A 57,671-nucleotide genomic window follows, 5' to 3' on the forward strand; every position below is an offset into this window, starting at 1 on the left:
CAAATAGGGCCGTCAGAGACGATGACGTCGATAGGCTACAGGTGTAAAGGCAGCAATGTCATAGCCGAGTAGTACTAATTGCCCAAAAACTTACGGTACGTTTGTTACAGTTTCTGCCAAGACATGTTGTTTGGGTCCGAAGTCGGAAGACGGAAGACCGGAGAACTTAAGCTATTAAGTGGTCACACCACAAAGATTTAGGCGGCCTGGCGCAGGGGTCCCACCTCTTCCCATCCCGAACAGAGAAGTTAAGCCCTGCAGCGCCGATGGTACTGGGGTTACACCCGGGAGAGTAGGTCGCCGCCTCATTTATTCAGACCCGTTGGTTAATTCCGGCGGGTCTTTTTGCGTTTATACCCTCTCTCCCCATACATTTCTTTCTAAGCTGCGGATTTCGTCACTTTTTTGAAAGCTCTTATCCCGCAGCAGGCTATTTGGAAACCCATGTTCCTTTTTGTTGGTGGATAGGGATTAAGGTTTTTGCCTTGGAGCTATTTCATTTTCTTCGGATTTCTCATAATGACATCATTGCACTATTTAATTAAGGGAATTCACCTCTAATGCATCAGCAAAGTGAGTGGAGTTTGTAGTTCTTATTAAATCGAGTACAGTATCGGGGCGCAGGTTACCCTTGTGATTCCTATGAAGTTTGCCCTTGAAGGGTTTAATATTTTTTTGTGAGAAAGGGAATAAATGTGATCTGAACTTAAGTGCAATAATGTTGCGTATATTTAATCTCTTTGTTTTATTGCAACATTATTGCAAAACAATAATCTTACGTATGATTTATGAGAAATACGCCTGCCAGAAGAAAAATTCTAGCTGTTATTACCAATTCAGACCATATTCTATCGTACCCGGAGATCAAAGCTCTAATAGGAGAAATATGTAGTAGAGTTACAATTTATAGAGTTCTTGAGCGGTTGGAGCAGGAAGGAGCAATCTATAAGGTTGCCGGAGTTGACGGTACGTTTCGCTTTGGTTCACAGTCTCCGAAGGATAATAGAAATAGTTACATCCATTTTTCATGCAATGCATGTAGGAGTGTAACCAAATTGAATGAGGATTCAGTGACTATCAATGGCCCGTTGATGCACCAAATTCATTTTTCATATTTGTCGATAACCGGTCTCTGTCCGGAATGTAGAGAATCACAAAAGATATGATAGGTAGGCAAGTAGCGAACTCTTCTACTTGTGAGTGGGCAATATTCATGCTTTTTATTTTAACCGGTGGTGTTTTTTAAGTTATCGCGATTTAGAGAAAATGATGTTAAGTCAGGTTCATGAACCAAAGGTGAAAACCAAAGGCATATATCTTCAATACATTAGATGTGGGTATCTTTTGGTACTACTTTTTATAGGATGTACCCGTTTGAATTTCGCACAATCTCCCCAAAATTTTGCTCCACCAGAGCATGTATTGGAGATTTGGGTGACTAAAGTGAATGAGAAAATAACTGTTGATGGGAAGCTTGATGAAGTGAGCTGGTCGAATGCGCATGTAGTGAATGATTTCTTCAGGATGGAACCTCGGCAGGGGGGCACAGTGAAGTTTCCAACTGAAGTGAAAATCCTTTTCGATGAAACTCATCTTTATATAGGCGCATTTTGTAAGGATAGTCTCGGCAAAAAGGGTGTCAGGGTTCAGGATTTACGGAGGGATTTTATCGTCAGCGAAAACGATAGATTCTCGGTTCAGTTAGACCCCCAGAATCTCAAGAGATTTAATGTGAGTTTTCAGACAACTCCCTATGGAAACCAGCTTGATCTTCAGGTTTTTGATGATTCATTTAGGGATAGTGACTGGGATGCCCTTTGGAAAGTTAGAACAAGTTTGGTTGATTCCGGCTATATGGTTGAGATGGCCATACCCTTTAAATCTCTTCGTTATGATAATCCTGAAGGAGAGGAGGTTTCATGGGGGATTACCCTTGCCCGATTGGCTAGAAGAGAATACGAGAAGACCGTTTTTCCTGCCATTCCGCAGGCTTTTTCTCCTGATAGGATGACTTATGCCGCGCAATTGAAGGGGCTGGAACTGCCGCCTCCTTCACTCAACTTTCGTATTCAGCCATATGGCCTGATACAGGTAGAGGATATTCGGAATCAAAACGGTGAACAAACTAGTCGGACTCAGTGGAAAGCAGGAGGTGAGATAAAATGGGCTGTCTCGCCGAGTGCCGTGCTGGATTTGACTTACAACACGGATTTTGCGCAAGCGGATGTAGATCGGGCAGTGAATAACCTTACACGTTTTAATGTGTATTTTCCTGAAAGAAGGCAGTTTTTCTTGGAGAATAGCGGAGTATATGCAGGGGCGGACAATGGAGCTATACGCCCATTTTTCAGCAGAACGATAGGATTGTCCAACAGCCAGTTCAATGCCGATCCTGTGCCTATCAATGGAGGGATTAGATATACTGACAGAAATCAGAAAAGGACACTGGCGGCCATGTATGTACATCAGCAGGGAACAGATTTTCAATCGCCTGTCAGTTTTTCAGTGCTTCGATACCTTAAGAATTATGGAAAGCAGAATAACATCGGTGTGATGCTCAACCAACGCTTTGACGAACGTTCGGCAGAATTGGGAACGGACAGGCAATCAAACACCACACTTACTGTTGACGGTCTGATTCGGCCTAATGACAATTGGACAATCCAATATTTGGCAAGTTCCAGCCGCGAAAATTCGTATGATTCACTTGGGTTTGCAGGGTCATTGTTTGTAGGGTACACTCCCAACAAATGGTACTTGGGATGGCTGAGTAACATGGTTGACAGAAAATACCAGCCGGGAATGGGTTTTGTGTTTGGTCAGAATATTATTCATCACAATCCGGGAGGGTATTTCATCTGGCGTCCGACTAAGGGATGGTTTAGTAAGTGGATCCGTCGCGCTGATCCGGGGGTATTTGTAAATTGGTACCAAACGGCGAACACCCTACAGACACAGGAAATATCACTGGAGATTTTCCCCGTGTACATTTTTACACGCTCCAATGGGATGATTACCTATACGGTCATTCCCAGCTGGCAGAATTTTGAATTTTCCTTTCCAATATTAGATCAGCCGGTTCAAGCGGGCAGATATCAAAATATCCGTCACCAGTTTCAGTATAGAACAGATCAATCCCGGAAGCTTTCAGCTAATGCTATCGTAAGATTGGGGGATTATTACAATGGAGACTTAAACAGCTTTTCACTGACAGGAAGATTTGCTCCCATTCCCCATGCATCTTTGGAAGTGAATTACGAATATAATGATTTCGAGAAATTCGGGTCGGAACTGGCTGATTTCAGCACTTCGTTGTACTCAGTGGGAGTTCGACTGGCTGCTAATCCAAGACTGCAGCTATCCGGATTTTATCAATACAACAACTTCGATTCTCAAGGGAGGATTAATTTGAGAGGAAGCTGGGAATTTGCTCCACTGAGCTTTTTGTATGTAGTGTTCAACGAAAGCCGTGTTCAGGAGACTACGCTAAGAAATCAGTCTACCATATCCAAAGTTTCCTTTCTAAAGCAGTTTTAAGAAAGGGGAGGCTGTTTAGTTGCCTATACACGAGATAAGTAACCTGATTTACCTTTTCTTAGATCGATTGGACTGATTCCGTATTTACGCTTGAAAGCAGTGCTGAAATGCTGCTGGTGGCTATAGCCGATCATGTCTGATATTTCCGCAAATGATCTGTCCGTTTCCAAAATAAATTCTCTGGCAATAGCTAATCTATAATCTGAGATATAGCCAAAAACAGTATTGCCGAACAGTTGTTTAAATCCGCTCTTGAGCTTAAACTCATTGAGGCCGATTATTCTCGAAAGCTCATATATCGTGGGAGGCGTATCGAGGCGTCCCTCCATTAATAATTTTGCGTGGTGTAGTTTTTCTATTTCAGATTTTTTGATATTTCCACACGTGCAGTTGGGATTCAACGTCTGCTCCAAAGATTCAGTCTGCAGGGCCAATAGTTCCAGAATCTTGGATTCAAGCATGATGCGCTTGACGGACCCTTTATAAGGACAATTTAAAATCTGCCGAATAGTGTTCTCCATCAGTGGATTTATTTTACCGTTGTTGGGCATGAACAGCGGACGTTGCTTTTCTATCGCGTCCATGTATTGCTCTATTATCCTGCTATCGTTGTTGTCAAATTTTTTGAAGTATTCAGGCGTGAACGTAATCTCCAAAATCTCCAAATGAGAATTTTCCTCAAACTTAAAAACTCCTTTGGGCTCCACCATGTAAAAAAGGTTATGCTCACGTACTTCCATAGCATAGTTTCCTCCCAGATCGCTGATTCTCCCTTCAGACCTACCTTGTAGACTAAAGTGCATTTCAAGTATAGGTGTATCAATCCCCCCTTGGATTATAAACTTATCCTTAAATGAATATTTTCCTTCACCTATAGCCACCCCATCAAAATATGACTCTTTCAGATAAGCTTGCGCACCTTTGAATTCTGTTTGAACAATACTCTCACTCAAGCCCTCTTCACTTTTAAAGTTTGGAGGAAATTCTTTTTCATGAATGATCTCCATTAGGTCCTCGGTTGTAATAGTTGCTTTCATATGATTATAATTAATCTTTTAAAGGCCATATGGAATCTCGCAAGATCTATAATCATCCCGGTGTGTGACTTTTTAGTCGTGCTCGATTTCATGTGTTTATAATTTGTTCTTCAACAGCCACCCCGAATTAGTCGGGGCAGGCTATGGAATCCCTGCCTGCGGCAGGCAGGTCGCAGGGTTTATAATCATCCCTCTGTGTGTCGATTTCGACATGCCCGATTTCATATGAGCAAATCTAAAGCGCCATGGATAATCCCAATTTCGTAAAGAGATAATCCGGTATGCGTAAACTTCCCCGCTTTCATTTGATAATCTTTGTGTGAAGGTATCACTATTTAGATCAGGTCTAAATAGTGATACCGGTAAAGTTAAACGATTAAACCTATAAAATGCAACATTGTTGTATTTATGATGCTCAACCACGACTGTAACTTTAACCCACCGAGGCTTTATTTCTTTTCTTTGATTTTTTTATTCGGGGGTGTCTTATCCACAAGGAGTTTGGCAGCTCAAGACAATAGCCTGACTGTTCTGGTTACTGATGACAACGAAGTGGCTATCCCGGGAGCAATTGTGGAAATTGTTGAGCTGAATTTGGCTTCTATTACAAATGAATCAGGGGAAGCGTCTTTCATACTTGGCCAATTCCAACAGGTGACACTTCATGTGAGTTTGCTAGGGTATGGATCAGAACACAGGATAGTTGATTCGCAATTTCCGCAGGACAGGATAAAGATCATATTAAAGGAAAAAGCTACGGAATTGGGGGTTGTGACCATTCAGGGATCCCAGTCCGATCTAATTCGGAATACACCTTACGCTCCGGATGTACTCAGCCTAGATGCTATTCGTTCCACCCCACAACCTATGGCTCAGCTGATCAATCAGATGCCGGGAATTAGAGTAAGGCAGTCAGGAGGAATGGGAAGTCAGTCGAATATTATGCTTCACGGTTTGGACGGGAAGGGGGTTCGGGTTTTTGTGGATAATATTCCTGTTTACCTGATGGGAGACGCTTATAATATCAATAATATTTCTCCTAATATGATCGATAGGATAGAGGTGTATAAGGGGTTGATTCCTGTACAGTTTGGCTCAGATGCTTTGGGGGGTATAATTCATCTAGTTTCCCGAAAGAGCAACGCGGATTTTCTGGATGTGAATTATACCGTTGGTTCTTGGAATACACATGAAGCCGGGCTCAACTCGAAAAAGTACTTTGGAGTAGGGAGAAAATACTTTGCAGCAATGGATGTGTCCTATAGCCATTCTGACAATAATTATTGGATTAAAGACCGCGAAGTGCCAATTGATGAGCTGGGTAATACAGCATTGGCGGATGTACGTCGATTTCATGACGGATACACTTCTATGATGGCCCGTGGGCAAGTGGGAATTAATAATCTAGCATGGGCCAATGATCTCAGGTTGATCATTTCCGCATCACAGATCATGAGAGAATGGCAGCATGGCTTCTCCGCCGACATTCCCTGGGGACAGCCTGTTTCTGATCAGTGGTCTGTTAATTCCGCTCTATCGTGGATGAAGTCATCCAAGAAGCCTGATCAGTGGGATGCCACCATGATGGCAGGTTTCAATCTGACTGAATTGTCCTTTGTGGACACCGCTTCCCGGACTTATTTTTGGGATGGAAGTTTTGTGCCAAAAAGTCTCAAAGGCGAAAGCGGAATCTACGCTGATGGGAGAACTCCAATTCTTCTCAACAAGAACTTTTTTTATCGAGCTAGCTTAAATTACTCATTAGCCAAAAACTACCGGTTGAATTTAAGTACCCTTACTTCCTTCGAGAGGCTCGTCGGGGAGGACAAAGCAGGTGCTTCCACTTACAAAGAGGATCCCTTTAAAACTCCCCAAGACCTCTTCAAAAATTACATTGGGCTGGCCTTGGAAAGTGAGTTTTTCGGCGAGGTTATCACCAATATTTTCTCTGTGAAGCATTTTTACAGCCATTCCTATGCTGTCAATCTTAAAGCCGACAAAACTTTTAATGGCTACCTGAATACGTTCAGTTCAGACATTGGATTTGGGGACGTGTTGAGATGGAGGTTGTCAAAAGCAATTAATTATACTCTGGGTTTTGAATATACTGTCCGGCAGCCGGATAGTCAGGAAGTCTTCGGGGATTACATCAATATAGGCCCTAATCCTACGCTGGTTCCCGAAAAAAGCCGAAATATCAATACATCAATTCAATATAATGCAGCGGATAAAAAAATCACATCATCTATCAGTGCATTCTATAGGAATACTTCTGACCGCATCTTTCTGAGCGCAATCTCCACGGGCCTGTCTTCCTTCCTGAACTTGTTAAACACAGAAACTTATGGTGGGGAGGCGGATGTCACGTATAGCCCGATGAAAAATTTTATGATTTCCCTAAATAGTACCTTTCAGAACATCACACTTAATAAGGGGGATTCCTATGGGAAAGTGCCCGGGAGGTACATCGGGGCTAGACTTCCCAATACACCTTATTTTTTCGGAAACGGCCGACTTGATTATACACTTCAGGATCCCGAAAAATTTAAAGGGACGATTCAGTTTGGGTATTCTTTCAATTACATACATGAGTTTTTTCGTGCTTGGGCTGTTGACGGAAGAGCATCATCCAAAGAGGTCATTCCCGCTCAAGGGATCAACAATCTTATGATTTCTTACCTCAATGGCTCTGAACGGTGGAGCTTGGGGCTGGAATGCAGGAATGTATTTAATGAAGAGGCATACGATAACTTCTCAGTACAAAAAGCGGGTAGGAGTATCTATTTGAAAGCCAGAATATTATTGTCAAAATAAAAGTGATTTACAAAATGAAAAATAATCTAATTAGCAAAATCGGAGTGTTCGTGGTTTCATACCTACTGATTAGCTGTGGCAATGATGATCCCACTCCGGATATAGACAGGGATAAGGACAAACTCGCCAAATATGCACTTATCACCCGTGTAGCCAATGCAGATCAACAAACGGCAGCATTTTATCTCCAAAGTCTGAGTTCACTCGAGATTTCAGGTACGGTGGACAATCGGGATGCGGAGGAAGTGGTTCCTGCATCGGGGGTAGGGGCTTACAGTCATGATGGTTATGTATATATCAATGATTATGTGGGTTCAAGAATTCAAAAATGGAAACTCACCGCAGCGAATAAAGCAACACTGCTGGGGAGTGTCAATGTGACAGAGTTGGGTTATCAGGGAAATATTCTTTTCAAAGATACAGAAACTGCATTTGTAGGAGGTACAAGTCAGTCATCCATTGTCATTTTCAATCCGACTACGATGCAAAAGACAGGGAAAATAGACTTCAGTGCATGGTCGAGGCTAAACGAGGTGACAGGCTTTCCCGCAACAGGAACTGCCATTAATATTGAATCAGTAACAGAACTACTCATCAGTGGAAAGTACATGTATGCTGCACTTAATTATATCAATGATTTTGCAAGCTACACTCCGGCTACCTCTGCATGTGCCATCATGGTCATCGATTTGGAAAAGGTAAATGTGAATTCCAACGATAATTCGGAGGCAGTTTTATCTATTATATCTGATGAACGTGCATCATTTGCAGGGTCGTGGAATTCTGGCGGAGGCTCTTATTTTATGCAAAAGGACGAAAATGGAGACGTCTACATACTTTGCCACAATCTATGGGGCAACCAACGGGCGACTTTCGGCAAACCGGCAGCTATACTCAGAATCAAAAGTGGGATGACTGAATTTGATACTGGCTATTATTTTGATCTGGAATCAGCTTCGAAAGGTAACGGCAATCCTGTACTGAATTTTGAATATTACGGAAATGGTAAATTTTTGGCTGCCGTACAGGATCCTAACGCCATTAATCCCGAAAATCCCTGGTCTTATTACCTTGATCCTATTTTTCAATGGTGGAGTTTCGATCTCTATTCCAAATCTGCCGAACGGGTCAGTTCCCAGTTGACCAAAGGAGCTTTGTCTGCCCGATGTGTATTTGAAGGAAATAATGCCTATGTGCCTTTCGAGACCAACGAGGAGTCCTATATCATGAAAATTAATTTGGGATCCATGACATCTTCGAAAACATTCTCAACCAATGGCTCTCCGGTGTTGATGGGATTGGAGTAGTCCTGGGAATTGCCTATCCAGATATGGTATAAGCTAAAACTACGTGTTTCTAGGTTTGAAAAGGGCATTGCAGACTTTACCGTTCAGCATCCTGAAGCTCTATTTTCACGAAAAGCATTTTACACGGAAGAGGAATTAATCTGATCAATAAGGGGGAGCACTCCTTCTTCTCTAGAAAATTGCCTTTTGACTAACTTTTTAGATAAGAAGAATCCCTCTTACTTGAATCATAATTTATTTGACTACAAAGAAAATCGTAACCTATCATGGAATTAGTAATAGAAAATCTCTCGAAGACATATAGTAATGGAGTTCGTGCCCTTCACCATGTTTCATTAAGGATTGGCAAGGGGATGTTTGGTCTTTTGGGCCAAAACGGCGCAGGAAAAAGTACGTTGATGCGGACTATTGCCACGTTACAGGATGCTGATCAAGGGCAAATTGTGTTCAATGGAATTGATGCGTTCCAAAAACCCCAGGAACTTCGAAAAGTACTGGGATACCTGCCGCAGGATTTCGGTGTCTATCCCAATGTCTCTGCCGAGGAGCTTTTGCTGCATGTAGCGGATATGAAGGGAATAGTCCATGCCAATGAGCGCAAAGAGCATGTGGACGCACTTCTACAGAAAGTGAATTTATGGGATGTTAGAAAAAAACGGTTGGATGGTTACTCGGGAGGAATGAAGCAGCGGTTTGGTATTGCGCAGGCCTTATTGGGATCTCCGCAATTGATTATCGTGGACGAGCCCACAGCGGGTTTGGATCCTGCGGAGCGAAATAGATTTTATAATCTCCTTTCAGAGATAGGTGAAAATACCGTAGTCATTCTGTCTACACATATAGTGGAAGATGTGAGCACCTTGTGCAGCGAAATGGCTATCATCGGCCATGGAGAAGTTTTGCTTACGGGCAAACCTGATCTGATAGAAGAATCCCTTGATGGGCAGCTCTGGGAGATACAGGTGAGCAAAGAGGAGTTGTCACATTACTACGAAGAGTATAAGGTGATTTCCAGTAGGTTTCATCTGGGGAAAATGCTCATCACAGTGGTGGCTGACGACATTCCTGATGGCAATTTTTGGAAGAAAATCCCCACGCTGGAAGATGCCTATTTCAACCAATTGTCCAAGAATAAAAAACTTCTGTCTGCCTAAGCTATGATCACCAGTATTATTAAGTTTCAACTCAAAGAACGCCTCACCCATTGGATCTCACTGGTATTTTTTCTTATGCTGATTTTTCAGGGAGTTTGGTACACCAAAGGAACCTTTGATTACTACGTTAACGATGGGGTTCTCATGAATGCGCCTTCCATCTTTTACAAGAATTTTGCGGGTTTGGGTATGTTGATGGTTATTATGATTGTGATCCTTACCGGCAGTTTTTTTTACAAGGATATACAGTATAAGACGGCCAATTGGGTGTATACCTTACCCGTAAATGAAAAGAAATTTTTCATAGGAAGATATTTAGCAGCCTTTTGTGTGAATGTGATACTGGCTACAGGATATTTTTTCGGAATGCTTTTGGTTCCATATTCGGGAATCGGAGAGGCTCACCGCTTCGGAGCCGCGCCCATAGGGCAGATGCTTCATGGAATGACCGTTTTTCTCGTTCCCAACTTATTATTGTTTAACTCAATAATTATATGTGTTCTGGTGTATACCAAGCGCATGAATGTGGCCTACCTTGCTGCATTTCTTGTAGTGGTGTTCTTCCTGCTGATGCAGACTACTGCTGAGTCATCAGGCTATTCACCGCTACTTCTGATTGCAGATCCAAACGGCTATGTGACGATCTCCGAATATCTCGACAAACTCTCCACATTTGACAAAAACCATGCATATGTGCAGCTATCCGGTTATCTTCTGATTAACAGGTTGATGTGGCTGGGAGTTAGTGTTATACTCACCGTGTTGGCTTATAGAAAGTTCAGTTTCAAGGATTTTATCCGGGCAGGCAATAAAAAAGAAAAAAGCATCAGGGATACAGTGTCTCCAAATTTCATGAATTGGACTTCCAAGATCCCTGTTCCACGTCTTTCTTTCACTCTTTCTGATCAGCTTAAAAAAACACTTACATTATCTTCACTTGAGTTTAACAATATAGTCAGACCTTCATCATTCAGGATCATTATTGGTGTTTTGGTACTGATGATAGTTTTACAGAATCTGCTATGGAATGCGGGGTATTACATTGGGCCTGAAATGCCGCTCACTTCGGGGATGACTTTTTTTAGATTGGCCTGGGGGGTGATTATTACACTTCTTCTTATGATATGGGCAGGGGAACTTTTCTTTAAAGATAAGACCATAAATATCTGGCAAATTACCGATGCCCTTCCTGTACCCGTATGGGTAAGCCAGTTGTCGAGGCTCTTGGCCATGTGTGGGGTAGCACTGATCCTTTGCCTGGTATTCATTCTGGTGGGGGTGATTTCCCAGATTGCTTTAGGAGGCATGGAGCAAATCGATTTAGGCCTTTATATTTCAGATGTATTGGGATATAAATGGGGGTGGCTGACATTTGTGCTTCAGATATGCTTCGTGTTTTTCATTGCAGGACTTACCTGCAGTCGATATACAACCCATATTATCAGTGTAGGCATTTTTCTGATCACTATTATTTCCTTTGATATGGGGCTATTCGAGCAGGTGAGATTCGGATATCCTCTGGTGCCGGGAATGGAAGATTATTCTGAAATCAGTGGCTATGGGATTTGGGCAACCGCAGGCTTTTGGCTTTTTATAATGTGGGCTTCATTGGCAGTCGTATTTGTGATGCTGGGGATTCTCTTTTGGGATCGCGGCTATCCACGTAGCTGGTTTAGAAAGCTTCAGTTCTCAGGGAAACAGCTGAATTCATATGCTAAGCTGGCAGTAATAGTTTTTCTGGGAATATTTTTGGCACTTCAGTATTACATCAGTGCCCAGGCATATTCCAATGGAAATTTCAAATCTTCTTCGCAGGAAGATTTTGAAGCAGCTGATTATGAGAAAAAGTACAAGCATCTCGAAGAACTAGCCCAGCCTAGGTATCAGAAGGTAGATCTTGAACTGGCATTTTATCCTGAGGAAAGGAAAGCAACTTACAAAGCAATTATTACGCTTAAAAACCCTTCCTCTGAAACTATTGATGTTCTTTATCTTAATTTCAAAGATTTCGTGAAGCTCACGGACCTCAAATTTGATAACCAATCATTGAAAGAAGTCAGCAAAGACGAATTACATCATCTGATCACCTATCATTTACCTAATCCGCTTTCAGGGGGTGAGGTTGTGACACTGCAACTGGAAGCTGAAAAACAATACGTGGGTTTTAGTCCTAGCGGAGAAAATCCCCAGGCTGATCTTATGTTTAACGGCTCCTTTGGTAGTATCCGTGAGTTTTTGCCGGTCATAGGGTACGACGATAGCCGTGAACTGGACGAAAACCGAAAACGTACAGACGAAGGTCTGACTAAGCTGCTATCCAGAATGCCTGTCTTGGATGATTTATCGGCTCAAAATGAAGATGCCTATGCTAAAGATGCTTTTTGGGTAGCCGGAAAAATCACCTTGAGCACTAGTTCAGATCAGATGTGTATTGCCCCCGGCAAACTGACAGAACAATGGAAAGAACATGACCGAAATTATTATCAATTTGAAGTGAAAGATCCTGCGCCTTTCAATTGGCATATCGGGTCTGCAAAATATGTAGTGCAGTTAGAAGGACAAGCCAAGAGTGTTTCCTACCGGATACTGGGGGATGTCAGGCATTCTTTCAATACGGGGATTTATGAGGATGCTATTCGTCAGGGTATAGAATACGTGCAGGAAAACCTGGGGAAATACCCCTATGACGAACTGCGTCTGACAGAAATCAACAGATATCACGATGCACGATATGCCTATCCGAATATGATAGCCATTTCCGAAAAAGAGGGCTGGGTAGCCGACACAAAAGCACTTAAAGAAAAATCCTATTTATATCTGACTGTAGTCAGTGAACTGTCGAAACAATGGATAAATAAACACATTCATATAGCGAATGTACAGGGGGCAGATATGCTCAAGGTCGCTTTGCCTGAAGCTATTGCCTTGCACTTCGTAGAAAAGAGTCTTGGACAGGAAGCAGCAGATCTTCTGGTGGAAAAGAAGCTTGAGATTTATGGCAAAGACCATAATAATGAACCGAATCAGGAACCTCCCTTACTATATGCCGATGGGATAGATTATCTGGAAGTCAACAAGGGAGCTGTTGCCCTGTATCAAATGATGAAAGGCTTGGAACCGAATCTTTTTTATAGTGTTTTGAAAAGCTGGGATCAGAAAGAGGGGGATGGAAACCGGACATTCAAATCACTGTATGAGCAGCTTCTGTCTTCGTTACCTACAGAGAATAGGGAAAGCATTCGCGTACAGTTTGAGGAGGTAAACTAATGGGGGAGATTTGGTCAAAACGAAATAGGAGGGCGAGTGTCCGAATTCTGTATCGCTAATGCGGAGTTCAGTGAGCAACTTTTCCTATTTAGGGCTTGCTGAAAAACCGTTCGCATCAAAAACGGGTTAATCATTCAAAATGATAGCTTTCGATCTATTACTAGCATTTTTCAGCATGCCCTATTTAGCCAGGATATTTAATAATGCCTCACTGTGTAAGTACTCAAAGTGGCGTGATGTCACGGTGAAATCCTTATCAAGAACCAGAAATGTAGGCGGAATGAATTGACCCTGACGGCTTGCCAATAGTTTGGTCAGTTCATGGATCCCCTTTTTGCCTGTTTTTTTTTGATCAGGGTTCCTGAAAATAATCCCATCAAATGTCACTTCTTCTTGCGACTCTGCATCAAATTTCACTGCGAAATACTCTTGATTGATCAAATCAATAAGCTTAGTGTTGGTGAAAACCTCTTTTTCCATCTTTCGGCAGTAAGTGCACCAATCGGTATAAAAATAGATCAGGACTTTTTTTGGTTCCTGATCTATTTTAGCATCCAACTCCTCAAAGCTAAGCCATTCTATTCCGCTTGATTGGGCATATGTCTTATCTACTGGAGTAGACAGCAGAACGCAAATGAAAAAGAAAGGCAGGATAATAGCTTTCATTTTTACTTTGAGTTCCCGATCGTTATTCCTACAAAGAAAGTTCTTGGTTTTGCAGGGCCATAGACATAATCTGAGTCTCTTGTAGGGCCCACTTGAAAGTCATCCTGATAGCTGTTGAAAATATTCTGTGCACCTGCGCTGAAGGTGATATTCAGATTTTTGGCAAGATGCAGATGATACGAAACTTTCAAATTCATATCATAAAAAGCAGGCGAGTTTCTCAATTCCATGAAACCAGTCTCTGATACTACCAGCGGTACAATCATGGATCCTGTATAGGTGCCTGTTAGGTCCACTCCCAGTTTTTGAGAGGGATTCCAGACGCCGGTAAAGTAACCGTATGAATTAGGGGATCTGACAAAATACGATGATGTCACTTCATGTTCGTTTTCATCTGCCTCTTCAGGACTGAACAAGATTTGGGGATCGATATACTTAGACCGTTGTAGCGTGGCGCTGGCCACGAAGGTGAATTCTCTGGAAGGGGAGGCACTGAGTTGGAAGTTTCCTCCACTCACCCTGGCCCCACTGCCATTTTGGACTTCGCCCAAGATAGAGCCATTGGGAAGAATAGCGCCTGCGCTGACAATGGTGAAGGGGTTCTCAAGTGCAGTATAGAATCCCTCCAAAAGTAAGTTAACCTGTGTGTCTCCAAAATTTCTCGTGAAATTAAAGGATCCGGAATATGCATTTGAAAATTCAGTCTTCAAATCATCTGATAAGATGACGAATTGTGGTTCTCCTCCTACCGAAGAGACATGGAGGTCTTCATTGAAAGCTTGGGGAGCTCTGAATCCGCGGGCATATCCGCCTCTAAATTGTAGGGTGGGAGCGATGTCGTACAGCATGGTAAACCGGGGACTGAATACTCCTATAGACAGTTCTGACTTCCGATGAATTGAAGATAAGGTATAGTTGCCTTCTACAGTCACTAAGTCGTACCTTCCCCCTAGTAGCGCAGTAAATGAGTTTATAGGTTTCCACTCATATTGTCCATATAGACCAAGGCTATTGACACGCTGGTTGATGGTTCTGTTATATCCCTTGATTTCATCATCCACCTTGCTGTATTGATTTTCTATACCCACGACCACCATGTCATTGTTTTTTAGGCTTCTGGAAGCCTGCGCCCCTGCTACCAAAGCGATGTCAGTGGTGTTTCCGAAGGCATTGGCAGCGGTAGTGCTGTCCTGCTTGGTTCTTCCTCCTCCAAGCCCTCCATAGTAACTCTCACGTGTAGTGTTTTGGGAAGAGACATAAAAAGAAGTTTTGGTGAGTCTATCCACGCTAAACTGATCAAAAGTTGCTCCTATTATGTAAGTTCTGTGATCCAGTTGTTCTGTAATATCAGTAAAAGGTGGTGGCAGATCGAGTGAGTTTCCACCTCTTCTATGCTCCTGAACTGCATTGAGATCGATGGTCAACTTGGATCGGTCTGAAGGTTTTACATAAAATTTGGTTCCGATGACATAGTTTTCCAGTACAGGCAGTTCGGTAAAACCATCTCCATTGTGGTCATAGCTTTCTCTTTTTCGGGTCATGCCATAGAATGTCACACCATTGCTTAGATCTTCACTGACAAAAGATCCGTTGAAATTAACGGAATTGTCCAGTGCCTTACCACCGATTATCGCAAAATTTGACCCTATTTCCCATAAGTTCTCTACGGGGTCTTTGGTGATAATATTGATGGTTCCCGCTATGGCATTGGATCCAAAGAGCGCCGACCCACCACTTCTGACCACTTCTATCCGTTCTACCATATTCGTAGGGATTTGATCAAGTCCGTATACGCTGTTTAGTGCGCTGAACACAGCTCTGCTATTGACCAAGATCTGGGAATAGGCTCCTTCGAGGCCGTTCATTCGAACTTGGGTAAAACCGCAGTTTTGGCAATTCGTTTCCATGCGAACTCCGGGCTGGTAATTTAACCCTTCGGAAATAGAAATTGATTGGGTTGCCTTGAAGATCTTATTGCTCAGCACATTGACTACCACAGGAGCCTGACTACGATCCAGATCATATCTAGTGGCACTGACCACGGTCTCACCTAGGTCCAGATTGTCTTCTAATAAATTGACTTCCAGGTAATCATTTTGCCCGGGTTTCACTTGGAGTGTCAGTTTTTTAGTTTGATATCCTATCAGTCTGAAGTGTATGATTTGTTTTCCTACAGGTATTTTCTCCAAAGTAAACTCTCCATCAATTGTGGCAGTAGTCCCAATAGACGTACCATCTACAAAAACATTGGCAAAAGGCACAGGATTGCCCCGGGAGATAATTTTGCCTTTCAAGATGCCTGTTTGCTGAGCATGAAGGCCTGTACTGATGAATAGTAATATAATTACATATAGCTGTCGCATGTGTTGTAGTGTTTTTTTGCAAGATGAATCAGGTGTGACGATAGAACCGGACTCGAAAAAGCAGATTCTGTCACTAAAAAAAATACCGGTAAGCAGTGGATTAAAAGAGCATAGATAGAGGGGGAGCTCTTCCAAACTTTTGGCTAACAATAAACGAGGACAGGTGCCCCGTGACTTTTGTAAGTTGTTCTGCTTTGATAGTGCCTGTGAATGGGCGAATCTCTATCAGAACAAGAAATGGGACATATTCTGAGAAACTCACAAATTCCAGTGACTTGTACTCTTGCTCAGTGTGCGAGTGCCCGGGGTCATCGGGAGAATCAGAATCAGCTGAATAAGGATGTGCGTGTGTGATCAGCTCTCCGGAATCGGTCCGGTGAGCATGCAAAAAAATGATGCCGTTGGCTAGGATACCAAGCATCACGATTAGCTGGATTATTATTGAAATACGCTTAATGGAGTTCAAATTTCAGCTACTAAGGTTTTTAGGAAAGTCTCCGTTTACTAACACAAAATAAAACTAGCGCTAATTAACCATAAATGCAATATTGTTGCATTTTATATAAAGTTAGTTTGGGGATAATATCGTTTCGCTCTCCCATTTTGTGCTCTGAGATATTTAGCAGCCAAGGGAATAATCTCCTCTCCACCGAATAAATAAACCTTGAGCCTTTCAACTGATTTTTCGAACCGCTCATTTTGATTTTTAAAAATTTAGAAACAGAGATTAGTTGTATCAAAATAAATATATGCACCTTTGTTGCATGTGTAGCAGGCTGCTTAGATGATGATTTCACCTCTTTCATGGGGCTGTTCTAAGCTGTCCTGACACATAGCTATCCCCAAACAAAGATTCAGTACTATGAAAAACATTCAATTGCTTTTGGTATTTCTATTTTCTGCCATACTCTTTTCCTGCCAAGATGATGATGAGCTAATTCCAGATGAATTAGTTGTGTCTATTGAAAATTTAGAAATCGGTTCCGGGAACAATGGAAAAGGAATTATTGGGAGGGATTTTCATTTAGATATGGATATAGAAGTGTCTACGCGGATTGATGAAGTGCAAGTTCTTATCAGTCAGCGAGCTGATGCCAGCTATGCAAAAGAATGGTCTTTTCAGATTGCTTGGGATGAGTATAAAGGATTAAAAAACACCAATGTGCACAAGCATTTTACAATACCCGCTGATGCACCGGAAGGAAATTACGATTTCATTATACGGGTACATGATGAAAATGGAGATACATATGAAGAGGAACATTCGATAGAACTGGTCAGTGGGGCAAGTCTTCCGGTAAACCCTGAGGTGTACTCCCTGATGGTAAACAAGGTTGACAGCGGTTACTTTTATATCCTGAACCGAGGGTTTATGAATCAGGGCGAAACTTTCGCAAAAGGAGATATGCTTAATTCCTATGTGGATATACAGAATGTAAAAGACGAGGGAACATTATACGTGCTTATTATTAAAAAGAGTGCGAATCATCTTCCGGAGACTATTGAAAACATTGACTTCTCGAAAGTAATAGTAGCTGATGTGAAGGAACACAAGGGGATGGAGGAAGTGAGTTTCTTTACCAATTATTTGGGACTTCCTGATAATGGAGCTCCTCAGGAACTGGAAATTGGGGCTGAAACTGATAACAATATACCTTCTCCCAATTCAATCGGAGCGGATAAAGCATGGGGGAATGGGGATTATTACTATGGAGTAGTCTACACCAACACCACCCATAACATCAGTACCCATTACTACCTTGAATTTGAAGTGACGGGCTTTTAAGTGGCAAAACCGGTTCATGTTATCCCACCTACTGTTTCCGGGTGATGAGTACTTAGTTCGATTGCATCTTCACGCACATTGATGGAAAAAGGCAAGATTGAAGACAGATCTTTTTAAATCAGTTTGATGCAGCAAAATTCTAACAGCCCCGTCAAAGGGGCTGTTAGAATACTACTAGAAAAAGAATAGAGTTTTATTAGAAGGACTTAGAGATGGGGTAACTCAACTCTAAATTCAGTTCCGTTTGAAGGAACAGATGTGACTGAAATAGTGCCTTTGTGAAGGAGTATGATTTTTTGGGTAAGTGAAAGCCCAATGCCGTTGCCGTCCGCAAATATTTTGTTTTCGCCCCGATAGAATGGAGTGAAGATGTTTTTTAAATCCTCCTTAGGAATGCCAATGCCTTCATCTATGAAATTAAGAGTTAAAAGTGATGGGCTATGACTGATATTGACGTTGGATCTCGTGTTTTCAGAAAATTTGCACCCGTTTTCAAAAAGATTCATAAAGGCTACTTTCAAAAGATATTCATTTCCGTTTATCAAAATTTCATTGTCTCCCCGATCACTAGTGGGGCCAAAATCCTGATCAAAATAGATGTCTATTTTGTAATGTGAGTTTGCTTGTAGCACCTGATGCCTCGCATCTAAAAGCACTTCATCTACTCTTACTTGTTTGAATGAAATTTCGGAGGGGTCGTAACTGGCTTTGGCGAGGTCGAGCAAGCTGTTTGAAAGACGGACTAACTTTTTTGCGTCACTGAGAGAGTTTTGAATGGCAGCTTGGTACTCATCGATGTTACGGTTTTTAGTCAGGGATAATTCCAATTCGGCGATGATTGCTGCTAGTGGAGTCCGTAATTCGTGGGAGATGTTGGAGACAAAATTTTTCTGTGAATCAAAGGAGTTTTCCAATCGGCCCAGCATTTCATTGAATGTATTTGCCAATTCTGAAAGCTCATCCTTACTGCCGTTACTGTTTAGTCTTAGATCCAAATTGGTAGCGGAGATTTTCTTGGCTTTTTCCGTCATTTCCTTTACGGGATCAAATGCTTTTTTGGAGAAAAATCGACCGGCTATATAGATGAACAAAATGGAAATGATAAAAACAACAATAATGTTTTTAAGTAAGCTGTTCAATTTATTGTAACCATATTGGTCGAAAGCAGTGGCGGTAATTATATAGTTTTTACTTTCAAATTCATACCTTAACCCAATTACCTGCCAATCTTCCTGGTAAAACTGTATTTCCCCTTTTTGATAAATTTCATTTATCATTTCAGGTGTTTCCTTTACAAAATCAATATCAACTGCATCGTGATAGAGCAATCTGAACGCATTGTCGTAAATGGCAACTTCCACTTCATGAAGAATTAGTCGATTACTGCGGTAGATATCTTGCAGTGTTTTCTTTTCAACCTTTGCGTCGAAAAATAAATTGGCTTTGGTGATGGCTTCCTTTTTTAAGGATGAGTAAAATTCTTTTTCACGATCTTCCTTTGCCGAATAGTAGATAACAGAAGCAAACACTAACAATAATGCCGCTGTAATAAGAGTGAATAATATAGTTAATCGTGTTCTGATTTGCATTATCCGGATTTCAAAATAAAGCCCATCCCCGATTTGGTGTGAATGAGTTTTTTGTCAAATTCTTTTTCAATTTTTTTCCTTAGGTAATTGATATAAACATCAATGAAATTTGTGCCTGTATCAAAATTTGTTTCCCAAACTTTTTCGGCAATTTCTACTCTTGACAAAACCCGTTCAGGGTTGCGAAGCATGTATTCCAATAGATTAAATTCTTTCGGTGTCAAGCTGATTTCGATCCCGTTTCTCTTTACAATTTTCGTATGCAAATTCATTTCTAGATCGGCATACGTTAATACATTACCGGTGCCGGTTGCTGTTTTGTTGTTTCGCTTCAGTAAAGCCCGGATGCGGACTAAAAGCTCCCGCATCTCAAAAGGTTTTACAAGATAGTCATCTGCTCCTGCGTCAAAGCCTTCCACCTTATCGTCGGTTGTCCCAAGAGCCGTCAGCATAATAATCGGTATATTGGGTTTGATCTGCCGAATGAATTTACATAAGTCCAGCCCGTCCAATTTCGGTAAAATGATGTCGGTAATAATCAGGTCGTAGTCGATTTGTTGTGCAAGTTTTTTACCTGAAAGCCCGTCATAGGCCAGTGTCGGAATAAAGCCCTGCTCTTCCAAACCCCTCTGAATGAGTTCTGCTACCCTTGGATCGTCTTCTATTATGAGAATTTTCATTGAGACAAAGTTACAAATCTGCCGTTCTTAATGGCTTTAGTTTTTTGTTGGAGGCAGCTGATTCAAGATTTCTTTCAAACACATTTTCTCTAAATAGTACGATTACAGGAACAGTCTTTCTTCCTCCCAAATCATATTTTTTTTACTGAAAGAAAGTGTAAATCCCCTGTAATACTCCGATGGCCCCAAGGAGTCAGCAGCCTAAAAAAGCATGTCTTCAGCATCCTTAGTGGTTTGATTCTTAGAGACAAGTATAATTACGACGAGCTGCTTGGAGATTATAATTGAGTCAATCGATTAATTCTCAGTAGGGGCTGATAAATTCATCCTCATAAAGCTGAGGCAGGATAGTAATTAAGGTCGGATTAAGACGTACCTTTGCGCCCGCAAAGAAAACACGGAATGAAGCGCATAAATGAATACAAGAAACTCTTTGGAGTTGAAAAGGAAATCGACTTGAAGACCTTGAAAAAAAGTTACCGGGATTTGGTTAAGGAGTGGCATCCTGACAAATTCCAAAATGGAGATCCTCTACAGGTAGAAGCAGAAATTCAAAGTCGAAGGATTATTGATGGGTATCATTTTTTGGTGAGTATAGCGCCTGAGACCTTAGAAGCTAATTTGGCAGCCTATACAGAAACGATTAACAATGGGGGAATTGCAGATTATCATCATAAAGGATTAGTATTGGAAATTACCTTTCTTGACGGATCTACCTACGAATATTTTGGCGTGACTCCACAAGTCTACCATAAAATGATCAATACTGATAAGCTAAACCGTTTTGCCAAGCGGACTATTTACCCCAATTATACCTATAGAAAGACTAAGAAAAGTTTGGAGCAGGTTTAAGGTTATCCTAATCGTGTTTGTTCCCCCTCCTAACTGTAGTTTGTGCCTACAGACGACAACATGTTTATTGTTTCCTTGTGGAAAACAGACTAAGTAAGCTGGTCATCTGAACCAAAAACTTGGTTCTTTTCTGCTATCCTTGTTTTAAACTAAAAAAAATAATAATCACAGGTCTGCTGTTTTTTACATGTATATATCCGCTTTTTTACCACTAAAGAGATTAAAGCATCCAAGGATTTGGTGAGCTTTATCTTTTAGGCCATTTCGGCCTGCCTCGCCGAGGCGGGTCACCCGTCCTCGCCAGCCCGACGTGGACGGGGTCATCCAGCCAGTAAAAAAAATGTGGGGCTACTGGCATCATCCGATCACGGATGCGGATAATCACTTACATTAATCCTCTAAACAAAAATCCTTATTCATGGGAGAATTTTTTCTAAATCAACGATATACCAGTTCCGGAGAACCTGAACTCGGAGTGGGCATAGTGACAGAAGTCAGTAAAGGCAAGGTGAGGATATCCTTTCCGGTGCCAGACGAAGTGAGACTGTATTCAATAGAAAGTGCTCCTTTGCTCCGAACTATTTTTAAACCAGGACATACCATCGTAGATCAGCAAGGACATGCGATGTTGATTGAAGAAGTTAAATTTGAAAATGGGCTGTATGTGTACTTTGGGGGCAACAGAGCGTTGGGTGAGTCCGAACTTGGAGATGTATCTATCTCGCATACGGTGGATGATCGGCTATTTGCGGGAGATATTGATTCGCCAGAATTTTTTGCCCTGCGCAGAGAAACGCTCGATCATAATTATCAAAGAAGAATTTCTCCGGTACATGGATTTGTTGGGGGTAAAATTGATTTGATTCCTCATCAACTATACATAGCCCATGAGGTGAGTTCGCGGTTTGCGCCCCGTGTTTTGCTATCCGATCAGGTTGGACTGGGAAAAACTATTGAGGCTTGCCTTATTCTTCACCGCTTATTGGTGACTGGTAGAATATCAAGGGTACTTATCCTTGTTCCCGAATCCTTGATCCACCAGTGGTTTGTGGAAGTATTGAGAAAGTTTAATCTCTGGTTTAACATTTTCGATGAAGAACGTTGTTCGGCTCTTGAAAAAGGTGCGCCAGAGGTAAATCCATTTCTCGATGATCAGCTTGTTATTTGTAGCATCGAGTTTTTGGCAGGTTCAAAAAAACGCACCCAACAGGCCATTTCTGCCAGCTGGGACATGCTGGTTGTTGACGAAGCCCATCATCTTGAGTGGTCAGTTGACGAGTTAAGCCCAGACTATGGTATTGTAGAATTGCTGAGTAAGGTGGCAAAAGGGTTACTACTCCTTACTGCTACGCCGGAGCAATTAGGGGTAGAAAGTCATTTTGCACGACTTAGGTTACTTGACCCCAACAGGTATAACAATTACGATGATTTTATCCACGAATCTGACGGAAATAAAGACATTGCTGCTATCGTCGAAAAGCTTTCGTCAGGAAAAGATTTAAAAGCTAAAGACCTCAGGCTGTTAGAATCCATTTTCTCTAAAGAAAGAATCGCCTTGCTAGCCAATAAAGATGAACTTACAACGCACAACCTAATTGAAGATCTGCTCGATCAGTATGGTCCGGGTAGAGTTCTATTTCGAAATACCCGATTGGCTATGAGCGGATTCCCCGAGCGTATTGCCCAGCTGATTCCCCTTCAGGAAAGAGAAAATCATAGCCTTTGGATCGAGCGCTTAACAAGAGAGTTTTCCTTGGATATGGAAAGGGAATCCGAAACAAAACCTGAACAGGAATTGTGGTTTGAAGAAGATCCGCGAGTGGAGTGGCTGGTTGGGAAAATGGAGGAAATGCATCCTGAAAAGATGCTCTTAATATGCACCTCCAAAGAAAAAGTGCTGGCATTAGAATCGGCTTTAAGTAATTTCCCGGAATTTACAGCAAGCGTTTTTCACGAAGACCTCACACTTGTACAGCGGGATAGAAACGCTGCATGGTTTGCTGAGCCTGATGGGGCGCAAATACTCCTCTGCTCAGAAATAGGGAGTGAAGGCCGGAATTTTCAATTCGCCCATCACCTCATTCTTTTTGACATGCCCTTCCATCCCGAATTGCTGGAGCAGCGAATAGGCCGCCTTGACCGAATAGGACAGAAGAAGGACATTACTATACATATTCCGTATCTACTTGGCAGTCCACAAGAGCTCATTGTCAGGTGGTTCCATGAAGGACTGGATGCTTTTAATACAAATCTTGAGGGAGGCAATCTTATTTCTAAATTGTTCAGTGAGCGATTACTCAACATTACCAAAATACCATCATTCGAAGGGGCTCAGAAGGAACTGGAAATATTGATTACAGAAACAGCTGAATATCAAATAGAACTCAAGAAAGCCCTTGCTAAGGGACGCGATAAATTACTGGAAATGAACTCATTTCGTCCGAGAATAGCAAAAAGATTGATTGAGCAAATCCAGGCGGAAGATAATGATCCCACATTAGAAACATATCTAACGAAAGTCTTCAGGCATTTTGACATAGAGATGGAAGACCTTGCGTCAAGGACGTACCTGTTGCATCCGGCTTCATTTAGCGCTGAAGTGTTTCCGTCCATCCCGCGGGAAGGCATCCAGGTGACCTTTGATAGAAAACGGGCGCTCAGCAGGGAGGATGTAAGCTTTCTTACCTGGGATCATCCCATGGCAACCGGTGCTATTGATAAGGTGCTAGGCTCGACCTTGGGAACTGCCAGCTGTGGATTGATTCGGGGAACTGGCAATCCAGGCCTATTACTTGAATTAATCTTTGTCCTTGAAACAGCCGGCAAGAAAAGCACTGATATAGACCGGTTCCTTCCCGATACACCGCTTAGAATTGTAGTAGACCATACAGCTAAAGAAGTAACAGATAGCTATTCGGTAGCAATGCTAAACAAAAACTTAGTACCCGGTAGAATAGAACCCTTACTAGAAAATGAAGCATTTGTAGATACCCTACTGCCGAATATGATTTTATCCGCTACAGAAATCGCTGAGCAAATGGGTGAACAAGAAATTAAAAAGGGTTTAGAGCGGATGAAATTAACTTTGGATCATGAAATCAATCGGCTTACCGCCTTGCAAAAAAAGAACAAAGATATTAGGGCGGATGAAATTCAGGCAGGGCTGGAAGAGCGCAATACCTTATCAGCCCTGATAAAAAAAGCAAGAGTTCGATTGGATGCTGTGCAGCTGATTAGGAAGGAATAGGAGGTGATGTGTTTATTAATTAGGGTACAAAACTTAACCGTGATTTGCGCGCTCACTGAACACATACCTACCCATTGTTTCGGTCTGTGTGACACAGACCGAGGAAGCTGAACGATGGGGTAGGGTACAGCTAATATGGAGGAATAGCTTTCGGAGCTGTTAAGTGATGTCAGAAAGAAGTCAATGATAATCAATGACTGAAATCATATTAAGGGATTCTTTTCAGATGTAATTTTAAGTTTTAAGAATCACACTTAAAACCTGATTATTGAGTGAATTTTCTAATCTTTAGCATACTCAAATGAATAGAGGAAAATAATATGGCCCTAGATTACCCTTCAATTTTGTTTTTTTTAGCGCTCAATAATTTATTCATTATTGCCTTATTCATCTATCAGTATTATTACCATCACAAGCGATGGTATTTGCTAATAGTTGCACTAGGAATTGCGTTTCAGGTATTCGCTATCGTTTTGTTTAATTTTAGAGATTATTTTCCTCCTTTATTTTCATTCAGGATAAGCAATTTCCTTATGATTTCCAGTTTTGCACTGACTTCATTTGGGCTTCTTTCTTTCGATGGTAAAATTCGAAAAGAGCTCATGTGGGTTTTCATTACTGCCGTTTTTCTGGTTTTTTCCTGCATTTTAATCGTCGAAGAAAACAACATAATTCTCAATGTAATACGGATAGCATCCTCTTCATTTTTCTTTGGCGTTGGCTCCTATTATCTTTTTACCAATAAGAATAAGTACAAATCCGCTTTACTGATAAGTGGAGTGCTTTTGATCTATTCTGTGTTCCAGCTGATCAGGGCATTTTATATTTACCAATTAGATCAATCCTATATCTATACGACTAATTCAACGATTGGTAATTGGTTTCTGATAATTTCACTTTTTGTCATAAGTGGTTCCTGTATAGGTTTTATTATGCTTTTAAAAGAGATTGATCAAAAAACGATACTTGAAAAAAATATTATAATACAACAGAGTAAGCTTAAACTAGAAGAATTACACCTAACCCAGAATAAGTTATTTTCCATCATTGCACATGATCTAAGAAATCCATTCAACAATATTATAGGCCTTTCTGAGCTCCTCAAAGAAGACGATATGAGTGAAGTAGAATCTGTAGAATATATTGATCTAATTAATTCTACTGCCAAAAACACCCTTAATTTGCTTGATAACTTGTTGAATTGGGCAAAATCACAAACGGGGCAATTAAGTTTTATCCCAGAGAAAATCATACTGTCCAGGTTCATAACTGAGATACTCTGGCTTAAAGAATCGCGTGCAAAGACTAAGAATATTTCTTTAAATTATGCACCAACGAGTGATATCGTTTTATATACAGATAGAAATATTCTAGGGACTGTTTTGCGAAATCTAATTTCGAACGCAATAAAATTCACTAATCAAGGAGGATGTATTGATATCTTAGTGACTAGAAGAGAGGTGGAGGTGGAGATTTCTATTTGTGACAATGGAGTAGGAATGAGCGAAGAGACCATTCGTAAGATTTTTGACCCATCCACTACCATGACATCCTTAGGTACTGATAACGAAGGTGGTTCTGGCTTAGGTTTGGCACTTTGCAGAGAGTTTGTGAAAGGGCTTGATGGGCATCTTTGGGTTGAAAGTGAAGTAGGTCAAGGTAGTAATTTCAAGTTTATCCTACCTTTAGCAAGTGAGGTTCTTCCGTCTTCCATCTCCTTAAACAAAGAAATTTAGGTGTCTGGCGTAATTGCATTCAATCATTAAAAATGAGAGAGAATATGAAGTTGTGCTGCACTTTTTCTCCCTATCCACCAAAATTACATATAACAGACACCGAGCGAAGGCGAGGTGTAACAATCATTATTTGAACATTGGCAGACTTGCGGTCAATCATAAACTATCTACATATGCTTACAACAGAAGAAATCGAATTTTTAGACACCAATGGTTATCTCGATTTGGGTCAATTACTGACTGCCTACCAAGTCAATCAAGTGAATGAGCGAATTGACGAGTTGATGTGGTCGGAAGGTGAAAATGCGGGGGCAGAATTGGCAGAATCAAAATATATCCGTCATCCGAAAGAAGAAGGGGCGGATCGCTTGGCTAATTTGGTCAATAAAGGCTCCATTTTCGATGTTTTTTATACGCATCCTCGTGTGCTGGCGGGTATTGAAGCCGTTTTAGGGAAAGCGTACAAATTATCGTCGCTCAACTATCGGGCAGCAAAACCCAATCAAGGACTTCAAAAACTCCATGTGGACTGGAAAAATACGGTCGTGAATGGCTCATACAAAGTTTGCAACAGTATTTGGCTGTTGGACGATTTTACAGCCACAAATGGTTCTACCCGAATCGTGCCCAAATCGCATAAATTAAGCTCCTTGCCCGATGAAGTGATGGCAGATCCACATGACAAACATCCTGACGAAATCAGGATTATAGCTCCCGCAGGATCGGTGTTTATTTTTAACTCGCACGTTTGGCATGGTGGCACTACTAATCAAACTGACCGCGTGCGAAGAAGTATCCATAGTTACTTCTGCACCAGAGAGCAACCTCAGCAGATTGACCAGAAAAAGTATATAACAGAAGAAACTTTACAGCGGATTGGTGAAATGGGGAGAAGGATTTTGGATGTTTAAAGACCCACAATAGTATTTGCCTCAATTATATTAACAGCTAGTATTCCAACTGAACTTTTTGAACGAATTCCAACTTCGTTTTTTTAAGATAAGAATTTTTATCTACCCCATGTATCTAGTAGAAGGGGCTGCGGGGTAGAGGAAGTCCTATTGATTAGTTTATGATTTCTGCCTTTGGATTCGCCCGTAATTTTTTCAGATTTTCTTGCCATTTCTTGAGTTCTTCGGGTGGTAGACGGACCCAATCCGTTACTTCACTAATAATTTTCAACGGTTCTTTACTGCGGTAAGAACGTGTTGGATTGCCGGGAAATTTCTTGTCAGTAACATTAGGGTCATTTTCAAAACTTCCCGTAGGTTCTATCCTATATACACGTGGGAGCTTATCGCCGGGAGCCAATTCAGCAGCAAGACCCGCGCCCTGGACCATGGCTGTGAAATAGATATGATTCATAATCACATCCGGATGGTAATTAGACTTAAATCCCGCTGTCAGCAAATCGCCAACTTGCAAATCTGCCTTAGTTCCATGATAAAAAGGCCCTTGGTCTAGAACCGCTAAAGAGTCTGTCTCTTTCATGTGTTTATAATTTTCTTTCTGGGTTTAAAAATTTAGAAACGTAATAATATTTAATTGATTTCGGGAAACATTATTGGTGGACTGGTTCATTATACCAACTTCTGTTCTCATGCTGGAGAATCTATATCCAAGCCCTCCATAGAACCGGTTTCTATCGAAAAATGTCTGTTCTGTGTTCATGAAAATCTCATTGTATGTAGACAAATAAAGTGTGTTATCGCTCATTTGTTTTTTGTTAAGAGCCACATTTAGAGAAAGAAAATACCTTAGCCTAAGCCTAAAGTCATCATCAAAAAATCGTTGCTCAAATCTGTAGCGGTGTTGCAAAGCAAAGCGTCCAAACGTTTGTCGGGTTATAAATTGTTGATAAATACGGTGTTCGTTAAAGTTGGTTTTTTCATCCGTGTTCTGAATGTAAGGTTCACTATATACAAAACCATATCCCAAAAGAATGTTATTGTTGTTTTCCGAAAGGTCATATCCTAATCCGGTTCTTAAGAGCAACTGTTCAGTATCTCCTATAAAATTGAAGTTACGATACTGAACCTCGTGATGCCAGTTGAATTTGTTATTGATTTTTTTGTTGCCAAAATAAATCAACCAATTGCCAAAATCACTGGTTTGAGCAAATAGCGATAACGGTGCAAATAATAGGATGATTAAAAGTCTTTTCATTTTAGATTGTCTTATATCCTCTGTGATATGTGGCACCACAGACCAAAGTTTGGTAATTATTCCGTTTTGAGACACAGGGCAGGGAATTGGAGTATAAGTAGAATTGAGGTTGAATACTTGTGCATGAGTAGCTACTTTCAGTCTAAATTTCATACTGATAGGATGGAGAGGTATAATTACTTTCGACTACTGTACATGTTTTCTTTCTCTCCTACGTAATTCTGTGCTCAGTGGTGGCTTCAGATCAGTTTTAATAATGCAATCAGAATCCCAACCAAACCTCCTACTACCGCGCCATTTAGACGGATGTATTGCAGATCGCTGCCAACTTTCTCCTCAATTTGAGCTACTAATTCTTTGTTGTCCAGTTTGCTGAGGCTGTTGCGAACCATGTTTCCGATTTCTCCATGAAATTGAGTTATCAACTGGGAAACTGTCTCTTTTATCCAATGATTGATTTTGCCCTGAGCTTCGAGATCATTTTCCAAATCAAATATCATCTTATTCAATTTGGAAGTCACAAACTGCATAAGTGGAGTATCGTTAGTTGAAAGTTGTTCTGCGAGTGTTTGCTTGAAGCCTATTAATAGGTTTTGAATTATTTTTTCGGCATCTGAATGTTGCGTAAATCCCTGGATGAAATTATCAATCATTTTTCGGCTGTCAGCATCCCCTGAGGCTAGTTGTCTGGCAAACTCCAACATCCAATTATCGAATTTGGACCGGATCGGATGAGAAGGATTTGCTTTGGCTTCCGCCAAAAATTCCTCTGCTTTGCTGAGAAGATCATCAGCAAGTACATTCAGATCAATTCCTCCAATAGATTTTGCCAGAGAAATAGTAAGTCCTTTTATTAGGCTTTTGGCGCCATATTCAGTGGCTGTATATTCCAATTTATCGAGTAGAAGTTTTCGGGTGTCGGGGCTGTGAATTGCTGTGGAACTTGCCTCGATCATCAGCTCCCAAAGCTGGTTGTGATCACCGTTTGTAATAGATTTTTCCAACCATTCTCCTAGCGTCGATGCCAAATCCAGCTCATTGATCTGCTCATTTAGCATAGACTTAAGCGCTACGACCATTCTTGGGTTGTCCAGTTCGTCTGCCAACTTCACCACGATTTTTTTTACTACGGCAATAGTTTTTTGTTGGTTTGCCGGAGTTTTTAGAAAGGATAAAATAGCCTGTGTGGAATCTATTTCATTCATTTTCCCGGAAATGACATCCGGAGAGAGCCATTGGTTAGTCACTAAATCGACGATACCTTCGGTCAGCTTTCCTCTGTTTTTGGCGATGATATCGGTATGTCTTCTGATATACGGAATGGGGATCTCACGGAACAAAGCGCTTACGGCAAACCAATCTGCAAATCCTCCGATCGCTGCTGCCTCAAAACCTGTCAACACCACCTCCCAGCCTTGATGTGTTAGTGTTCCAATGCGCAACATTGCTTCAAAAAACACCAGGCCAATTAGTGCAATGGCTAGAGAGATTGTTCCAATTCTGTTTTTCATCTGATTATAATTTGATTTTTAAAGGACAGATAGCCTGTCCCGTCCGCCGCGGCGGACGGGAGAATCTCGCATGGTAAATAATCATTCCAGTGTGTGTGTCCTTCAACATGCTCGATTTCATGTGTTTATATTTTGTCTTTCAAAGGCCACCCCGAATAGTAGGGGCAGGCTATGGAATCCCTAAAGGCGGCAGGCAGGTTGCATGCATTATAATCATCCTGGTGTGTGATCCCGTAGGTAGGGGGGCACGCTCGATTTATAGGTTTGATTGAAAGAGGGGTAGCCTGTCTAGATTGGTTTTGCCAACCTCAACACCTGTTTCGCCTATCAACACTACAATTATCGGTCTAGTAAATAATTTATAGGGATATCTCGGTGAATTCTTCTGTGGTCGACTATTCCTTGCCAAATTAGCTTTTATTGAAATACTCGCGGAAGTCTGGATAGTAATAATTATATGATTCCGAGGTAAACAGAATCTGTAAAATCATTCAGAAGATATAATTTCTTTGGATGACTACTGTCACTAATAAAAAAGGGATATTGTAGCTTGCGGGGGTGTAGATTTTGTCATTTGCGGTGAACTTTAATTTCAAGTGGAACTATTCTCCTTTATCAATTTTTAGAAGCAGCAGTCGGGGCGTTTCTTGTTGGATTTCGTAAGTTTTATCTATCCAACTTCGTTTTGGCTTACTAGGGACTCAGAGCTTGAATTTCGCACCTCAATGTTATAGAGAGACAGCCTGCCTTGCTTTTAAGGGGTGTTTTTTTCTTCAAGTTCCAACAAATATTTCTTTCGCCAAAGCCCGCCACCATAACCCGTCAGTTGACCATCGGAACCAATGACTCTATGGCAAGGAATCAAAATTGAAATTCTGTTCATTCCATTTGCATTGGCGACTGCCCTTACGCTTTCAGGGCTTCCAATAGCTATGGCCTGCTCCTTATATGATTTTGTCTGCCCATAAGGAATATGCTGTAGTGCAGCCCAAACTTTATTTTGAAAATCGGTGCCAGGTGAATGCAAGGGAACAGAAAACTCTTTTCTCTCGCCATCGAAATATTCTTGTAATTGAATTTCCAATGTGTCAAAATGTCTGTTGTTCCCCTGAATAATTGTTGCATTCAGAAGGTTGGCAATTGACTTGAATTCCGTTTCCAACATTTTCCTATCGGTAAATTCCAATAGGCAAATTCCCTGATCAGTGGCACAGGCAAGCATTGTTCCCAATGGTGTTTCAATTCGTTTGAGGTCTATAATATTCTTTACATTTCCGTTTTTAGGTGATACTTCAAAAATTGATTTAAAACTGTCACCAAATCCACTCAATGATTCGAAGCCGCTGTCAAAAGCAGTATGGGTCACACTTTCGCCATTTTGTATTTTTTTAAAAGCTGAATTTATTCTAAACATTCTTTGATATGCCTGAAAAGTAATGCCGTGATTCTTCAAAAACCACCTTCTTATTTGGCTCGGTTCTATCCCTCTTTGTTTAAGGTCGTAGTCTTTGAATTTTAAAGCCGGATTTTCTGAAAGTTCATCAATAACCCTCTGAAATTCAACTGGTGTTTGGTTTAACACTTTCAAAGGATTACAAACTTTACAAGCTCTGTAACCTTTGAGAATGCACTCTTTTGAAGTTTTCAAGAATTCAACATTTTCCAATTTGGGTTTTCGTGCTGTGCAAGAAGGCCTGCAAAAAATGCCCGTGGTTTTAACAGCCGTAAAAAAGACCCCTTCAAACGAAGTGTCTTTTTCAACAATTGCTTTGTACATTATTTCTTCTGATAATTCCATTTTAAAATACAGCGTTAAAGGATTGTTCCGATAAAAATTTTGTTGTCACTTTATTTTTTTGTTCAAAGATACTCTTGCCAAATACCGTAGTACAACCGAAAAATTGACAAGTATTTTTTTAAGCAGATTGTGGCTTTTACTTAGTTGCTGTAAGATTAAATATTGGCTAGTAAATCTTGGATTTCATTTACTTTCAAAGCTTTCCTTTCATTCAATGGTGCTTTTTTGCGGGTACACCACGGCCAAGGAATAAGAACGGGTAGGGATTTAAACCCGATTCACTGTCCAGTGGACAAATCTGGTGAGCAGCTTGTAGGGTGGGATAGTTCTGATAATAATGCCTTTAGGTGTATCTATGATAACTTAGCCAGCCAGGGTTGGTGAGCTGAGTCGAACCATGAGTATCAGGTAAAAATCAATGAGTATTTCCAATCAATGCCGTAGGCATGTCCGATCGTCTAGCTGGTAAAATGATGGTAGAATGTTCATAAAATGCCGTAGGCATGGCCGATATTGGTTAAATTAGTTTGTTTGATTAACCAATATGATCTATTATGCCAAATACCTATTCAAAGATGTATTGTCAGGCTGTTTTTGCGGTCAAATACAGGAAAGCAGTTATTCAGGACATCTTTAAGAGCGAGTTGTATGGAGTGATAGGAAATCTGATCAATGAGACCGGTGCAAAGACTTTAATTGTTAACGGGCATTTTGACCATGTTCATTGCCTGTTCCAGTTTTATCCGAAACAAGCGGTCTCTGAAATAATGAAAAGTGCTAAAGCCAAATCATCCAAGTGGTTAAATGAATCCAAGCTACTTGAGCATAGGTTCGAATGGCAATCAGCGTTTGGTTCCTTTACCTATAGTGAAAGGGAGATATCGAATATTTTTGACTATGTGAAAAATCAGGAAAACCATCATCAAAAAATGACCTTTAGAGAGGAATACCTCAAGATGCTAAAGGCCCATAATGTAGATTTTTTACCGGAATACCTTTTTAAAGAGTTGGAGTAAAAATCGGCCGTCCCTCTGGGACTTTGCAGATCATATTGCCATTTTCAGAATTCCAGCCATTGAAATGGCTGGCAATAATATGGGGCGTCCCTATGGGACTGATAAGGGATTGATCTGGTAGTAATATTGAATTCTCTCTCAGGGACTGATAAGAAATTATTCCCGAAATAATGCCGTAGGCATGGCCGATCATCTAGCCAGCCATTTCAATGGCTGGATGAATGATGAATTGGATAATGTAAAATGCCTTTAGGCATGGCCGATATGGGTTAATGTCCATTAAATTGTAGATTGATTGAAATTCAGCAATGAAAATCGTCCGTCCCTATGGGACTTTACAGCCGTTTGGTGGAAAAGGCAGGCATGTTTTGGATGTTTATGGCAAACTCATGCCCAGCCCTATACCTATTCTCCTCGATTGCTGCCGGCTATTACTTGGTCATTTGACCCAGTTTTTCAACTTTTTTCAACCATTTTGTCCTAAACTCTTCTTTGGAAAGCCTTATGGGGCCAATAGCCGTAATCCGCACTTTTTTTACCCCAATATAATGCATTGTCACTTTTTTCATGGCATTATGGCTTGGGCTTCCATAAACCCATCTATAATACCATGTTGGCTGATCCATAGTGCAAATTATTCTTGCAGTTTTTCCTGTGAAACACTTATCCCACCATAAAGAATTTTCTCTTTTGGTAAACGCAAATCCCGGGAGTAAAACTCTGTCTAAAAAGCCTTTCATCATGGCAGGTACAGAACCCCACCAGACCGGATATATCCAAACAAGGTGGTCAGCCCATTTCAATTTGTCTTGTGCTTCCAATAAATCGGGTTCCAGTTCAGTCCGCTTTCTATAGCCAAATAGGAGGTTTGGGTTGAAATCCAATTCTCTGATATTAATTTCCCTGATTTCAGCATCCGATTGTGCGGCACCTCTTTTATAAGCTTCGGATAGACCATAATTGAAGCTTTCCGCATCTGGATGACCGTTTATGATTAGTATTTTTTTCATAGCCATTAGAATAGAGGTTTCAATTTTTCTTCAAATGGAGTCCCGGTCAAATTTTCGGCTTTGAAGAATTTATAGAGAACAAAACAAGCGGGCACTGTTAAAAAGGCTGTGCAAACAGCGAAAGTGGCAACACTGCAAAAAACAGTTAAAGTTTGAGTGCTGACTTTCCCAATATAAAATGCGATGGAATCTTGCTGCCGTATAAAATAGTGATACACGGAATGTGTGTAATCATAAAAACGAACTGATGTTTCATATAGCAACCAGCCCGGATAAAACCATTTTCTGATTGGGATCCACCATTTCCCCCAAATTGATTTCGGTTGTTTGTTGTTTTCTTCCATTTTTTGATTCTTTTGACAAAGGTTATTCTAATGGAAGAGTTATCATTTGATATAGATCAAGTCCGGTTTTTAGGACTTCTTATTCTACTTAAAGTCTCAAGCGTTATCCCTAGATAGGAAGCAATATGGGTAAGGGGAATTCTGTTGGTAATATCAGGATGGATACTTATCAAGTGCTTAAACCTATCCTCTGCTTTATTGAATTGAATGGTGTAAAGCCTTTCGCATAGACCCAACATGGTCTCGGTTACTACCTTGCTGATAAAGCGTTCAAAATCATGATACTTGTGGGAAAGGCTGTCAAAAGTGTCTTTTGAGAACTCGAACACAATGGAATCTTCCACAAACTCCACATAATGAGGGCTGGGTTTGTCACTGAAAAAACTGACAATTGAGGCCATAAACTGATTTTCAAAAGCAAACCAGTCAGAAATATCTTTTCCGTCTTTTAAATAGTAAGCTCTGGCACAACCGGCTACGATCAAATACGCTTTTTCAGAAAATTGCCCTTCACGGACGACAATCTCCCCTCTCTTAAATGTGCTGATCTTGGAATTGGCAATAAGATCTTGCTGACATTCCATGGATAAAGGAGAGTAGATCTTGCCAATACCATTTATTGTTTTTTCGAATTGCATAGGTGGGTTTGTGATGATAATTGGGAGAAGTTGGGCTGCGCACTTTCTTGCTCTGGGCTAAATTAGTCCGCATCTGCGGGATTCTCTACTAGAGATTAATCACAAATTTATAGTTTTCATCTGAGACTGGGTGAAGTTACAAACGTCCAGCCCCGCTAGCGATCTTACTACGCCGAGAGAGGGAATATTTTATTCAGATGGGTTGTCTCTCATGATTCGTTGGACTAGGAGTTTGTAACTACGCCTTCCTATCCCAATGAATTTACAATTCGATTTCATCGTATGATGCTAGATTGGAAGTGTTTCCGATTGCAAATCGGTTAAGATATTAGGGTAGGACAAGGAGTTAAAAAACAACCCGCCGCGGCGGGCTGTTTTAGCCTTGGGCCAGCCTGTATGGCAGGCAAACTACACCCAGTCCCACGAGCGATGGTACTACACCTAGCGGTGGCTTTCTGGATTCTTCAATTTGCCATGAGCTAATATCAATTTTTTCACTCTTCAAGCACTTTAAATGAGTTGAAGAATTGATCTCCCATTCTTTTGTAGATCTCTTCGTTTTCTTCTCCAATTGGATGCCTGTTTCTTAACCAATAGGTAGTATTATTTCCCAAAAACCATTTGTCCACCACTATTTCATTTTTTAAGGTGTCTTTGCTTTTGGAATCAAATATTACATTTTCCTTAAGTAAATCTCGATAAACCAAAATATCAGATAGACCATTTTCTGCCAATGTACTTGCCGCAAATGATTCAATTGCTGAGGTGTCAGTACTAGAAAAGTTCATATCTATTATCCAAAACAAAGCATCATACTTTTCAAGAATATGCCCTGTAAATTTTTCATCCTCAAGGGAAAACAGTAGCACTTGAGGTTTATCGGGGAAGAATACCTCTATGTTTCCGTTTTCCTGAAATAATGGATAGTCTTCTGTTTCATTCAACATCGAATCAATTTTGTATTCCCACATTCTTTGGAAAGCTCTTTTTAAGGAATGGTCTGATTCTGTATCATACTTTACTTGCATTTTCCTTAGTTCTGAGCGCAATGCATACAACTCGGAATTAACCTCGGACTCATTGCTTAAATTCTTTTTTTTGATTAGCTGATTAAGTTTGCGAGCATGGTATTCAGTAATGTTGAAGTGGTACTGTTCATGGTTTAAGGTGTATTTTGAATCCATTGCTTCGATTCTTTTCCAAGAAGATTGGTTGTTCATTGCGGCATAAGCCGAGAATTTTCCCTGGATGGAGTCGAATTCGATAAAAATATCACTACTGATTCCGGCTCCCCAACCCGTAAAAGGTTTAACAAAACCTTGAAAATCATCCCAGTCCAGTTGCTTCCATCTATGCATGGTGACAGGTGCATTAAAGTTACTCTCAAAAAGAGGGATTAAAGTCAAAATACTGATGGACCCAACTATCAAGGTCAATTTGAGTCTTAGAAAATTTGACACCTGATTTTTTTCAATAACATTTTAAGAAGCCCAAGCCCAATTTCGAATGAAAAAATGGACATTGTTATGACTGATACTAGGATAATAATACCTAAAACACCATTTCCAATTCGGAAATCGTAGGTACCTCCTATTATAAACTTGTAAGAAATCGCCAGTAGCATTAGTGAAACAAGTAAAAAGAGATCATTAATAGATCTGCCAAGAAAATTATTTGACCTTTTGTGCTCATACCTATAAATGATGTGGTTAGCTAGGAAAACGAAAAGAATCGTGTGCCCTCTCCAAATGCTATGTACATCCTTAAAAAATCGTTCATCGGAATAGTAATTAATAATCCCAATAATGGCCAGACCAAAAAGGGCAATGGAAATGGAGGTCAAAAGCTCCCTATAACTCAATGTTCGGAAAAATGGACGGTAGTCAAGGCTTAAGGAAAGTCTGTCAACTTTTAATTTTTCGTCTCTTGTCGGATAGGCTGCTTCATCAAGAATCGGGAGGGCTTGCTCACTTAGTTTTTTATTCAGCAGCTTGGTCGCAGCTAAAACAGCCTCAGGTTGGAAATGCTCTTGATTATCAACTATTCGTTGGAGCTCAATCCTAGTCTTTCTCTGAAATCTGGTAAGAAAGTAATCTTCCATTATTAATGCCTTTCTCTTTCAGGAGAAAGAAGACGGTTTGGTTAGAACTAAGTAAGGAATTCATCTGCGCTATTAAGTAAAGACAAATTTGCAATATGCCCCAGTTTTTGATCATAGATTTTAAGGAAAAAGTTAATTACAAATTCTGTCCAGCCGACCTCTCCCTAACTTTTGCCTCTAAGCCTAGTATCAGAAGTGGTGGGGGATTGCAAATTCCTAAATTCAGGAAACCGTCAAACTACACCCAGACGAGGGGAATTCTCCTTGCTGACTATCACTTGATACATGTCATCGATTGACAGCTGACCACAAAGTGGTCGAACTTTCAATAGCCACCCATGAAATGGGTGGTTAGCTGACGTAATGGGGAAATAGCATCAACCCTGAAGGAGTTGAACTTAGTAATTAAGTGCCCCATCCATCTTTCTAGCATAACCTTCTGTATTTTATCCTTCTACTAGAATAATCTATTCTCTCTCAGAATAGATTATCTATCAGTCACTTACGAGTTTTGTTGAGTCGCATGGCAAAGTGCCATCATTGTTAAACTTAAACAAAGCAACATGAAATGCCCATGAGAAAAGTTTCTCACACAGGGGAATGATTAATTAGGGCATTCCATATGGCCTTTAAGAAAAAATTATAAACATATGAAACCTTATGAAATTTTAGGTTCAGAAGCTTATCGTGATCCCTTGGGAGAGATCACACGGCTTTTTACAGAAGTGATGGATCTGCAAGGCTGGCGGTCTGAACTGAAAACCCTGGAGAACGGACTGTATCGCACCAAGAAAACCTACATGGGTAAAAAGGCCAAAGCCCATAAAAGGATCCTTCGGGAGTTGGAGAAAATGCTGGCTGTTGGATTAGCAATCGGCGAAGCTTTCACCGATGAGCAAGAAGTTAGCGAGGTAGGGTTATTGGATCTAGTAGAAAACGTGCCATATGGAGAAAATTATTTTAGAGAAGTGAAGGAATTACCCTGTAATCTTCATTTAGATGCGATCAAATTTCCACGAAAGCATCTCAAAATGATCTCAATTGATTATTCTATGGATCAAATTTTGGAAATGCTACGGCAATGGTCTCATATATGTCTTTCAAAAGAAAGGGCAAGTGAATATAGCTTTGGTGATTATGTACCTAAAACTTATGAGCCAGAACTTATAAAGCTGACTTTCCAAGTCGTGGAATGTTGTCACTTGATCTTTGTTCGAAGCAGAAAGAAGCAGGAAGGTGAAAAAGAAGATTTCACTCTTTATCCGGTTCCAGAAGAGGTGAAAGATGCTTTCAGAAAGATTCAGTATAAATTCAATTCCATTCCATTTCCCAAATGGAGAGAGGTTATCGCAGTTGCGAAAAGGGGGATCTTTGACGAAAAACCAGTCTGGTATGGTTCAAGTCCTACAGAGTTTTTGCTTACGTTAGATAATCTTAAAGAACTTATCACACTGTCCGGAATAATAACCCATAACTATACCCAGCCGGACTGGATGGCAAAAGCAACTTTTGATTCTGTACTCCCAAAGAACGCTAATCGTGAGGTCTATGAGGTAACCTTTCCTTTTCATTTTCCTTTGCTGTTGAATGAGGAACAGATTCAAAATCCTATGCTTTTTCTTGATGGTTTTTTTGATTTAGAAGAGGGAGAAAAATGGCTGGATTTTATTGACTACTGCGCCAAAGAATGTCTAGACTGCCATCAGCCGATGATTTATGGATTCAGTCAGAAAAAGTTGGATAAACTGGATGATGTATTACGAATGATAGAGGCGATCCATCTGCTTTTAATTCGGTTTGATGAGGAAAAAAATCACATTCTAGTTAAAAACATTTGAAGGGATGAATAGAAAAAAGCTAATAATTGATCTAATCGTTGAGGATTTGAGGCGTTTTCAAGTGATGATTTCTATTCGTGAATTCAAAATTGAAAATTTTTACTACCACAATTATGGTATGTTGGTTATCATACTTGGGATCATGGATGAAGAAGAGAAATTGGATGATTATGATTTTGGAGGAGTCTATAGGGAGCATCTTTATGAGGTCAAATATATGCCCAAAACTTATTTTGGAGACCATTTGCGGCCTCTGGCTAAAAAGTGTTATAAAGCTTTAAAGAAGCGGTATGTAGAGGTGAAAAACCGGCCTAATCCACGCAATAGAAATCTTATAGAATGAAAACATTGCAAGACCTTCCAGATTTGTTTTTGGATTCCAATAATAAAGACAAAAGCAAACAGCTACTCTGGAATCTACTCAAAGCCTGGATTGCAGATGAGGAATCTACTGAGGCAGCCTATCATACAAAAGAAATGATACGATTCTATGAGGACTTAAGGCAACTTTTGGACATCGTTTATGCTCCCGAGCCAGTACCAGAATCCGAGCCTTTTCCAGAGCTTATTCAAACCTCAGAAAGTTATTTTCTTCAGTTGATCGAGGCATTGAAGATTTTGGTTGATCCGGAAATGATCTATCTGTTTGATCTGCCAAATTTAGAGCATCTGGATATCTCGCGCCGACGGGAAGTGTATGTAGTGCTCAAGCATCAGGAGTTGGAGGTCTATCAAAATACAGTGGGGCTGTTTAGTTTTCTGGCTGCAGGAAAACAGGAGATCGCCATCCACGCTATAAATCGGAATTACTTAGGCAAAGAACTTCGAAATGGTAATCTATTCTTCCTAACACATTTCCACTCCGGTAAGCTGATTTTCAAGAAAGAAGGAGTAAAAGATCTTTCAGAGATGGATGGAGAAAAGTTGAAGGAAAGAATGGGGCTGGTGAGTCATGATCTATATAAAAACTGGGAGACTTCGAATCTGTTTTGGAGGCATGCCATGCAGGAGCAGGAGGATTTGAACTGGGGTATGTCATTGTATTTTATCCATCAAAGTCTGGAATTACGTCTTCGGGGATTGATTTTGGCGTGGGAAGGCTATGAGCGAAAAAGTCATGAGATCAGAATACTGCTTCGGGAATGCTACCAATTTATTCCTGAGCTAATAGTGGTTTTCCCCCAAGACTGTATAGAGGAAAAACACTTGTTACAGACTTTGGAAGATGCCTACTGCAAGGCAAGGTATAAATTGGATTTTCCGATAAAGAGAAAGATTGCTGAGCTTCTGACCGATCGTGCCAGACAGATTCAGCAACTATGTCAGCGTCATTATGAACATTTTTTTCAACCACTTCAAAAACAAATACAGCATGAAAACTGAACTTAACGTCTCAATAGATGACCTGATCGAGGAACTGATCATGGCAGATATGAAGCATTCCCAGTTGACTGATGGATTAGAGGCATTGGATTTATGTACTGAAAACCATTACCTCGGAATCTACGATCTGCTGCTTAAGATTTTTAAAGTAGAAAGGTGCGTAGGGGTTGATGATTTTACAGTTACTTATCTATACTTTATGGACAAGGCAAGTGACTTTCCTATCACCCACTTAGGAGAGGAACTCCGTCCACTGGCCAAGGAATGTTATCAAGCCTTGGTCGAGCTTGCCAAAGAATTAAAAGAAGGGAAGAATGAATAAGGAGTTGCTAATAGAGGATCTGATTCTTCAGGATCTTCGGCATATGCAGTTGATCTATGGATTGGAATCCATCGGTTTGACAGAAGAAGGGTTTCACTCTTTGGATCTTTGCTTTAGTATTGCGGAGCTGATGGGGATGAGAGGGGAGGAATCAATAGATCGATTTTATCAAGTTTATAAGGAACATATAGAGAAATGCAGGGAGTTGGAAATGACGTATAGCCGTGAAAATCTACTTCCTTTGGCTAAGGAATGCTATCAGGAACTGAAAAAGCTGAAAAGTATTTAGCCCGGCAAATTGCCTTTTTTCTCGGAATTCCTTTTTAAAGAGTTAGAGAAAAAATCGGCCGTCCCTCTGGGACTTTGCCAGATCATATTGCAATTCAGAGATCCAGCCATTGAAATGGCTGGCAATAAGATGAGTCGTCCCGATGGGACTGGTGAGGAATAGTTTTGGAAACAATTCCTATAGGTGTATCTACGGTAACTTAGCCAGCTATGGTGGGAGAGCTGAGTCGGATCATGAATATCAGATAAAAATCAATGGGGATTTCCATTCCAATCAATGCCGTAGGCATGACCGATTACCTAGCCAGCCATTTTAATGGCTGGATGAATGGTGTAGAGAATTTTGTAAAATGCCTTTAGGCATGACCGATATGGGTTACCCAATCCTAGGTTGATTGGGTTAGTCATATCGTGAGACGTGTGTAGTTCTAAGCCAATTGGTTAGTGCTGTTTTTATTCAATCCTCCAATCAAAAATGTACCTTAATCCTCTGCTAAGTCCTGGAATGTAGGAGTTGCCATGGTCATCATTGATATGTTCAATTTTAAATTTGAGATGATGCCTATCACGCGTTTGATATAGGTGGTTCTTGAAAATTGCAAAATCTGCCTGCATATCGGCGGCTACATCTTCTAAATACCCGTAAGCCAGGTCTGAAGAAGCTAGGTAGAGTTTTTTGTCACTGAGATCTCGTTCTAGCCCTAAATCTCCTTCTTTGTAGATGTATTTTAGACTGGGATCTATGGCGACATACGCTTCAAAAAGAATTGGATTAGTAAGCAGGGTGTAGACTACAAAAACGCCACCATTTGAATGCCCTACCAGAAATCTGCGCTCACTTGCTTTGAATTCTTTTTCTATAAAGGGGAAGAGCTCTTCTGATAGAAATTGAGTGAAATTTTGAGCCTCCCCACCGTAGCTTTTTGGTAAGTAATCCCTTTTTCGGGCATCCGGGTTAGGGTTGGCAATACCTACTAAAATAGCTTGTGGAATTCTGGTGGTTATTCCAAAATAAGACTGGATACTTTGGGCAATGTCAAAGCGGTATTCAGCGTCCAAAACGTAAATCACAGGAAGATCGGAGTTCAATGTGTCATAGCCGTTGGGCAAGGAAATATAGATCTGTCTTTCCTCTTTGAGTACGTTAGAATTTATAGTGATTATTTTTCCGATTTCAATAGGGACCGATTCACTTTTTACATTCTGAGCGAACATGATGTTGGGTGAAAAGCAAAATAAAACTACTCCGAAAACTAATGTGTAAATCTTCATATTAGGCATGACAATCAGCCAATAAATTACACCATTATTTGAACTAAATGATAGGAAGGGTATTTTTAATAAGGTGGTATTTTATAGAAATTTTGGCAGTAAGGTGCTGAATGAATATCGTCCGTCCCGATGGGACTTTACCTGATTATTGCCATTCATAATTCCAGAGGTTGAAACCTCTGGCAAGAATATGAGCCGTCCCGCTGGGACTGATAAGGAATAGTGCTGGTAGTAATACTGAATCCTCATGCTGGGACTGGTAATGACAAATTCACGAAATAATGCCGTAGGTATGACCGATTACCTAGCCAGCCATTTCAATGGCTGGTAAAAAGGCATGAGAGTTTCCACAAAATGCCGTAGGCATGGCCGATATTGATTAAATTAGTTTGATTAACCAATATGATCAATTATGCCAAATACCTATTCAAAGATGTATTGTCAGGCAGTTTTTGCGGTCAAATACAGAAAAGCAGTTATTCAGGATATTTTTAAAAGCGAGCTATACGCTGTGATAGGAAACCTGATCAATGAGACGGGTGCGAAGACCTTAATTGTGAATGGACATTTTGACCATGTTCATTGCCTGTTCCAGTTTTATCCGAAACAAGCGGTCTCTGAAATAATGAAAAGTGCTAAAGCCAAATCCTCCAAATGGTTAAATGAATCCAAGCTACTTGAGCATAGGTTCGAATGGCAATCCGCGTTTGGTGCTTTTACTTACAGCGAAAGAGAGGTGGTCAATATTTTTGATTATGTGAAAAATCAGGAAAACCATCATCAAAAAATGACCTTTAGGGAGGAATACCTCATGATGCTAAAGGCACATAATATAGATTTTTTACCGGAATACCTTTTTAAAGAGTTGGAATAAATATCGGCCGTCCCTCTGGGACTTTGCCAGATCATATTGCAATTCAGATATCCAGCCATTGAAATGGCTGGCAATAAGATGGGTCGTCCCGCTGGGACTGATAAGGAATAGTTTTGGAAACAATGCCTATAGGTGTATCTACGATAACTTAGCCAACCATGGTTGGTGAGCTAAGTAGAACCATGAGTATCCGCAAAATAAATGAAGGTTTATGTTCAAATCAATGCCGTAGGCATGGCCGATCATCTAGCCAGCCATTTCAATGGCTGGTAAAATGATGATAGCATGGTTTACAAATGCCCTAGGCATGACCGATATGGGTTAATGATAATCCAATATTAGATGATTATCTGATGCGGTGTTGAATAAATATCGTCCGTCCCTATGGGACTTCGCCAGAGCATATAATCTTCGAAAAACCCAGAGGTTAAAACCTCTGGCTATAAGATGGGTCGTCCCGCTGGGACTGATAAGTTTGATTAATTTGCCGGACAATTTTATAATATTCATGATCTGTGTGCTGGAGATTGGCAAGAATGAGAGATTTTGTTCAAATCAATGCCGTAGGCATGGCCGATCATCTAGCCAGCCATTTCAATGGCTGGTAAAAATGATAAAACCGTGGTTCACACAATGCCGTAGGCATGACCGATATCAAAATACACAAAATAGGCAGTCTAGTGGTTCTCAGCCTTGTAAGCAGACAAATTCACAACTAAACAATCATCCATCCCCGACACATTTTGTCTGGATTTATCAGGCAATCCCTCGATTTCCTTGCTGGTCTCATCCCTATAGAATAAATTAGTCCAAGGACTTTGGGCAGATTTTGCTAATTTCCCTTTCTAATACTTCAGACTATGAACGAAAAAATCCACCACGGCAGGAATATCAAGCGTTTTCGTGAGATGATGGGCATCAAGCAGGAGTCACTGGCCTTCGAACTTGGACCTGACTGGTCCCAGAAGAAAATCAGCTTGCTGGAGCAAAAGGAAGAAGTGGAGGAGGAGCTATTGCGTCAGGTGGCTGAGATTTTAAAGGTTCCGGCGGAGGCGATTAAGAATTTTAATGAGGAATCGGCAATCAACTTTTTTAATTCCTCATTCAATGGTCAATTCAGCGGTGTAAATTATCATACGACCTTCAATGTAAATCCTATAGAGAAATGGGTGGAGGCACTTGAAGAAAATAAAAAGCTTTATGAACGCCTCTTGGAATCCGAGCGGGAAAAGGTGGAGTTGTTGAAAAAGATGATGGAGAAGTAAGTAAACCGTCTTTAAATATATCTCTAGTTTTTTTGATTATGGTTATAATTACAAATTCTATAGGATAGTAAGGTTGCAAATGCTTAGACCAACGATCTGATATCACCCAGACGGGGGTTTTAATAACGATCTGACTAAAGCAAGAAGTGAATCGACTTATTTTGTTTTTAACCGATAATTCCAACTTCTGTTTATATAACCTTTGCTTTCAAATTTTTCATGTTTCCGTTCGGTTACTTCATTTGAGGAGAAGTCATATTCAGTTATTTTTTTAGTTACCCTTTTTTGTCTAATTCCAAATTCTAAAGAAACAAATTGATTTAGCAACTTATCCTTTGAAATTAGATTCATGTTTCGATTAACTGCAATTGAAGCAATTAATAGATCATTCCAGCAATTTCTGAAATCATCCTTTAGAGAATGGTTAGTAAGGAATTTGTACAGTAACTCTAGGGCTAGATCAATATCTGATTGTTCAAGAGAAATGCAATCTAAGTTATAGTCTATTAAGAAATTATATTTGGAATAGATATCTTTGCAATTTTCTTTAGGTAGGAAATTAATTGAAGCTTTTAAAAGCTCTTTTTGTTTGTAATTGATTACTTGTTTAATAGAAATATTATTATATAGATTATAACTGGGGAAGTCATTGTTGAATTCAAAGGTTATATAATCTGACAAACTTTTGTTGAAGGCTCTTTTTTTATGAAACTTTGATAACAAAATAGCTAAATGAAAATTTAATCCGCTATTAAGTGGGATATAAAACTTAGCTGAATTGGTATGAATTTTTTCAATGTTCTTTAAAAATTCAAGTGCATTTATAGAACTAATTTTTTTTCCTTCAATCTCAATACTATATTTAGGGTTTGTATATTTATAATACAAAATATTTGTATCGATGATTTCCATATTAGGTTAGTCTAGAGGTAGTTCTGGTAGATTCCAATAATTTTTGTAGGTAGAGACGTATTTGAACTTCTTACTAGAGGTTTTATAAAACAATTTCAAATTGGTAAGGATATTAAAGCTAGTTACACACTTAGACCAACGATCTAACTACACCCATTGGGCCAACACCTACCTACCTACCTACCTACCCCATTTCCACCTAAAAAACTATTTTGCTGCGACTCTATAACTCAAGTTTTTAGTCAAAAAATAAGGTAATCTTAAAGTCCGATCTATCCATTTCCATCAAAAGCTTAACTGGGTGTTTATCTACATTGAGCCAAGTTCTCCCTTTCCAGACACCTAGAGTCATTTCAGCTCCTTCAACATCTGAGATAAATTCATTTCCAAGATGATCTTCCCCATAAAGCCTGACTATTTTGTTTCCTATCTCAATTGCAGTTTTAGTCAGGTCTACTCCATCTTCGTCAATAAGTTTGGCCTTAATGGAATAAATGCAATAGGTAGTGTCTTTATAATACCTTCTGACTTCTGCCTTGTAAAAAAATGGTCCTGCTAAGTTCTTTTCAAATTTTAAAACTATTGTATTCTCATCATACTTTTCATATTGAACTGGGATAAGGTTTCTATCAAAATTACTCGATATTCTTAAGCCAGTTATATCCTGAATTTTTTTTATGAATTCAATAGAACTGCTGTTCTGACTATTCTTCATTTTTAGATCTCAAGTAGTTTACTATTCCTTTCTCTGTGAAATTAATAACCGTCATTTCATTAACCTTTTCAGTATGAATAACTTTTAAATTAATTAATGATTGAATCAATCTTTCTGGAACTCCTATTAATTGAAAATTGCCATTCTGAAGTTGATAGTTTATTAATTCTAGACCTGAGAAAATAAAATCCTCCTTCAGGTTGTCATACTTAATGGTTTCCATTTCATAATTTCCCTCTAAATCTTTCGAGCTTATTTTTAGCTCACTTAATTCTCTAGACAATTCAATATTTTTAGCAGATTGACCCCTTAATTCCATGTTTTCATTGACGAGCTTTTTTTGGTTTTCCGTTAATGTTTGAATCTTACTATTGAGATCTGCCAGTGTCGCATTTCCAGAGATCATTTCCTGGTATTCGTATTCCTTTTTTCCTACTGTTAACTTTTGCGTTATTTCAAAATCCTTATTGATGTACTTGTGTCCAATTTTCCATTTCAAAGACCTCATGTTCAGCCAATCAATTCCATTTGTTATATAACCAGCCAAAACACTATACACTAAGGAAATTGCGAGAGGAATTAAGAGTACATTCTCTATATCAAATAATCCCTCATCTTTTATTGTGCTAATAGTCAACTCAATGGTTTTATTGGACGCTATTATCATCAAGATAGGCTCCCAGTTCCAAGCAAGGAATGAGATTAGAAATGGCCCAAAAATTTTATTCCTCAGCCTTTCGTTAACAGTCTGAAAAAATTCTTTAAAAAACTCTGTCATATACTTTTAATTATCTATTTCTAGAATTAAATGGTATTTCATTTCTTGTTTCTGCAGCTCGCTTAACAACCCATTCAGGGCTCCACCCGCTTTTATTTGGGAAAATAAATTCTCCATCATAGAACGCTCCATTGATTCTATTATAAAAATCAAAAGCCAATTCGGTAAGAGATTCTAATTGCTTCCAGGATAAAGGAATCTCTTTTTCGACTTTTACTTCCTGGCCATGTTTATTGATTCTTTTACCATGAGCATAAAAATTATTCCTCAATTCCATTAGGACTTGTATCTCACCTTTCAATTTATCTAGCATTGATCGGAGTTCGGTTATCAGTTCTTTTTTCTTAGACTGATCAGAGATTTTATTCCTGTTAAGCTCATCCACTTTAGGCAATGGAGTTGAGTCTAGTCTATTGATGAATTTTTGAAAGCTATAGCTCTCATTTCCCGAATTAGAAAAAAGCTTTGCAAGCTGAATTATAAGAATAAACCTCATCTGACTAAAGTAATGTCTGAAGAAGCCATGCTTTTTTACCCAATTCTCGTTTTCACTGGAAGAAGTTCCTAGATATTTGGCGTTATGAATTGACACCTGTACGTCAAACAATATTTGAAGAACTGCATCTTTGTATTCCTCGATTTCTTTTAAAGTCATGGCTATGCTTTCTTAAAATTTGAAAGACATTTAATCTTTTCAAAGTATGCATCCCAATCCGATTTCAATTTTGAAGCTGAAGGATTGCTTTTGTCATTATAAAAGAATACCCATTCTATTTTTCCAGCAGAATCCCTCCTAACTCCTTCTTCATCGTCCCAAGAAATTGCAAGCAAAGTTTTTTCATTTAGGGCTTTATATTTTGTCCATATAGGCTTATCCTCAAAAGCTATTGGCAGCCTACCTTTAAATTCTGTGTCGTTATAACCAAGTGGCATGTATTCTCGATTAAAAGCCATCCATTCGCCTTTATCATTTCTGATGATGCCATATGGCAAATTGATTCTGAAGAAGTTGTTTAGCATTGTGTTTTTTGGTTATGGTTAATTGTTTATTGTTTCGGTAAAACCGTCTTTATTTTTCTTTCTCGGAACGATAGATACTGTTTTACCCATCTTTTCTATTTCCCAATATGCCAACTAAACCCTTCCCTCACAATACCCAGTACAAGGTTTTTTCTTTAAAAAGTCCAGAAATCTTGACGTTGGTTTTAAGAACCTAGCTCAATATACCACCTATTCCTAAACCAAAAAAAATCCCTCAGATTTCTCTAAGGGATTTTAATGTGTTCGAAGATCTTAATTTTTCAATCAGATTAATTCCGAATGATGAATGCTGAATGTCGAAGTTTAAGAAGTATGATCTTCAACCCAAACTCGTGCATTCATAAAAGCCTCCATCCAAGGCGTAAAGTCATCCTGTCTGTCAGCAGGATAATGTGCCCAGTTCCAAGGCTTCAGGCTTCGCTCGATATGTGGCATGATGGCTAAGTGACGACCGTCTGCGGAGGCGATACCTGCGGTAGCATGATCGGATCCGTTTGGATTGCCGGGATAGGCTTCGTAGCTGTATTTCATCGCGAAGTTATAGTCGCTTTCAGATTGTGGAAGTGAGAACTTACCTTCCCCATGTGCTACCCATACGCCAAGTCGTTGACCGCTAAGTGAGCCTAGCATCACAGAGTTGTTTTGTGGGATGGTCACGTTCACGAAAGTGGATTCAAACTTATGGGACGCATTGTGTAGCATCTTTGGTTTGTCCGCATGGTCAGGAGTGACAAGTCCAAGTTCCACCATCAGTTGGCAGCCGTTACATACGCCCAAACTCAAGGTGTCTGGTCTTGCGTAGAAGTTGTCCAGCGCTTGCTTCGCCTTAGGATTATACAGGAATGCACCTGCCCAGCCCTTGGCCGAACCCAGGACATCGGAGTTGGAGAATCCACCCACGAAGACGATTAGTTGCACATCTTCCAGATTTTCACGTCCTGCGATCAGATCGGTCATATGGATGTCCTTCACTTCAAATCCTGCCAACCATAGCGAGTAGGCCATTTCCCGGTCGCCGTTCACCCCTTTTTCACGGATGATCGCTGCCTTCGCTTTGCCCTTGGAAGTTCGGAATGGATCAAGACCTGCCGTGGCAAAGTCACCTTTCCATCCTTCGGCAAATTCAAAAGATAAGGGCTGATTTTTATAGTTGTCAAAACGGTCTTTGGCAAGTTTCTCCCCGCTTTGCTTTCTGTCCAATAGATAGGAAGATCTAAACCATACATCACGAAGCTCAGCGATGTCAAGGGTAAGGTCTTTTCCTGCAAATTCAATGCTTCCTGAGTCAGTAACTTTCGCCAGTTCCACATAGTCCACATCTGCTTCTGCCAATAAGGCTTCCACCGCATGTTCATCTGCCACCTGAATCAGGATTCCCGGATTTTCGGCAAACAATGCTTTGACCATATCCGGCTCATGCAGACGGTCCAGTTTTACTTTCAAGCCAATATTCTGTACAGGGAAACACATTTCCAACAGTGCAGTGACCAAGCCGCCTGAAGAGATATCATGCCCTGCAAGCACCCAAGTCTGATCGATCAGATCCTGAATAGCAGTAAATGCCTGTGCGAAATACTGCGGGTTTTTAACGTCAGGGGTTTCTGTTCCGATTTTGTTCAGCGCCTGATAGAAGCTGGAGCCTGCCAGCTTGAAATTATCCTTGGAAAAATCTATGTAAAGGATTCTGCTTCCTTTGATAGGTTTAAGGGCAGTTTTCACTGTCTTCTTCACATCGGAGCATTCTCCTACTGTGGAGATAATCACCGTGCCCGGAGAGTAAACCGTCTTACCGTCAGGGTATTTTTGGGTCATGGAAAGGGAGTCTTTTCCGGTAGGAATATTTACTCCCAAATCAATGGCAAATTTAGAAACTGCCTCAACCGCTCTATACAATCTGTCGTTTTCTCCTTCATTTTTGGCAGGCCACATCCAGTTGGCAGAAAGAGAAATTCCCTGCAAACCGTCCTGGATAGGTGCAAAAATCAAGTTGGTCATCGCTTCAGCTATTGCCAATCGGCTTCCTGCCTCAGGATCTGCCAAAGCCGCCACAGGTGCATGACCGATGGAGGTGGCGATACCTTTGTTTCCTGTGAAGTCCAAGGCCATCACAGCTACATCATTCAGCGGGAGTTGAATTTCTCCTACTGTCTGCTGTGTTGCCACACGGCCAGTCACGGATCTATCGACTTTATTGGTCAACCAGTCCTTACAAGCCACCGCTTCCAGTTGCAGTACGTCGCGGATATATCCTTGAATCAGATCTGCTTCATAAGTTGCTTCCGTAAATGATGCGTTGGTGGTTTTATCTTCCAAAATGGTCTTTGGTGAAGAGCCGAACATGTAGCTCAGGTTCCAGTCCACCGGTTTTTCACCGGTTTTGCCATTTTCGAATTTGAAATGCATATCTCCGGTAGTCTCGCCCACCACGTAGAATGGTGCACGCTCCCGGTCAGAGATTTGATGCAGGGTATCTACGTCTTTTTTACCAATCACCAATCCCATTCTCTCTTGGGATTCGTTTCCGATGATCTCCTTGGCGGAAAGGGTAGGGTCGCCCACCGGTAATTTGTCAATATGAATTGTGCCTCCGGTATTTTCCACCAATTCGGAAAGGCAGTTTAAGTGTCCGCCTGCTCCGTGATCGTGAATGGAAATAATCGGGTTGTTCTCGCTCTCAGCCATGGCGCGGATCACATTGGAAACACGCTTCTGCATCTCAGGGTTGGAACGCTGTATGGCATTTAGCTCGATTGCGTTGGAAAGCTCACCGGTGTTCAGGGAAGAAACCGCCGAACCGCCCATTCCGATTCTATAGTTGTCGCCGCCCATGATCACGATCTGATCACCGGCTTTTGGCTCGTTTTTTTTGGTATAGTTGGCATTGGTGAATCCCACACCGCCAGCCAGCATGATTACTTTGTCAAAACCGTGGTGCTTGCCATCTTCCTCATGCTCGAAGGTCAAAAGTGACCCTGAGATCAATGGCTGACCAAATTTATTCCCGAAGTCAGAAGCTCCATTGGAAGCTTTGATCAGGATATCCATCGGAGTTTGGTACAGCCAAGGACGCTCTGCAAGCTTACTTTCCCAAGATCTGCCTTTCTCGGAGCGGGGATAAGAAGTCATATATACCGCTGTGCCTGCGAGAGGAATAGATGCCGTACCTCCGGCGAGACGGTCTCTGATTTCTCCTCCGGCTCCTGTGGCAGCGCCGTTGAAGGGCTCCACGGTAGTAGGGAAGTTATGGGTTTCAGCTTTCAGGGAGATCACCGTATCGATCTCACGGGTTTCGAAGAAGTCCGCCTGATGCGCAGTTTTCGGCGCGAATTGCTGCGCTTTTGGGCCACCTACAAAGGCTACGTTGTCCTTGTAAGCAGAGGCGATCCGGTTAGGATGCGCTTTGGAAGTTTCTTTGATGAGTTGGAAAAGCGTCTGAGTCTTTTCTACTCCATCTATGATAAAAGTACCGTTGAAAATCTTGTGTCGGCAATGCTCGGAGTTTACTTGGGAGAATCCGAAAACCTCAGAATCCGTCAGTGGCCTCTCCAGTTGCTTGGAGACATTGTCCAGGTAATCCACTTCTACTTGGCTTAGCGCCAATCCGTGCTCCTTATTATAGGCAGCGATATCGTTGATTTCTACGATCGCTTCCGGCTGCAAGTGGATGTCAAAAATCTCCTGGTCCAGCCCGTCAAACGCATGCTGAAGCATGGGGTCGATCTGGTCTCCTTCGTTGAGCGGGAAAAACTCCTCGATACGGATCAGGCCGGGGATTCCCATGTTTGCGGTGATTTCCACGGCGTTGGTTGACCATGGGGTAATCATTTCCTTGCGGGGGCCTGAGTATTTCCCGGAAAGTGAAGGTGTAGTAATGGCTGTTGCTCCGCCAAAAAGCCAGTTCAGCTTTTCTAGGTCTTCGGGCGCGAAAGGTTGTGGAGATTGTACAGCGTAAACGGTTTTTTGAGGGGATTCAAAGAAGAAAATCATGTCCTTTGGCTGGTAAGCTGCAAAGGTACGGAATTGGGAGGGAGATTGAAAGATTGAAAAATGAAATAACTTGTCCGCCGTGGCGGATTTGAAAATTTGGTGTCACGTCATTGCGAGGAGGCACAGCCTGTCCCGATTTGTCGGGAACGAAGCAATCTTTTATGATACGATGAGATTGCTTCGGTCATTCTTCCCTCGCAATGACGTCGAAGATCAATCTTGACTCTAGGTTATAAGACCTGATTGATTAGCGCAAGACTTCAGACTTGTGCCTTATTCAATGCAGTCTTCAGACTGCAGTGGTTAAATAACCTTACAATCACAGGAAGGCAATCTGAAGACTGTAATACTTAGGGTCCAAATCAATAAACTTGAACCAAACTTGTGCCTTTCTAAATGCAGCCTTCAGATGGCTTTGTATTGTTAAGTATACAAAATGTTTGGAAGCAAAAAAGGAGTTACGATTTTTTGCATCGAAACTCCTTCTCAATCAAGTCGGGGTGACAGGATTTGAACCTGCGACCTCACGCCCCCCAGACGTGTACGCTAACCGGGCTGCGCTACACCCCGATGGGACGCTAAAATAATAGTTTGGTTTTTACTTGTAAACTCATTGCCTGTTTTTTTTGAAAAATCACCCAGTGATTGACGCAGGTCTGAAGATCTGAAGACCCGAACCGGATAGAAATAGAATAAGTTGCGCCTCTCCTGCGCCCTTGCGGGAGATACTTACAGATTAAATTTATGTTTGCCGCATAGTCACATAGAAGACATAGTGGTCTTCTGGTGTAAAGGACTTAAACCACGTAAGTCTGGGTTCTAGCCACTCGATTCTTGGCTCTTGTTTCCAGTCTCTTGTTTCTAATTTTTTGACTCTGTGGCCTCTATTTCTTCCATGTTAAATTTCGGAGAAGCGCACTGCTGTTCGAATTCGTACGAATTTGTACGATATTTTACCTTAAAAACAGAATATTGTTCGTTTTTGATACGCAGGAAACTTTTGTTGGGATAAAAGTTTCCGTAGTTTTGCATGGAGAAATTTCAGCTGATATGTGTAAATGAGAGAGAAGATTTTAAGGGTTGCCAGTGAGCAGTTTAGCCAGTATGGAATTAGGGCCGTCACTATGGAGGATATTGCCCGGTTGGTGGGAATTTCCAAAAAGACGATTTATCAGGAATTCATAGATAAAAAGCAGCTCGTGAAGGAGGCTTTTTCTCTGGCTTTGAAAGAAGACCAAAGAACGATTAAAAGGATAATGGAAGGGGAGGACGGGGTCATCGAGCATTTAGTCCATACTTCCAAGATGGTAAGAGAACGCTTGGCCACTTTGAATCCAATGGTCCTGCTTGAAATCCAAAAGTATTTTCCGGAAGTGTGGAATATGTTTAATGAGTTTAAAGATGAAATTATTGTGACAGATATCGTCAACGTGATTGAAAAAGGTAAGAGGCTTGGCTACTTTCGACCCGAGATCAATGCCAAGATTCTGGCAAATATGAGAATTGATCAAATCAGGTCTGCGATGAATCCATCAAATTTTGATAGAACAGACTTCAGCCTATTGACACTGCACGTAGAGATGCTGGATCATTTCTTACATGGCATATTTACCGAAAAAGGCAGGAGCGCCTACATTGAGAAACGTAATTCGAATTAATCAACCGAAGGCATAGAACCTGCCAAGTACTAACAGTTAATTGAGAACAGATCCTTTTTAGAATTATATCATGTTTAAACCAAAGATTTATTTTATAGTTGCGCTGATTATAAGCCTGTTGAGTCAACAGGCAGTGGCGCAGGAAGTTGCTCCTTTGGAGAAGGTACAGCTCAATCTCAAGGAGACATTGGAGTTTGCTTTGGAAAACAATGTGGATGCGAAAAATGCGCGATTGGAGATTTTGATTTCAAAGGGAGTTGTAGGGGAAAACAGAGCCGCGGGTCTGCCTCAGATCAACAGCACGCTGGAGATGACCAAAAATGTGCAGCCACCCTTACTCATCTTACCCGCCGAAGCGGGAGGGATTATTCCCGATGATGGTTCGGGAGGTGGAGGATCACCTGATACACCTGATGATATTACGGTTATACCTTTTGCGGTAAACTATCAGTCCTCACTAAGTATTAATGTGGAGCAGATGATTTTTAACGGGTCGTATTTTGTGGGATTGAAAGCGGCGAAAACCCTTAAAACCTTAACTGAATTTGATAAAATAAAGACAGAAAATGATGTTCTCGAAAATGTGAAAAAAGCATATTTCACTGTCCTTGTAAACGATGAGAGAAGGAAATTGGTGGAGGCTAACCTTACCCGGACAAATGCTTTGCTAAGAGAAACAGAAGCTATGTATGAAGCGGGATTTGTTGAAAAGCTGGATGTAAGCAGGATCAAAGTCCAATCTAATAATCTGAAAACTGAGCTTGAGAAAAATGAGGTAGCTGTAGCGGTGAGTAAGGAACTGCTTAAACTTAATATGGGATTGCCGGAATCCATTGAAATAGAATTGACCCAAGATCTGTCATCACTCAGTAATGAAGCAGAAATCCTGAAGATGCTTAGTCAAAGCAACACGAATAGAGTAGAAGTTGATCAAGTAATTACCAATAGAGATCTGGCCAAATTAGACCTTAAAAATAATCAGATTCAGTACATGCCTCAAATTTCCGCATTTGGAACATTTCAGAGAGTATCGGGTGCTGAAAATATGGGCAGTATTTTCCAGTCAGATAGGTGGTTTTCATCCTCTTTTGTGGGGTTGAGAATGTCAATACCCATCTTTGACGGCCTCAATAAGAGTTTTAGAATACAGCAGAGCAGACTTAAAGTCAATCAGCTGGAGAATCAATTATTCTTTATGGAGCAAAACGTAGCGCTGGAATTGTTCCAGGCGAGAAAAATGCTGCAGAATAGCCTTCGTACTCTGGTGGTCCAAGAGGAAAATATGGAACTGGCAAGAGAGGTGTTTGAAATGACCAAAATTAAATACAACGAAGGTGTAGGATCTAATCTGGAAGTGGTGGAAGCAAATTCAACATTGGAAGAAGCTGAGTCGAATTATTTTTCGGCGCTTTACGATGCTTTGATCGCCAAGGTGGATCTGGAGAAGGCACTGGGTATATTACAAGAAGGACTGATCGATTAATCCAATCCGCCGCACCGGCGGACAAGTTATTTTCTTTCTCAAAGGAAGCTATAAACAAAGATATTATCTACAAATCATGAAACTAACCTATAAATTTTTACCCCTAATTGTGTTGGCTATTGCAGCAGTTTCCTGTGCCTCGGAAGAGGGTGTCGATGCCAAAAGAGCTGAATTGGAAAAGCTGAAAGCTGAAGCGCATGAAATTAGCACTCAGATCAAGGAACTGGAGACTGAGTTGGTCCGGCTGGATCCGGAATTTGCTAAGCAAAATCAGAAGTCCTTATTGATCACTACTACGAAGGCGAAGAAGGGTAAATTCGACCATTACGTCGAGGTGACCGGGTCAGTGCTTTCCAAGAAGAATGTGATGATCAGTTCAGAGACTGCAGGCCGTATTCTGGAAGTGCCGGTGAGTGAAGGGCAGACCGTGGCTCAAGGAGCTGTACTTGCAACAATCGATGCGGAATCTATCCAACGGAATATTGATGAACTGGAAAATTCTTTGAGCCTTGCCCGTACTCTATTTGAAAAGCAAGAGCGTCTCTGGAAGCAGCAGATCGGTACAGAAGTGCAGTTTCTGGAAGCGAAGAACAGAAAAGAAGGACTCGAACGTAATCTGGCCACGACCAAGACACAACTGGATAAGGCCACTGTAAGAGCCCCTTTCTCAGGAACTGTCGAATCAGTACAAGTGAGGCTGGGCGAACTGGTACAGCCGGGCATGTCTATGTTTCAGTTTGTGGGAAAAAACGACCTGTTTATTGAAGCGGATATTTCGGAAAGTTACATCGGAGTGCTCAATAAAGGAGATTCTGTAAATGTGGACTTCCCTTCCATAAATCAAGATTTCCGAACCCGTGTATCCTCTGTGGGAGCCATCATCAATCCGGACAACCGTACGTTCAAGGTGGAGGTGTTTTTACCAAGCCTCCCTCTGGTGAAGCCCAATATGATCTCGGTGTTGAAGATTCGGGACTATGAAAACCCGGAGGCTGTAATCGTACCCAGTCATTTGATTTTAAGTGACAATAGAGGGGATTACATGTTCACAGTAGTGGATGGTAAGGCAAAGAAAACCTATGTCACTCGGGGTAAAACATTCAACAGAGAGACAGAAATAGAGAAAGGTCTGACCGGTTCAGAGACTTTGGTAGATAAGGGATTTCGTGAAGTGGGAGACAATTTCAATGTGAATATAGCTCAGTAGTAAGAAAATGTCAGATATTCAAAAGCAACAAAAAACGCGAGAATTTGGATTGTCCAGCATGGCTGTAGACAACTCCACTTCTGTGGTAATACTTACGCTGATCATCACAGTACTCGGTCTAAGCGCCTATCGCAATATGCCGAAGGAAAGTTTTCCCGAGATAGTAATACCCACAGTGTATGTAGGTACTCCTTATCCGGGCAACTCTCCGGTGGATATGGAAAACCTGATCACCAGGCCGATAGAGAAGGAGCTGAAGTCTATAAATGATGTCAAAAACATTACCTCCACGTCGGTTCAGGATTTTTCTTCAATTGTGGTAGAGTTCAACCCCGGTGTAGAGATATCCAAGGCGATTCAGGATGTAAAAGATGCGGTGGACAAATCCAAAAGTGAACTTCCCACTGACTTGGATCAAGACCCCAATGTGTTGGAGGTAAATACCTCTGATTTCCCTATAATGAATGTCAACATTTCGGGAGACTATTCCGAGGCGGAGTTGAAGAAGTTTGGCGAGTATCTGGAGGATGAGATTGAGAAGCTCTCGGAGATTTCAAAAGCCGATCTGGCAGGTACGGTAGAACGTGAAATCCAGATCAATGCAGATCCCTATAAAATGGAGTCCACCGGTGTGACTTTCAACGATATCGCTCAGGCTGTACAGTCAGAAAACGTCACTATCTCAGGAGGAAATATCCGTTCTGGGGAATTTCAGCGCTCGCTTCGGGTAGATGGGGAATTTTCAGACCCGATGGAATTGCTCAATATCATTGTCAAAACGGATAATCAAAGGATTGTCTATCTACGGGATGTGGCTGAAGTGAAAGATACCTACAAGGAACGAACCAGTTATGCCCGTAGCAAAAACCTACCGGTGGTGACGATCAATGTGGTAAAAAGAAGTGGTGAAAACTTACTGTATGCTGCGGATAAGATCAAGGAGATCATCGACAAGACCAAAGCAAATCGCTTTCCTCCCGATCTTGAGATTACCATTACCAATGATCAATCCAAAGCGACCAGGCTTCAGGTTAGTGATTTGGAGAACTCCATCATTTTCGGAGTAATCCTCGTTGTGTTGGTGTTGATGTTCTTTTTAGGATTTAGAAATGCCCTTTTTGTGGGTATTGCGATTCCGCTTTCCATGTTCATATCATTTTTGATATTGAATGCTTTTGGCATCACCTTAAACTTGATGGTGCTTTTCTCATTGATCCTAGCTCTGGGTATGCTGGTGGATAACGGGATAGTGGTAGTAGAGAATATCTATCGATTGATGTCTGAAGGGAAAAATGCTGTTCAGGCAGCGAAGGAAGGTGTCGGTGAAGTGGCATGGCCTATTATTACCTCTACTGCCACTACGCTGGCGGCGTTTCTTCCACTTGCTTTCTGGCAGGGTATAGTTGGGGAGTTTATGAAATTTCTTCCGATTACCTTGATCATCGTGCTTTCATCTTCACTGTTTGTAGCCTTGGTAATCAATCCGGTTTTGACCTCTATTTTTATGAAAGTGGAGGATGTGAGCAGGAACAAGCCAAAGCAGAGATCAATAATTATAGCAGGTGTCTTCCTTGTTTTATCTGCTGTATTTTATCTGGTGGGAGCTACTGCTATTGGCACATTGATGCTGGTAGGATGTCTTCTTACGGTCTTCAATGTCTTTATCTTGAGAAGGGCTATTCGATGGTTCCAAACCGTGTTTTTGGTGAAATTGGAAAATGGCTACGAATCAATCCTAAAGTATGCATTGGGCGCTAGGAGGCCATATGCTTTTTTTGGAGGGACATTTTTACTCTTGATATTTTCTCTGGTATTGCTCGTTGTGAGAGCTCCGAAAGTGTTGTTCTTTCCGGATAATCAGCCCCAGTTGATCAATGTGTTTGTTGAATTTCCAATCGGGACAGACATCGAGGCGACCAATGATTTTGTTGATCGGATGGAAGATGAATTGATGGTGGCATTGGATGATTACCAGAATATCCTAGAGTCTGTAATCACCCAGGTAGGTGAGGGGACGGGGGATCCTATG

At 40.9% G+C, this 57,671-nt stretch carries 45 protein-coding genes, 1 tRNA gene and 2 rRNA genes (1 of these 48 running past the window's edge); 25 read left to right on the forward strand and 23 right to left on the reverse strand.

The annotated features are described in order from the left end of the window. The 4 genes from J2X69_RS17225 to J2X69_RS17240 form a co-directional block, all read left to right on the forward strand. Nucleotides 1-98, forward strand: a 23S ribosomal RNA gene (locus J2X69_RS17225); the annotation flags it as partial. 99 nt (nt 99-197) lie between these two features. Continuing rightward, nucleotides 198-309: ribosomal RNA gene (gene rrf / locus J2X69_RS17230) — 5S ribosomal RNA — on the forward strand. 479 nt (nt 310-788) lie between these two features. Beyond that, nucleotides 789-1,166 (forward strand): transcriptional repressor, encoded by a 378-nt coding sequence (locus J2X69_RS17235; protein ID WP_310106070.1) that lies wholly within the window; start codon nt 789-791, stop codon nt 1,164-1,166. Nucleotides 1,167-1,266: 100 nt separating this feature from the next. Beyond that, complete coding sequence (locus J2X69_RS17240) at nt 1,267-3,537, forward strand: DUF5916 domain-containing protein (RefSeq protein ID WP_310106073.1); 2,271 nt, start codon at nt 1,267-1,269, stop codon at nt 3,535-3,537. Nucleotides 3,538-3,560: 23 nt separating this feature from the next. On the opposite strand, the gene J2X69_RS17245 is transcribed toward J2X69_RS17240, so the two are convergent. Next, a complete protein-coding gene (locus J2X69_RS17245; RefSeq protein WP_310106076.1) occupies nt 3,561-4,574 on the reverse strand; it encodes an AraC family transcriptional regulator in 1,014 nt (337 codons plus the stop codon). Nucleotides 4,575-5,075: 501 nt separating this feature from the next. On the opposite strand from J2X69_RS17245, the gene J2X69_RS17250 reads away from it, so the two are divergent. The 4 genes from J2X69_RS17250 (at nt 5,076) to J2X69_RS17265 (ending at nt 13,116) form a co-directional block, all read left to right on the forward strand. Further along, on the forward strand, nt 5,076-7,388 hold the full coding sequence (locus tag J2X69_RS17250) for a TonB-dependent receptor plug domain-containing protein (RefSeq protein WP_310106079.1): 2,313 nt from the start codon (nt 5,076-5,078) through the stop codon (nt 7,386-7,388). A gap of 14 nt (nt 7,389-7,402) precedes the next feature. Beyond that, the gene (locus J2X69_RS17255) at nt 7,403-8,695 is read left to right on the forward strand and encodes a DUF4374 domain-containing protein (protein ID WP_310106082.1); all 1,293 of its coding nucleotides are present in this window, start codon (nt 7,403-7,405) and stop codon (nt 8,693-8,695) included. 266 nt (nt 8,696-8,961) lie between these two features. After that, nucleotides 8,962-9,849 carry an ABC transporter ATP-binding protein gene (locus tag J2X69_RS17260; RefSeq protein WP_310106085.1) on the forward strand — a complete coding sequence of 296 codons (888 nt, stop codon included), beginning with the start codon at nt 8,962-8,964 and terminating at the stop codon, nt 9,847-9,849. A gap of 3 nt (nt 9,850-9,852) precedes the next feature. Continuing rightward, a complete protein-coding gene (locus J2X69_RS17265) occupies nt 9,853-13,116 on the forward strand; it encodes a hypothetical protein (protein ID WP_310106089.1) in 3,264 nt (1,087 codons plus the stop codon). 180 nt (nt 13,117-13,296) lie between these two features. Here J2X69_RS17265 and J2X69_RS17270 read toward each other — a convergent pair whose 3' ends face one another. The 3 genes from J2X69_RS17270 to J2X69_RS17280 form a co-directional block, all read right to left on the reverse strand. Beyond that, a complete protein-coding gene (locus J2X69_RS17270; RefSeq protein WP_310106092.1) occupies nt 13,297-13,782 on the reverse strand; it encodes a thioredoxin fold domain-containing protein in 486 nt (161 codons plus the stop codon). A 2-nt stretch (nt 13,783-13,784) separates the two neighbouring features. After that, nucleotides 13,785-16,145, reverse strand: coding sequence for a TonB-dependent receptor (locus J2X69_RS17275; protein WP_310106094.1), 2,361 nt, complete (start codon nt 16,143-16,145; stop codon nt 13,785-13,787). 100 nt (nt 16,146-16,245) lie between these two features. Next, nucleotides 16,246-16,566, reverse strand: coding sequence for a hypothetical protein (locus J2X69_RS17280; RefSeq protein ID WP_310106098.1), 321 nt, complete (start codon nt 16,564-16,566; stop codon nt 16,246-16,248). 441 nt (nt 16,567-17,007) lie between these two features. Here J2X69_RS17280 and J2X69_RS17285 point away from each other — a divergent pair, with 441 nt between their 5' ends. Beyond that, nucleotides 17,008-17,931, forward strand: coding sequence for a DUF4625 domain-containing protein (locus J2X69_RS17285; RefSeq protein WP_310106101.1), 924 nt, complete (start codon nt 17,008-17,010; stop codon nt 17,929-17,931). 206 nt (nt 17,932-18,137) lie between these two features. On the opposite strand, the gene J2X69_RS17290 is transcribed toward J2X69_RS17285, so the two are convergent. Next, nucleotides 18,138-19,520 carry an ATP-binding protein gene (locus J2X69_RS17290; protein WP_310106104.1) on the reverse strand — a complete coding sequence of 461 codons (1,383 nt, stop codon included), beginning with the start codon at nt 19,518-19,520 and terminating at the stop codon, nt 18,138-18,140. Next, complete coding sequence (locus tag J2X69_RS17295) at nt 19,520-20,200, reverse strand: response regulator transcription factor (protein WP_310106107.1); 681 nt, start codon at nt 20,198-20,200, stop codon at nt 19,520-19,522. Before J2X69_RS17295 ends, J2X69_RS17290 begins: the two co-directional genes overlap by 1 nt. Before the next feature lie 402 nt (nt 20,201-20,602). Here J2X69_RS17295 and J2X69_RS17300 point away from each other — a divergent pair, with 402 nt between their 5' ends. The 4 genes from J2X69_RS17300 (at nt 20,603) to J2X69_RS17315 (ending at nt 26,946) form a co-directional block, all read left to right on the forward strand. Continuing rightward, the gene (locus tag J2X69_RS17300; RefSeq protein WP_310106110.1) at nt 20,603-21,052 is read left to right on the forward strand and encodes a KTSC domain-containing protein; all 450 of its coding nucleotides are present in this window, start codon (nt 20,603-20,605) and stop codon (nt 21,050-21,052) included. Nucleotides 21,053-21,470: 418 nt separating this feature from the next. After that, on the forward strand, nt 21,471-24,299 hold the full coding sequence (gene rapA, locus J2X69_RS17305) for an RNA polymerase-associated protein RapA (protein WP_310106113.1): 2,829 nt from the start codon (nt 21,471-21,473) through the stop codon (nt 24,297-24,299). Between the two features lie 602 nt (nt 24,300-24,901). Continuing rightward, a complete protein-coding gene (locus J2X69_RS17310; RefSeq protein ID WP_310106118.1) occupies nt 24,902-26,035 on the forward strand; it encodes a HAMP domain-containing sensor histidine kinase in 1,134 nt (377 codons plus the stop codon). 173 nt (nt 26,036-26,208) lie between these two features. After that, the gene (locus J2X69_RS17315; RefSeq protein WP_310106121.1) at nt 26,209-26,946 is read left to right on the forward strand and encodes a phytanoyl-CoA dioxygenase family protein; all 738 of its coding nucleotides are present in this window, start codon (nt 26,209-26,211) and stop codon (nt 26,944-26,946) included. Between the two features lie 154 nt (nt 26,947-27,100). On the opposite strand, the gene arr is transcribed toward J2X69_RS17315, so the two are convergent. From arr to J2X69_RS17335, 4 genes are all read right to left on the reverse strand, one after another. Beyond that, the gene (arr, locus tag J2X69_RS17320) at nt 27,101-27,526 is read right to left on the reverse strand and encodes an NAD(+)--rifampin ADP-ribosyltransferase (protein ID WP_310106124.1); all 426 of its coding nucleotides are present in this window, start codon (nt 27,524-27,526) and stop codon (nt 27,101-27,103) included. A 24-nt stretch (nt 27,527-27,550) separates the two neighbouring features. Continuing rightward, a complete protein-coding gene (locus J2X69_RS17325) occupies nt 27,551-28,354 on the reverse strand; it encodes a DUF2490 domain-containing protein (protein ID WP_310106126.1) in 804 nt (267 codons plus the stop codon). Nucleotides 28,355-28,440: 86 nt separating this feature from the next. Next, nucleotides 28,441-29,712 carry a DUF445 domain-containing protein gene (locus tag J2X69_RS17330; RefSeq protein ID WP_310106128.1) on the reverse strand — a complete coding sequence of 424 codons (1,272 nt, stop codon included), beginning with the start codon at nt 29,710-29,712 and terminating at the stop codon, nt 28,441-28,443. A 754-nt stretch (nt 29,713-30,466) separates the two neighbouring features. Then, on the reverse strand, nt 30,467-31,510 hold the full coding sequence (locus tag J2X69_RS17335) for a methylated-DNA--[protein]-cysteine S-methyltransferase (RefSeq protein WP_310106131.1): 1,044 nt from the start codon (nt 31,508-31,510) through the stop codon (nt 30,467-30,469). 554 nt (nt 31,511-32,064) lie between these two features. Here J2X69_RS17335 and tnpA (J2X69_RS17340) point away from each other — a divergent pair. Then, nucleotides 32,065-32,526: an IS200/IS605 family transposase gene (tnpA, locus tag J2X69_RS17340; RefSeq protein ID WP_310106134.1), complete on the forward strand. Its 462-nt coding sequence runs from the start codon at nt 32,065-32,067 to the stop codon at nt 32,524-32,526. Nucleotides 32,527-32,957: 431 nt separating this feature from the next. On the opposite strand, the gene J2X69_RS17345 is transcribed toward tnpA (J2X69_RS17340), so the two are convergent. The 5 genes from J2X69_RS17345 to J2X69_RS17365 all read right to left on the reverse strand — a co-directional run bounded on the left by J2X69_RS17345 (nt 32,958) and on the right by J2X69_RS17365 (nt 36,619). Beyond that, entirely contained in the window at nt 32,958-33,536 is a 579-nt protein-coding gene (locus tag J2X69_RS17345; RefSeq protein ID WP_310106136.1) for an NAD(P)H-dependent oxidoreductase, read from the reverse strand. 5 nt (nt 33,537-33,541) lie between these two features. After that, complete coding sequence (locus J2X69_RS17350; protein WP_310106139.1) at nt 33,542-33,880, reverse strand: hypothetical protein; 339 nt, start codon at nt 33,878-33,880, stop codon at nt 33,542-33,544. Between the two features lie 56 nt (nt 33,881-33,936). Further along, complete coding sequence (locus J2X69_RS17355) at nt 33,937-34,518, reverse strand: Crp/Fnr family transcriptional regulator (protein ID WP_310106142.1); 582 nt, start codon at nt 34,516-34,518, stop codon at nt 33,937-33,939. Nucleotides 34,519-35,012: 494 nt separating this feature from the next. After that, complete coding sequence (locus tag J2X69_RS17360) at nt 35,013-35,978, reverse strand: hypothetical protein (RefSeq protein ID WP_310106145.1); 966 nt, start codon at nt 35,976-35,978, stop codon at nt 35,013-35,015. Continuing rightward, a complete protein-coding gene (locus J2X69_RS17365) occupies nt 35,963-36,619 on the reverse strand; it encodes a hypothetical protein (protein ID WP_310106148.1) in 657 nt (218 codons plus the stop codon). The genes J2X69_RS17360 and J2X69_RS17365 overlap by 16 nt, the downstream gene beginning before the upstream one ends. Nucleotides 36,620-37,269: 650 nt before the next feature. Here J2X69_RS17365 and J2X69_RS17370 point away from each other — a divergent pair. Genes J2X69_RS17370 through J2X69_RS17390 form a run of 5 tightly spaced genes read left to right on the forward strand, consistent with a single transcriptional unit; the run spans nt 37,270 to nt 40,451 of the window. Continuing rightward, a complete protein-coding gene (locus J2X69_RS17370; protein ID WP_310106151.1) occupies nt 37,270-38,457 on the forward strand; it encodes a hypothetical protein in 1,188 nt (395 codons plus the stop codon). Nucleotides 38,458-38,461: 4 nt separating this feature from the next. Beyond that, a complete protein-coding gene (locus tag J2X69_RS17375) occupies nt 38,462-38,800 on the forward strand; it encodes a hypothetical protein (RefSeq protein WP_310106154.1) in 339 nt (112 codons plus the stop codon). Beyond that, entirely contained in the window at nt 38,797-39,840 is a 1,044-nt protein-coding gene (locus J2X69_RS17380) for a HEPN domain-containing protein (RefSeq protein ID WP_310106156.1), read from the forward strand. Before J2X69_RS17375 ends, J2X69_RS17380 begins: the two co-directional genes overlap by 4 nt. Next, a complete protein-coding gene (locus tag J2X69_RS17385) occupies nt 39,830-40,162 on the forward strand; it encodes a hypothetical protein (RefSeq protein ID WP_310106157.1) in 333 nt (110 codons plus the stop codon). Before J2X69_RS17380 ends, J2X69_RS17385 begins: the two co-directional genes overlap by 11 nt. Next, nucleotides 40,155-40,451 carry a hypothetical protein gene (locus J2X69_RS17390; RefSeq protein ID WP_310106160.1) on the forward strand — a complete coding sequence of 99 codons (297 nt, stop codon included), beginning with the start codon at nt 40,155-40,157 and terminating at the stop codon, nt 40,449-40,451. The genes J2X69_RS17385 and J2X69_RS17390 overlap by 8 nt, the downstream gene beginning before the upstream one ends. A gap of 452 nt (nt 40,452-40,903) precedes the next feature. On the opposite strand, the gene J2X69_RS17395 is transcribed toward J2X69_RS17390, so the two are convergent. Then, on the reverse strand, nt 40,904-41,665 hold the full coding sequence (locus J2X69_RS17395; RefSeq protein WP_310106163.1) for an alpha/beta hydrolase-fold protein: 762 nt from the start codon (nt 41,663-41,665) through the stop codon (nt 40,904-40,906). Between the two features lie 469 nt (nt 41,666-42,134). Here J2X69_RS17395 and tnpA (J2X69_RS17400) point away from each other — a divergent pair, with 469 nt between their 5' ends. Both tnpA (J2X69_RS17400) and J2X69_RS17405 read left to right on the forward strand, forming a co-directional pair. Continuing rightward, nucleotides 42,135-42,596: an IS200/IS605 family transposase gene (gene tnpA, locus J2X69_RS17400; RefSeq protein WP_310106166.1), complete on the forward strand. Its 462-nt coding sequence runs from the start codon at nt 42,135-42,137 to the stop codon at nt 42,594-42,596. An 860-nt stretch (nt 42,597-43,456) separates the two neighbouring features. Beyond that, the gene (locus J2X69_RS17405; protein WP_310106169.1) at nt 43,457-43,861 is read left to right on the forward strand and encodes an XRE family transcriptional regulator; all 405 of its coding nucleotides are present in this window, start codon (nt 43,457-43,459) and stop codon (nt 43,859-43,861) included. Nucleotides 43,862-44,017: 156 nt separating this feature from the next. Here J2X69_RS17405 and J2X69_RS17410 read toward each other — a convergent pair whose 3' ends face one another. From J2X69_RS17410 to J2X69_RS17440, 7 genes are all read right to left on the reverse strand, one after another. Then, a complete protein-coding gene (locus J2X69_RS17410; RefSeq protein ID WP_310106172.1) occupies nt 44,018-44,773 on the reverse strand; it encodes a hypothetical protein in 756 nt (251 codons plus the stop codon). A gap of 238 nt (nt 44,774-45,011) precedes the next feature. After that, entirely contained in the window at nt 45,012-45,488 is a 477-nt protein-coding gene (locus tag J2X69_RS17415; RefSeq protein WP_310106174.1) for a hypothetical protein, read from the reverse strand. Next, nucleotides 45,478-46,266, reverse strand: coding sequence for a hypothetical protein (locus J2X69_RS17420; protein WP_310106177.1), 789 nt, complete (start codon nt 46,264-46,266; stop codon nt 45,478-45,480). Before J2X69_RS17420 ends, J2X69_RS17415 begins: the two co-directional genes overlap by 11 nt. Nucleotides 46,267-46,276: 10 nt before the next feature. Further along, on the reverse strand, nt 46,277-46,921 hold the full coding sequence (locus J2X69_RS17425; protein ID WP_310106180.1) for a hypothetical protein: 645 nt from the start codon (nt 46,919-46,921) through the stop codon (nt 46,277-46,279). 2 nt (nt 46,922-46,923) lie between these two features. Then, entirely contained in the window at nt 46,924-47,286 is a 363-nt protein-coding gene (locus J2X69_RS17430; RefSeq protein WP_310106183.1) for a hypothetical protein, read from the reverse strand. Between the two features lie 324 nt (nt 47,287-47,610). Then, the gene (purL, locus tag J2X69_RS17435; RefSeq protein WP_310106186.1) at nt 47,611-51,294 is read right to left on the reverse strand and encodes a phosphoribosylformylglycinamidine synthase; all 3,684 of its coding nucleotides are present in this window, start codon (nt 51,292-51,294) and stop codon (nt 47,611-47,613) included. Between the two features lie 495 nt (nt 51,295-51,789). Continuing rightward, a tRNA-Pro gene (locus tag J2X69_RS17440) sits at nt 51,790-51,864 on the reverse strand. Between the two features lie 488 nt (nt 51,865-52,352). Here J2X69_RS17440 and J2X69_RS17445 point away from each other — a divergent pair. The 4 genes from J2X69_RS17445 to J2X69_RS17460 form a co-directional block, all read left to right on the forward strand. Next, nucleotides 52,353-52,952: a helix-turn-helix domain-containing protein gene (locus tag J2X69_RS17445; RefSeq protein WP_310106188.1), complete on the forward strand. Its 600-nt coding sequence runs from the start codon at nt 52,353-52,355 to the stop codon at nt 52,950-52,952. A 70-nt stretch (nt 52,953-53,022) separates the two neighbouring features. Continuing rightward, nucleotides 53,023-54,435 (forward strand): TolC family protein, encoded by a 1,413-nt coding sequence (locus J2X69_RS17450; RefSeq protein WP_310106190.1) that lies wholly within the window; start codon nt 53,023-53,025, stop codon nt 54,433-54,435. A gap of 76 nt (nt 54,436-54,511) precedes the next feature. After that, on the forward strand, nt 54,512-55,642 hold the full coding sequence (locus J2X69_RS17455) for an efflux RND transporter periplasmic adaptor subunit (RefSeq protein ID WP_310106192.1): 1,131 nt from the start codon (nt 54,512-54,514) through the stop codon (nt 55,640-55,642). 7 nt (nt 55,643-55,649) lie between these two features. After that, on the forward strand, nt 55,650-57,671 hold the 5' portion of the coding sequence (locus J2X69_RS17460) for an efflux RND transporter permease subunit (protein WP_310106194.1). 1,383 nt of this gene lie beyond the right edge of the window; 2,022 of the gene's 3,405 nt are visible here — the first part of the coding sequence; the start codon lies at nt 55,650-55,652; its stop codon lies off the right edge, out of view.

Source organism: Algoriphagus sp. 4150, from assembly GCF_031457395.1.
In the GTDB taxonomy this organism is placed as follows: Bacteria; Bacteroidota; Bacteroidia; order Cytophagales; family Cyclobacteriaceae; genus Algoriphagus.

Excerpts from the sequence above, each read along its gene's own strand:
- J2X69_RS17235 (WP_310106070.1), top strand. The coding sequence starts at position 789 with ATGAGAAATACGCCTGCCAGAAGAAAAATTCTAGCTGTTATTACCAAT.
- J2X69_RS17240 (WP_310106073.1), top strand. The coding sequence starts at position 1,267 with ATGATGTTAAGTCAGGTTCATGAACCAAAGGTGAAAACCAAAGGCATA.
- J2X69_RS17245 (WP_310106076.1), bottom strand. The coding sequence starts at position 4,574 with ATGAAAGCAACTATTACAACCGAGGACCTAATGGAGATCATTCATGAA.
- J2X69_RS17255 (WP_310106082.1), top strand. The coding sequence starts at position 7,403 with ATGAAAAATAATCTAATTAGCAAAATCGGAGTGTTCGTGGTTTCATAC.
- J2X69_RS17260 (WP_310106085.1), top strand. The coding sequence starts at position 8,962 with ATGGAATTAGTAATAGAAAATCTCTCGAAGACATATAGTAATGGAGTT.
- J2X69_RS17265 (WP_310106089.1), top strand. The coding sequence starts at position 9,853 with ATGATCACCAGTATTATTAAGTTTCAACTCAAAGAACGCCTCACCCAT.
- J2X69_RS17270 (WP_310106092.1), bottom strand. The coding sequence starts at position 13,782 with ATGAAAGCTATTATCCTGCCTTTCTTTTTCATTTGCGTTCTGCTGTCT.
- J2X69_RS17275 (WP_310106094.1), bottom strand. The coding sequence starts at position 16,145 with ATGCGACAGCTATATGTAATTATATTACTATTCATCAGTACAGGCCTT.
- J2X69_RS17280 (WP_310106098.1), bottom strand. The coding sequence starts at position 16,566 with ATGCTTGGTATCCTAGCCAACGGCATCATTTTTTTGCATGCTCACCGG.
- J2X69_RS17285 (WP_310106101.1), top strand. The coding sequence starts at position 17,008 with ATGAAAAACATTCAATTGCTTTTGGTATTTCTATTTTCTGCCATACTC.
- J2X69_RS17290 (WP_310106104.1), bottom strand. The coding sequence starts at position 19,520 with ATGCAAATCAGAACACGATTAACTATATTATTCACTCTTATTACAGCG.
- J2X69_RS17295 (WP_310106107.1), bottom strand. The coding sequence starts at position 20,200 with ATGAAAATTCTCATAATAGAAGACGATCCAAGGGTAGCAGAACTCATT.
- J2X69_RS17300 (WP_310106110.1), top strand. The coding sequence starts at position 20,603 with ATGAAGCGCATAAATGAATACAAGAAACTCTTTGGAGTTGAAAAGGAA.
- rapA (WP_310106113.1), top strand. The coding sequence starts at position 21,471 with ATGGGAGAATTTTTTCTAAATCAACGATATACCAGTTCCGGAGAACCT.
- J2X69_RS17310 (WP_310106118.1), top strand. The coding sequence starts at position 24,902 with ATGTGGGTTTTCATTACTGCCGTTTTTCTGGTTTTTTCCTGCATTTTA.
- J2X69_RS17315 (WP_310106121.1), top strand. The coding sequence starts at position 26,209 with ATGCTTACAACAGAAGAAATCGAATTTTTAGACACCAATGGTTATCTC.
- arr (WP_310106124.1), bottom strand. The coding sequence starts at position 27,526 with ATGAAAGAGACAGACTCTTTAGCGGTTCTAGACCAAGGGCCTTTTTAT.
- J2X69_RS17325 (WP_310106126.1), bottom strand. The coding sequence starts at position 28,354 with ATGAAATTTAGACTGAAAGTAGCTACTCATGCACAAGTATTCAACCTC.
- J2X69_RS17330 (WP_310106128.1), bottom strand. The coding sequence starts at position 29,712 with ATGAAAAACAGAATTGGAACAATCTCTCTAGCCATTGCACTAATTGGC.
- J2X69_RS17335 (WP_310106131.1), bottom strand. The coding sequence starts at position 31,510 with ATGGAATTATCAGAAGAAATAATGTACAAAGCAATTGTTGAAAAAGAC.
- tnpA (WP_310106134.1), top strand. The coding sequence starts at position 32,065 with ATGCCAAATACCTATTCAAAGATGTATTGTCAGGCTGTTTTTGCGGTC.
- J2X69_RS17345 (WP_310106136.1), bottom strand. The coding sequence starts at position 33,536 with ATGAAAAAAATACTAATCATAAACGGTCATCCAGATGCGGAAAGCTTC.
- J2X69_RS17350 (WP_310106139.1), bottom strand. The coding sequence starts at position 33,880 with ATGGAAGAAAACAACAAACAACCGAAATCAATTTGGGGGAAATGGTGG.
- J2X69_RS17355 (WP_310106142.1), bottom strand. The coding sequence starts at position 34,518 with ATGCAATTCGAAAAAACAATAAATGGTATTGGCAAGATCTACTCTCCT.
- J2X69_RS17365 (WP_310106148.1), bottom strand. The coding sequence starts at position 36,619 with ATGGAAGATTACTTTCTTACCAGATTTCAGAGAAAGACTAGGATTGAG.
- J2X69_RS17370 (WP_310106151.1), top strand. The coding sequence starts at position 37,270 with ATGAAACCTTATGAAATTTTAGGTTCAGAAGCTTATCGTGATCCCTTG.
- J2X69_RS17375 (WP_310106154.1), top strand. The coding sequence starts at position 38,462 with ATGAATAGAAAAAAGCTAATAATTGATCTAATCGTTGAGGATTTGAGG.
- J2X69_RS17380 (WP_310106156.1), top strand. The coding sequence starts at position 38,797 with ATGAAAACATTGCAAGACCTTCCAGATTTGTTTTTGGATTCCAATAAT.
- J2X69_RS17385 (WP_310106157.1), top strand. The coding sequence starts at position 39,830 with ATGAAAACTGAACTTAACGTCTCAATAGATGACCTGATCGAGGAACTG.
- J2X69_RS17390 (WP_310106160.1), top strand. The coding sequence starts at position 40,155 with ATGAATAAGGAGTTGCTAATAGAGGATCTGATTCTTCAGGATCTTCGG.
- J2X69_RS17395 (WP_310106163.1), bottom strand. The coding sequence starts at position 41,665 with ATGTTCGCTCAGAATGTAAAAAGTGAATCGGTCCCTATTGAAATCGGA.
- tnpA (WP_310106166.1), top strand. The coding sequence starts at position 42,135 with ATGCCAAATACCTATTCAAAGATGTATTGTCAGGCAGTTTTTGCGGTC.
- J2X69_RS17405 (WP_310106169.1), top strand. The coding sequence starts at position 43,457 with ATGAACGAAAAAATCCACCACGGCAGGAATATCAAGCGTTTTCGTGAG.
- J2X69_RS17410 (WP_310106172.1), bottom strand. The coding sequence starts at position 44,773 with ATGGAAATCATCGATACAAATATTTTGTATTATAAATATACAAACCCT.
- J2X69_RS17415 (WP_310106174.1), bottom strand. The coding sequence starts at position 45,488 with ATGAAGAATAGTCAGAACAGCAGTTCTATTGAATTCATAAAAAAAATT.
- J2X69_RS17420 (WP_310106177.1), bottom strand. The coding sequence starts at position 46,266 with ATGACAGAGTTTTTTAAAGAATTTTTTCAGACTGTTAACGAAAGGCTG.
- J2X69_RS17425 (WP_310106180.1), bottom strand. The coding sequence starts at position 46,921 with ATGACTTTAAAAGAAATCGAGGAATACAAAGATGCAGTTCTTCAAATA.
- J2X69_RS17430 (WP_310106183.1), bottom strand. The coding sequence starts at position 47,286 with ATGCTAAACAACTTCTTCAGAATCAATTTGCCATATGGCATCATCAGA.
- purL (WP_310106186.1), bottom strand. The coding sequence starts at position 51,294 with ATGATTTTCTTCTTTGAATCCCCTCAAAAAACCGTTTACGCTGTACAA.
- J2X69_RS17445 (WP_310106188.1), top strand. The coding sequence starts at position 52,353 with ATGAGAGAGAAGATTTTAAGGGTTGCCAGTGAGCAGTTTAGCCAGTAT.
- J2X69_RS17450 (WP_310106190.1), top strand. The coding sequence starts at position 53,023 with ATGTTTAAACCAAAGATTTATTTTATAGTTGCGCTGATTATAAGCCTG.
- J2X69_RS17455 (WP_310106192.1), top strand. The coding sequence starts at position 54,512 with ATGAAACTAACCTATAAATTTTTACCCCTAATTGTGTTGGCTATTGCA.